Below are 57671 nucleotides of genomic sequence, written 5' to 3'. Positions count from 1 at the left end.
AGATGTGGTGCTTTCTGTAAAAGAGCGATTGCCTGAAGTTACGAAAGTTGCGCAAGTTTTTAAAGCATTAGCGGATGAAACAAGATTAAAAATAGCATTTGCACTAACAATAGAAGAAGAGCTTTGTGTATGTGATGTGAGCGAGATTATTGGTTCCTCGACAGCAACAGCATCTCATCATTTACGTTTTTTACGAGATTTATCTCTTGCGAAATCTCGTCGTAAGGGGAAATTAGTTTTTTATTCATTAGCAGATCATCATGTCAACGAGTTAGTAAAAATCGCATATGAACATGTGATAGAAGAAGGTGACGAAAATGGAGAACACAGTTAAAAAAGAATATCGTCTTGAAAATTTATCGTGTGCCAACTGTGCAATGAAATTTGAAAAAAATATAAAAAATATTCCTGCAGTCGAGGATGCAATTGTGAATTTTGGAGCATCTAAAGTTTCTGTTGTTGGCGATGTATCAATTGAAGATATTGAAAGAGCGGGGGCATTTGATGGTATAAAAGTGGCACCTGTGAAACGACGAAAAGAAGAGAAAATACCATTTTACAAAAGAAAAGAAAATGTAGTAACAGCCATATCATTCATTTTTTTACTATTTGGGATTATCGCATCTTTTGTATATGAAGAAACACATCCAGTTGCGATTGGCTTGTTCGTTATCTCCATTGTTGTCGGTGGTTACGATATGTTCAAAAGTGGATTGATGAATTTATCTCGCTTTTATTTTGATATGAAAACACTCATGACGATTGCGATTATTGGAGCAGCAATTATAGGTGAATGGCGTGAAGGAGCCGTCGTTGTTTTTCTATTCGCGGTAAGTGAAGCATTAGAAGCTTACTCGATGAACAAAGCTCGTCAATCAATAAGTCAATTAATGGATATCGCTCCACCAACTGCAACGATTCGTCGAGGTGGACAATTAATAGAAGTAGATACAGAATTTATTCAAATAAATGACGTGCTTATTGTAAAGCCTGGTCAAAAAATCGCAATGGATGGGATTGTGTTGAAAGGAAGCTCTTCCGTAAACCAAGCATCCATTACTGGAGAGGCAGTACCTGTTTTCAAAACGTCTGGTGACGAAGTATTTGCAGGTACATTGAATGAGGAAGGTTCGTTAGAAGTACAAGTAACAAAAAGAGTAGAAGATACAACGATCGCAAAGATTATACATTTGGTAGAAGAGGCGCAAGCAGAAAAAGCACCGTCGCAAAAATTTGTAGATAAATTTGCCAAGTATTACACTCCTGTGATTATTGCAATTGCTTTCCTAGTAGCTATTGTTCCTCCTTTACTTGGAGCTGAATGGCAAACATGGATTTACCAAGGCCTTGCGGTATTAGTAGTAGGTTGTCCTTGTGCATTAGTAGTATCTACTCCAGTAGCAATTGTGACAGCTATTGGGAATGCTGCGAAGCAAGGGGTACTTATTAAAGGTGGCATACACTTAGAGGAAATTGGGCGTTTACAAGCAATTGCATTTGATAAAACTGGAACATTAACAAAAGGGTATCCGGAAGTGACATATGTGGAGTCTGAATCAACAAACGACTTCATTCAAAAGGTAATGTCGATTGAAACATATTCTCAGCATCCACTTGCACAAGCAATCGTCAATTACGGATCGAGAGAACATATTCACGCTGTAGAAGTCGATGAATTCCAATCTGTAACTGGTAAAGGGGCAGAAGGAATAATTGAAAGTAAAAAGTGGTCCGTAGGTAGCGTTTCATGGATACTTTCGATTAGCACTGTCCCAGCAGAAGTAATCGAACGTGTAGAGCATTTACAATCAGAAGGAAACACAGTAATACTTGCTGTAGAAGATGGTATCTATAAAGGCTTTATTGCAGTTGCAGATCCAATTCGTTCCACAAGCAATAAAGTATTGATGGATTTAAAATCGGCTGGTATCAAGCATACTGTGATGCTCACTGGAGACGATGCACGAACTGCGAATGCTATAGCAGCTAAACTTGGTATGACAGATGTCGAAGCGGGACTAATGCCAGAGCAAAAATTAACAGCCATTAAGGCATTAAAAGAAAAGTATAAAGCAGTAGCAATGGTTGGTGACGGAGTAAATGATGCACCTGCACTAGCTGCTTCCACAGTTGGGATTGCTATGGGTGGTGCAGGAACAGATGCAGCACTAGAGACAGCAGATGTTGCATTGATGGCAGATGATCTAGAAAAACTACCTTATACTATACGATTAAGTCGAAAAGCATTGCATATTATTAAAGAAAATATTATGTTTGCATTAGGGTTAAAAATCGTTGCACTATTACTAATCATCCCAGGTTGGTTAACATTATGGATTGCCATTTTTGCAGATATGGGAGCGACATTACTAGTAGTGCTGAATTCATTACGCCTATTAAATTCATTCAGCAAGGGGAAAACCCCAGCTGAATAAATTTAAAGCCTCCGGGGGATGCCACAGATTTTTAGGGGGATTTATCGAGCAAGCTGAGGCCTGCATGATGCAGGTCAGTTAGCCATTGTCGCAAGGACGCGACGTTCTTAGGCTAACTTCCTTACTTGATATGGGCACAATTACGCCGAGGCGTATTTGATATGAGAAATAAGTAGTATGTTTGGAGGGAATAAAATGAAGCTTACTGAATGGACGATGGAAGAGCAAGAACTGCTTATCCATTTTATGACGACAAATACATGGCCGTACCATGGGAATTCTCATCCAGCTAGGGAATTAATAGAAAAGACAATCGAAGAGGGCGGATATCAATCCGATGAAGTAAAGACATTTTGGGTTGAAAATGAAGAGAATAGTAAAGTCGGAATCGTAAAGATTTACGATTTACAAGATGAAATTCCTTTATTTGATTTACGAATTGCAGATGAAGCGCGAGGAAGAGGGTATGGTCCTAAAGCTCTGAAAATGGTTGCAGCGTATGTTTTCGAATTACCGGAAGTAAAAATCCGATTAGAAGGTCATACAAGACAGGATAATTTTGCAATGCGAAAAACATTTGAACGCGCAGGCTTTGTAAAGGAAGCCCAGCTTCGTCAAGCTTGGTTTTCTCCGAAAGAAAGTTCTTACTATGATGCGGTTACGTATGGCATGACAAGGGATGACTTCTTAAAAGGAACCGCAACACCAGTTAACTGGGATGATGATTTCAATAAAAAAGCAAAAAATGATGAAGATCAGTCATTTGCTGAGGAATTTTATACTGAACGTCTTGTTATTCGAGCACCAAAAATAGAGGACGCTCAAGAAGTTTGGAAATCAATTATTCAGTCACATGATGCATTGAAAGATTGGATGCCTTTTGCTCAGAAGAAGCAAACATTAGAAGAAACGACTACTAATTTGCGACAATCTATTGCAGATTTTATCACTCGAAAAGATTTAAGACTTCATTTATTTCTAAAAGATACTGGTGAATTTGTAGGTTCCTCTGGATTGCATCGTATAGATTGGAATGTTAGGAAATTTGAAATTGGTTACTGGATAGACAGTAAATTTGAAGGCAAAGGGTTAATGACAGAGGCTTGTGAACGTATTACACAATTTGCCTTTGAGGAATTATACGCAAACAGAGTAGAAATCCGCTGTGATAGTGAAAATGTACGTAGCCGTTCTGTGGCAGAAAGACTAGGTTATATTTTGGAAGGAACTCTTCATCACGATTCTTTATCGGCTGACGGGAAAAATTTACGTGATACATGCATTTATGCAAAAACAAAAAATTAAAAGAGGAAGCTGTCATGTAGTTGGCAGCTTCCTTTGTTTTTCTACAGTGATCTTTTTCCTGTAACTAGTTGAATAACAAAAATAATACCGGCAATAATTAATAACGCGTGAATAAGTCCTCCACCGATTTTTAATACTAAACCGAGTAACCAAAGTACGATTAATATAATGATAATAGTCCATAATATTTTACCCAATCAAAACTCATCCTTTCATCTAGAGCTTGTTGTATCAAATTTTACCCTTTCGTAAACAGTGTTAAACATTACATTGATTTTTTAAGAATGATGAGAACCTTATCGACTTCTTCTTAGATAAGGTTTTTTTGTTTTGGAATAGGCTAATATATCTATATTTGTGGTAGGGAGCAGGATGTAGTAAAATAAACGAAGTAGTTATGAAAGGAAGATATGTATGCCAACACCAAGCATGGAAGACCATATTGAACAAATATATATGTTAATCGAGCAAAAAGGATATGCTCGTGTGTCTGACATTGCAGATGCTCTATCAGTATTGCCATCTTCCGTTACAAAAATGGTACAAAAATTGGACAAAGATGGCTTCTTAATATATGAAAAATATCGAGGATTATCCCTCACCCCTAAAGGGTTAAAACTAGGGAAGAAGTTAGTTAAAAGACATGATTTGTTAGAAGACTTCTTAAGACTAATTGGGGTAGAGGAAGAGAATATTTATAATGATGTAGAAGGGATAGAACATCATTTAAGCTGGAATTCTATTGACCGTATCGCAGATTTAGTATTGTTCCTAGAAGAAAATCCTTCTCTTCAATCAAAACTTCTTGAATTGAGACAAGATGTAAATGAGTAACTGTTTGTTTAAGCTGTTGAAATAGCGGTTATAGGATAAATAGTGAACATAATTAAACAAAATAGAAATTGGGCAGAAGGAGATCGATACATTTGACAGAATTAGCATCAGGAGAAATAGTTACATTACTAGTGAAAGCACAAGAGGGGTCAAAGTGGATACTTTCTCATAACGAATTGGAGATTCCATTGAACGCTTCAGAAGCACCAGAAGATTTAAAAGTAGATGACTCTATAAAAGTCTTTTTATTCGTAGATCGTAGAGGGAATTTATCTGCAACTACCCAGCTTCCTATTATACAAAAAGGTACGTATGGCTGGGCAAGAGTGATTAAAGTTTCAGACAAAGAGGGAGCTTTTGTCGATATTGGGACATCGAAAGAAGTTCAAGTAAAAGCAGAAGATTTACCGAAAATTAAAGAACTTTGGCCAGCAAATGGAGATCACTTATATATGACCCTTCGTACCGATAAAGATGGAGAATTGTTTGGTCGGTTAGCGACAGAAGATCGTGTAGAAGAATTATATATAGACGCACCAACAACTTTGTTCAACCAAAATGTGCAAGCAAGACCATATAGACTACTTCCAATTGGAACGTTTTTACTAAGTGTGCCAGAAAATTATCGTATTTTTGTGCATGAGTCAGAGCGTAAGGAAGAACCAAGACTTGGGGAAGACTTAACTGTACGAATTATCGATGTGAAGGAAGATGGGTCATTAAATGGTTCACTTCTTCCTCGAAGACATGAGCGCTTAGGTGATGATGCAGAATCTATTTTCCGCTATATAAAAGATGTAGGTGGAAAAATGCCATTTACAGATAAGTCGTCACCGGAAGAAATCCAAGAAATGTTCACTATGAGTAAGGCTGCTTTTAAACGAGCTCTAGGTAAATTAATGAAAGATGGAAAAATTGTTCAAAACGATGGCTGGACAGAATTGAAAATGTAAATATTTTGGAGTGAAAAGAATCGATTTATCGGAACTTTTTACTCCTATTTTCGTACTAATGGGAGAATGGATAGGAAAGAGGGGGTATTTTGTATGAAAAGATTGTTACAACCATTTATAGCAGCTATTTTAGTGCTTGGAGTTTTTATTACACCTTCCATCACATATGCGGACTCAGACGGAAGTACCGAAACCGAGCCTATTAATGAAAAATTTGGTGCACCTATAGTAGTGTATGGTGGAAACCTAAGCGAATCTGAAAAGAATAGTGTAAAAGAAAGCTTAAAAATAACAGATAGCTCTGACATTCAAGAAATTGAAGTAACAGGGAAAGACTTGGCGAAGTATTTAAAAGACGGAGATGCTTCAGCAAGAATGTTTTCTTCAGCCAAAATTACGAGAAAAGATGCTGGTAAAGGTCTTGTCATTAATATTGTAACTCCAGATAATATTACACAAGTTACAACAGAAATGTACGCAAATGCAATGCTAACTGCCGGCATTCAAGATGCAGTAGTGGAGATTGCTGCTCCTAAGCCAGTAACAGGTCACTCTGCACTAGTAGGTATTTACAAAGCATATGAAGTAACTGGTGGAGAGTTAGACCCTGAGCGAACAGATGTAGCAAATGATGAATTATCCGTAGCAACTATCCTTTCGAAAGAAGCGGGTATCGATGAAGCAAAAGTTAGTGAATTATTAACGGAGATTAAAATGCAAATTGCGGAACAAAATCCTGTTTCACGAGAAGAGGTAGAGAAAATTGTTTCAGAGCAACTTGCTAATCTAAAAATCGAGCTATCAGAAAAAGATCGCCAATTATTAATTGATCTAATGGATCGAATTCGCCAGTTGGATATTGATTTTAGCAAATGGTCTGATCAATTAAATGATCTTAGCAAAACAATTGAAGATAAAATAGGCAAAATAGTAGACAACGAAGGGTTTTGGGAAGGTGTCAAAAACTTCTTCAGAGATTTAGTTGATTCCATTCGTTCTATTTTTAACTAATCATTGCACCCGGATTATCTAATGAGACAATCCGGGTGTCTTTTTATTTTAAAAAGAAAACAATTGGACAATAATAGTCTAGAGTTGGACAAACATCATCCAAAGTTGGACAATGCCTATCCGACCTGAGGTTTGCACATACTAAAATTATTTGTTATTATAATGAAAAATATCTCGAATTCAAGATATTGTGTACTGGAGGAAAAAACGATGAAACTTACTGGAATACATCATGTATCTGCTATAACAGCGGATGCAGATAAAAACCATGATTTTTTTACACGGATATTAGGAATGCGATTAGTGAAAAAAAGCGTTAATCAGGATAGTACTTCTTCCTATCATTTATTTTATGCAGACGCAAAAGGTACACCAGGTACCGATATGACTTACTTTGACATTCCTCGAGCAGGAAGAACATATCCTGGAGTATCAAGTATTAGTAATACAGGGTTTCGTGTCAAAAGTGAAAAGGCACTTGAATTTTGGAAAGAGAGATTTACGAAATTTGGAGTACCTCATGATGAAATTAAAGAAAGGTTTGCAAGAAAAACACTATATTTTGAAGACTTTGAAGGCTCACGATTAATGCTAGTCGTCGATGATGGAAAAGGAATATCTTACGGGGAGCCATGGGTGAAAGAAGAAATTACTGCAGAAAACGCCATAGTTGGATTAGGACCTGTTAAACTTACTGTGCGAAATGCTGCTCCTACTGAAAGAGTGCTTACGGATATATTAGGCTTTACTCTTGCTGGCACGTATCCTTCTGATATTCCTAATATGTCCGATATTTTAGTTTATACTATAGGCGCAGGAGGTCCAGCAGGTGAAGTGCATATTGAAACACGAACTGATTTACCTATAGAAAGACCGGGGCGTGGAAGCGTACATCATGTTGCATTTCGTATTCCCACTATGGAAGATTATCCTAGATGGGAAGAGTTATTACGAGCTCAGGGCTTTGTCACTTCTGGTTTAGTGGATCGCTATTATTTTAAATCTATTTATTTTAGAGAGCCAAATGGAATTTTATATGAATTAGCAACAGATGAGCCAGGTTTTGATTCAGATGAGCCTATGGAATCTTTAGGGGAGTCTTTAGCATTACCGCCGTTTTTAGAACCTAAACGAGCTCAAATTGAAGCAGGATTGCGCCCGTTGTCAATTAACAATTAAATATGTTAAAATTCAAAAAAGGAGTGGTAAACAATGGATTTTCAATACAAAGAGCTAGGCAATGACGAATTTGCTTATCAATATATTCAAGACGGTGAGACGTTAGGAGAAATTACTTGGACATTACTTGGAGACGTAATGGTTATGGACCACACGTACGTTTCGGATGCGTTGCGGGGGCAAGGAGTAGCTAAAAAACTACTTGATACTGCCGCAGTATATGCTCGACAAAATGAATTGAAGATTGAGCCGGTATGCTCATACGTTGTTGCTGCATTTAACAAATCTAGTGAATATGATGATGTAAAAGCATAATAATAAAAGGCAATCCACTTCTTTTAGAGAGGATTGCCTTTTAAATTTCTAATATTAAATATGCGTAAATAAAACTAAAATACCTGTTAATGCCGATGCACCTGCCAATGTATAAAAGAAATCAGATTGACTAAAAATTAGATTTTTCTCCATCCTAATCTTCCTTTCTATAATGTGTGTTAGTATATTAATACCCTTATTTGTGTGATTATAAACAGGTTTATCTCAACTTATGCAGGGAAGATTGAAAATAGTCGAAACTTTTATGTCAAAAATACGTACAAGTAATATGGAATATAATTTTAAACATAGGAGGGAAATATAGTATGTCTCGTACAGGTGAAATAGTTTTAGGAGTTATAAGTGCAATTTTTACAACTATTGCCATTATACTGTTTTCATTATTAGTTATCGGAGGAAATGCAGCTATTCAAGATGATATGCTGAAATCTGAATTTGAACAAGAAATCATAAATGATCCAACGTTATCAGGCCAAGATGTAGAAATAATTACGCAAGGTGTTGATACATTTATTAATTTGTTTAGCGTACTAGGATGGGGATTCGTTATAGCACTTGTCATTAGTTTAATTTTAAACATAGTTGGAATTGTTTCTGTAACGAAAAATAAAAATCCAAAACTTGCGGGAATTATGTTTATTTTAGCTGGTTTATTAGCTGGTGTTATTTCGTTAACATCGATTCTATTATATGTTGCTGCAATCATGTGTTTTGTTCGTAAGCCGCCAGTTCAATTGTCGGAGCAAGAAGATTACTATTCTACAGAGAAAATGTACTAAAACTAATACTTCACAATTGAAAGTGATGCAAATTCCTTGCGACAAACTTTTGTTTGAACCAACATAATTTAAAGAAACACCGGCCTATTTAATAGGTCGGTGTTTCTTTGTAAACAAAGTCAAATTTCGAGGTATCACTTCAGACTGTCTTTATTAAATATACATATTTCGCAGTAGATAAAGGATGACCTTCGAAAAATTCATCAAATTCTTCTAAACACTCAAATCCAAAGCGCTCATAGAAAATACGCGCTTGTTCATTTTTACTTTCCACATAGACAAATAACTGCTTTCCTTGTGGCATTTCCTTTAGTCCTGCTTGAAGTAGTTTTCTACCGTATCCAATTTGTTGATATTCTGGTAACACATAGATTGCAGTCAATTCTGCATCTCCATCTGCATCTACATATGTAAAATTAGCAAATCCAACGGGTTGGCCTTCATATTCTGCTATTAAAAAAATAGTTTTTTCTATTCGTTTAGCAAGCATTGTGCTCGAGTAAGCCTTTTTTAAAAAAAGAGCTTGAATATCGTCGGGAATAATATGCTTATATGTATTGTTCCAACTGATCTTTGCGATTTGTTGAACAGTTGCAATATCTTTAAACGTCATCGCCCTAATCATTTGAAATCACCTCTAAATTCTTTTTGCTATCATATCAAAAATTATATCAATCTTCTACTCTTGTGTGATAATAAAAGAAAACGTTTTATAAATACAGAAAGAAAAACTGTCTTTTTGTATAGAAAAGAGGGAGTCCAAATGACCTGGAAATTACTAAAGTTTGATGAATTCGATGTACGTCGTTTATATGAGGTGCTGAAGCTACGCGTGGATGTTTTTGTCGTAGAACAAAATTGTGCTTATCCAGAGTTAGATTCATATGATGAAAAGTCATTGCATTTAATGTATATAGAAGAGGATGAAGTTGTTGCGTATTGTCGACTAATTCCTGATGGAGACAAATACGATAAATGTTCAATAGGAAGGGTAATTATAAAACAAAAAGCACGTGGAACTGGAATGGCAAGAAAACTCATGCATCGAGCAATAGATGAGGCAGAAAATGCGTGGAATGTGGATACAATTAAGTTAAGTGCACAAAGCCATCTACAAGATTTTTATGGATCTATAGGATTTATAAAAAATTCAGAGGAGTACGATGAAGATGGAATTCCCCATGTAGATATGATTCGTAAGAAAGTAAAATAAAAGGTGTTATTTTAAAAATTATAGGGTATGTAAGGTATAGATATAAAATTTCTATCACTGGGAGGTAATTTATATGGCTAAAAGCAAAAATAAATCTCTATTATTAGCAGGACTTGCTGCAGGAGCTTACGCATATTTTAGAAAAAAAGAAAATCGTGAGAAAGCAATGGTAGCATTTAATAATACGAAGACAAAAGTAAATTCTTATTTGGATTCACAAAAGCACGATCGTTCAGATTTCACGACAGTTGGTCATCCAGATCCACATGATATCCCAGATAATAAGATGGTAGCAGAAGGTGCGATGACAAGCGTTCAATATTATAACGAAGAAGTACAAGAAAAAAACAGAAAACCTATAGCACATAATGTAGAGTAACAAATATTAAAAATACGGCGACTCTTCATGAGAGCGGCCGTATTTTTAATTAGTTCTACTGAAAATGGAAAGGGCTGATGCTATTATTAATATGATACCTGTTAAAATAAATCCTCCATTTGCAGTAAGCTCTAGTAAACCTGTAACGCTTGAACCGATGACAACACCAATAGAAAAGAATGCATAAAAATAACCATATGCTTTCCCACGATAGGTTGCATCAGTAGAGTCGATAAGTAATGAATTGATAGAAGGAAATAAAAAAGCAAATCCTATTCCATATAAACACATCCAACCATACATCCATTGCAACGTCTCTGTTTGCCCAAGTAACAACATACTTAATCCCATTAGACTCATTCCAAAAGCAAGCGTTTTAATAGGCTTTACACGGTCAAAAATTCGATTGATAGGTAACACAAACACTAATATTGCAACAAACCCAAAAGTACTCAGTAATAAACCGCTTATTTTTGAATCAAATCCAAGGTGAAGAACCTTTAGAGGAAGCATATAAGCTAATACTCCTTGGGAAAACATTAAAAAGAATGCACCAGTGAATGCCTTAACCAATCCACTCTTTTGGAAAATGTCTTGAACTGTTACAGGAGTAGTCTTTTGGTTTTGTTCTACGTCTTTTTTTACAGCAACAGATCTTAACATGAAAATAGCGGCAACGCTTAATATGAGTAAAATAGCACCATTAACATTTAATACAAATACTTCACTTTTTATACTAGCCACTATTCCACTCATCGCAGGACCAGTAATAGCAGCTAGTCCTACAAATGCACCCGATAATGCGACTCCTTTACCTCGTTTTTCTTGTGCAGTTTGATTGGCTGAATAAGTAAAGGCTGCTGGTACGATAAATCCAGCAACTAATCCATGGATAAAACGTATTAATAAGAGTCCCAGTGCATCTGTTGCACCTTGGTATAAGAATAGAGACAAGCTAGTAGCAAAAAGTCCAAATATTAATACATAAAAGGGCCCTTTTTTATCCGTTAAAAATCCTGAGATAATGTTCCCAATAGTGTTAGAAAATGAATACATACCAACAACTAAACCAGTCAAAAAGGGTGTCGCGCCTAGAGACTCTGCAAAAGGGCTCATGATAGGCAACTGCGCGAATAAATCGAAAAACGAAAAAAAGATAATAATATAAACAAAAAAGCGCAACTGTACTCCCCGTTTCTTAGATTTCACTTTTCCTCCAGTTTAGCACTTATTTATTATTTTGTGCAGTTTCATTATAGGCATTTAGAGGAATGAATCTTCATTTCATAAGGATGGGTGTTGCCTCAAATTCGATTGTTGGATTTCAAATATAATACCTACTGTCGAAATAATAGATATTGATGTATGTTTTTTTAGAGGAATATACGTTCTATTGTGAAGTAGAGTAAGAACAGAATAATAGGAATATAGTAGAACTAAAATATTTTTTATTTACAAGATAATGTTATAATATAGTTCTGTATGCCTAAAAAATATAATAATATGAATTACTTAAAAGAGGAAGATGAGGTCTTTATGCAGCGCACAGATAAAACATTTTTAGAACACTTTTCGAAATACTACATTAAAGAGTTAAACTCAATGGATTTAGTCGGAGGACTGGACCAATTATATGAATTAGAAAATAAATTATTTCTCGATATGTATGCATTTGAAATAGAAAATGCCAAAAAAACTTTAAGAGAAATTATTGAAAAAATTATTACACGTGCTGGTAAACATATGATTTTAGCAGTTAAATATTACTACATACAATTATCTGCAGTAATGGCGAGAAAACTATATGAATGTCAAGTACCTGCAGATAAAGTGTCTGCTTTTAGTGTCTCCAGTGTTGAGGTGATAGAGCTAAAAATGAGCGATGCACAATTTCTGCAATATGCGGATGAACTAGTAGAATTTTTTGTAATGGTTATTACAGAAAGAAAAAAACCCTCCTTTGGCCACCAAACTGTAAATAAAGTGATACTATTCATCAATGATCAAATCGAAACAGATTTGACAGTTGAAGATATAGCAAAGCATTTTCGTATTAGTACAAGCCATTTATCACGTATTTTCCGAGAACATACTGGCGTTACATTAGTGGAATATTTGAACATTCGAAAGATCGAAGAGTGTCAGTATTTCTTAAGACATACGAACAAAGGTATAGCGGACATCTCTGATTCTTTTCACTTCTGCAACCAAAGTTATTTCACAAGAATATTCAAAAAATACACAGGTTTAACACCAAAACAATTCCGAGACCATCAGGAGTATGCCAATTTCAAATATAATTTTCCAAAAGAAAACAAAACCATTTAAAGTTTCCTTTAGGTTATATTTGATAAATAGCTTCATAGTAAGGTATACTCGATATAGTTTGATAATTGAAGGTGAATGAATTGAAAAAGAAAATTAGTTTGCTTTCTATTCTTGTGTTCGCGACTGTATTATTGAGTGGATGTGCAGGGGTAGAGAATAAAGAAGGTACCTTTTATAATATTTTTGTACGACCTTTTGAATTTTTAATTCATTTCTTTGGTGAAATGTTTAATGGGAGTTACGGTCTAGCTATTATTGCAATTACTGTTCTCATTCGATTTGCTCTGATGCCTTTGATGCTTAAAAATTATAAGCACCAACAAGGCATGAAAGTAAAAATGGACAAACTGAAGCCTGAAATGGACGAAATCCAAAAGAAATTAAAAGAAACAAAATCAAAAGAAGAACAAGCTCAATTACAACAAGAAATGATGGGTTTGTATCGTAAACACGGAGTAAATCCGTTAAATATGGGCTGTTTACCTATGCTTATTCAAATGCCAATTGTTATGGGATTGTACTTTGCCATTTCACATTCAGACGAGATTAAGGCACATCCATTTCTATGGTTCAACCTAGGTTCTCCCGATATTGTGATGACGCTTATTGCAGGAGCAGTTTATTTCCTTCAAGCAAAAGTATCTTTATGGACAGTACCTGAGCAACAAAAGCAACAAATGAAAATGATGATTTATATTTCACCTATTATGATTATGTTTATTTCCTTTAGTTCTATGGCAGCATTGCCATTATACTGGACTATTGGTGGGATAATTTTAATATTCCAAACATATTTAGGGCGTAAATTCTACTCAAATCATCCCGAAAAAGCAGAAGAATCAGTATAAAATGAAACGAAGCTTCTTTTAGCTTCGTTTTTTTCTTGAGAGGTGTCGAACGTGAAGAGAAATTGGATTTTTGGTTTATTAATTACAGCTGTGAGTATTACTTCATTAGTATTCATTATTTTAGGAAACTTAAATATGGCTGTGCTTTTTATGACTGCGATATTTGCTTTAAGTAATGGGTATCGTGCGATTAGTTTTAAAGAGAAAGGATTCATTCGTGAGGCAAAATGGATGCGAGCTATGGCAATTGTTTTTGCGGTGTTATTCTTTGTCGTATTAGGGTTAATCCTATTTTAAGAAACGCTTTACCTGTAAAAGGGTAACGCGTTTTTTACCTTTAGTTTCTTATATTTTCAAAATTACATAATAATGGAATTGGTTAAGTTTTGCGGAATTTATCATGAAAAAATGTTAAACTATTAAGTATCGTTATTGGAAAGAAGGAAGACCATGCAATCAAGACAGAGTTTTTTAAAAAAGAAAAATCAAAAGAAGTGGCCATATATCGTTTCAGGGTGTATAGCAGCTGCAATAATAGCATTAATTGTTACTTGGATTGGGTTAAATGATTGGAATATAGATAAAAGTATTGCAGCATTAGGACTTTCAAATGATAAGGGAAAACCTACTACTGAGGAAAAGGTAGACGAGCCTGCAATGGAAGAAAATGATGAAAAAGAACAGCCAGCTGCTGAAGAAGAACCGGTTGTCGAAGAACCTGAAATAGATTTGTCTGGTGCAAAGGGATATGTTGGTCATGAAACATTACCAGAAGAGCCTAAATATGTTGAAGGAGTTCTGATAGCGAGTAAAACGTACCCGCTCCCTTCTACTTACGCACCTGGTGAAAGTAAAGAAGCACGAGCAGCATATGAAGAAATGGCAGCAGAAGCAAAGCTTTCCGGTTATAATCTAGTTGCTTTTAGTACATATCGCTCTTTTGATTACCAAACGCAATTGTACAATAAGTATGTCAGCAATGATGGTCAAGAAGAAGCAGATCGCTACAGTGCTCGTCCAGGATATTCAGAGCATCAAACTGGTCTTGCATTTGATATTGGAGAGCAGCATTTTGAGCAACATTTCGCAAGAGAAAGCTTTGGGGAGACGGAAGCTGGAAAATGGGTTGCTGCAAACGCACATAAATACGGATTCATTATGCGTTATCCAAATGGAAAAGAGAAAATAACAGGTTACATGTATGAACCTTGGCATTTCCGCTATGTTGGAGAGCAGCTAGCAACGGAAGTGTATAAAGCAGGAACTACACTAGAAGAATATTTTGAAATGTAAAAAGTCAGCTTTCATTTTGTATGTTTTTGGACATCATCGCATATCAACTCCTAGATTCAACACGTAGAGGACATAGCAACGAGAACCTGCGGAAAAACGGAGTGTCCAAGACCCTGCACGAGCGTAGAGCATGGTCACTAAAAAACTGTCTATTTTTTTTAGATAAATACTTTTTCATTTCTAGAAAATCGTTGAAAAAGGCGACACTCCTGCAGTAATAGCTTTAGCCGAAGACCCCGCAGCGAAGCGAGGAGGCTAAGGCAACGCCTGCGGAAAGGGAGCCGTTTCAACGATTTTCTTATCTGTTGGGTTATTATACAACTCCGTCTAGCAACGTCGATTATAGGGACTTTTTCAGTACCCTCAGCGTAGCGAGGAGGATGCTTGGCGATTCGTCCGCGGAAAGCGAGTGGCTTTTTCCAGACTCGATTAGCCTTCCTTCTCTTCTATAAGAAAAAAGACTATAGGCAAACTCGAATTTATCGAGTTTTCCTACAGTCTAAAGTCAGCTTTCATTATGAAAGCTGACTTTTTTAGTTATATAATGTCTAGACTTTTCTTAAAGAATTGGTGAAAGGAGACGTGCTAAAGATTCTTTGAATTTAATCATTCGACTTCTTTCCTCATATAATTCCCATGTTAGTTGAGTTGATAGTTGCATGTCTTTTTCGAAGTGTTCTGCTAGTATATGTGAAGTTTCGCGATCATAGATAAAAGCATTTACTTCAAAGTTAAGTTTAAAACTGCGAATATCAATGTTAGCAGTGCCGACCGTAGATGCCTCATCATCAATCACAATCATTTTCGTATGCAAAAATCCATTTTCGTAAATGTAGACTTTAGCCCCGGCTTTTATTAATTCGCCTACATAAGAATAAGTAGCCCAATAAACAAAAATATGATCAGGCTTGTTTGGAATCATTATGCGCACATCAATTCCAGATAAACAAGCAATGCGAAGAGTATCCATAAAACTTGCATCTGGGATAAAGTAAGGAGTTTGAATATAAATGTATTTCTTCGCCATCATTATTAACTTTAAATATCCGTTTTTTATTTGCTCCCATTCCGATTCAGGTCCGCCAGAGACAATTTGTAGACCAACAGAACCTTTTAAAGGAATTGCAGGGAAAAAGCGATCAGAATATTCAATGTCGTGCTCGACAGAAGCCTGATTCCAATCTAGTATAAATCGAGTTTGTAGTGGATGTACTGCGCTTCCTTCAATACGTAAATGTGTATCCCGCCAATACCCGAATCGTTTATTTAACCCTAAATATTCATCGCCTACATTGAATCCCCCAATATAACCTATACGACCATCAATGACGACAATTTTTCGGTGATTCCGATAATTCATTCGTGGATTAATTAGTGGTAAAATTGCTGGGAAAAATGCTTCCACACGTCCACCTAGCTCAATAAGCTCTTTAAAATGTCTTTTTCTTAAAGAACGAGATCCCATATCATCGTAAAGAATACGAACTTTCACACCTTGTTTCGCTTTTTCTAAAAGGATTTGATATATTTGCTGTCCAAGATGATCTAGGCGAAAAATATAATATTGAATATGAATATGGTCTTTCGCATATTCTAAATCATGTAAAAGTGCATCAAATTTTTCTCGCCCATCATTGAAAATGTCCACTTTATTATCTTGTGTTAACACAGCCTGATTATTGTGTAGATGCATGATAATCAATTCTTTGTATTGACTTGCATCATCTAGACGAAAATCGAAAGAATCATCTTCAATTGCTTCCATTTGATATTCGATTAATTTATCAATCCCGATCTTATTTTTACCTTCCCACCGGAATAAGTGTTTTCTACGTAATTTTCTCCCAAATAGCAAATAAATACCGAACCCCAGAATTGGTATAAAGAATAGGATCAGAAGCCAGGCCCATGTAGAAGAAGCATCTCTACGCTCTAAAAATATTAATGCGATTGCAAGGAAAATATTTAGTATGAGAGTGCCAGAAATCATTAAACTTAATAAACTCGCTGCCAAATTGACACCTCCAATTGTATCTATTGGGATTTATCTCTAGTATAGCGGATTTGAGGAAAATAAAGAAGATACGTGTGTTTACAAGTAAAAGTAATAAAACCTACTTGACCTATAGGAATAAAAGTAATATCATATGAAAAGTATTAAAAATGGGGGTATTTAAATGGATATATTATTTATCATTCTCAATGTTGCAGCATTATTGTTGTTCGTTGGAGTATTAATCATAATGCAAAAGAAACATATTTCATTCTCAAAACGAGTGTTTACAGCATTGGGATTAGGGATTGTTTTAGGTTTAGCGTTAAATTTTATTTATGGCGTAACTTCGGAAGTTTTAAACGAATCGATTGAGTGGTATAACTTAATTGGTTCTGGTTATGTGAAGCTTCTTCAAATGATCGTAATGCCGTTAGTATTCATTTCTATTTTAGGAGCATTTACGAAATTAAAAATTGGTAAAAATTTTGGTAAGATGGCTGCAATTATATTAAGTATTTTAATTGGTACAACTGCGATTGCTGCAGTTGTAGGAATTGGTTCAGCTGCAATTTTTGATTTGAACTCTGACCAAATTGTTCAAGGAGATGCAGAATCGGCTCGTGCAGAATATATCGAAGGACGTTCAGCGGAAGTGGCGGATAAAACACTTCCACAGCAATTACTAGATTTGCTTCCTGCGAATCCATTTTTAGATTTCACAGGAGCACGTTCAACATCTACGATAGCAGTCGTTATCTTTGCTGCATTTTTAGGTTTTGCTTATCTAGCAGTTGCTCGTAAAGATGTAGAAGTAGCAGCAACGATTAAAACAGGAATTGACGCGATTTATGCGCTAATTATGAGCGTAGTGAAAATTGTTCTACGTCTAACTCCATACGGAATTTTAGCAATTATGGCAAGAACTGTAGCAACATCCGATTTTGCAGCAATTTATAACTTAGGGAAATTTGTTCTAGCATCATATGTTGCTTTAGCAGTTATGTTCGCAATTCATTTATTAATCATTACTCTTTCTGGGCTAAACCCTTTCACATACGTGAAAAAAGCGGCAGAGCCATTATTATTTGCTTTTACGTCTCGTTCAAGCGCAGGTACTCTACCTATTAATATTAATACGCAAACTAACAAGTTAGGCGTTTCGGAAGGAATTGCAAACTTCTCTGGTTCGTTTGGTTTATCAATCGGACAAAATGGATGTGCTGGTATATATCCTGCAATGTTGGCGTTTATGATTGCCCCTTCTCAAGGTATCAATCCGTTAGATCCATTGTTTATCCTAACTGTCGTTGCTATCGTAGCGATTAGCTCTTTTGGAGTTGCAGGAGTTGGTGGTGGAGCAACATTTGCCGCAATTCTAGTACTTTCAGCTTTAAATCTACCAGTAGCTTTAGCTGGTTTACTAGTTTCAGTTGAACCATTAATCGATATGGGGCGTACAGCAGTAAATGTAAGTGGTTCAATGACTGCTGGTGTTGCTACTGCAAAGATCACAGGGGAACTGGACAAAGATATGTACAATGCTCCACTTGAAACACAAACAGTAGAAGCTTAATAATATAAATAAAAAAGCTGTCCTTTACAGGACATTTCAAACTGTAGGCAAACTCGATAAAATCGAGAGTTTGCCTACAGTTTTTTTATAAAATAGAATGATGACAATTGAGTCCGGAAAAAGCCACTCGCTTTCCGCGGACGAAACGCCAAGCCTCCTCCTCGCTAGGCTCGTGCGGGGTCTTGGACGCTTCGTTTTTCCGCAGGAGTCTCGCAGCTTTTTCCTCTAGAGTTGCTATTCGAGATGTTCAAATACATCCAAAATGAGTGTGATTAGTTCAGTCTTTATTCTTATAAAATAGAATTAAGACTAATTGAGTCTGGAAAAAGCCACTCGCTTTGGCAAAATTCCATGCTTCCTCGTTGCTATGTTGTAGGCGCTGAAAAACTGTCTATTTTCTAAGTAAATACTTTTTCATTTCTAGAAAATCGTTGAAGAAGGCGACACTCCTGCGGGAATAGCGTTAGTCGAAGGCCCCGCGGCAAAGCAAGGAGACTGAGGCAACGCCCGCGGAAAGGGAGCCATTTCAACGATTTTCTTATTTACTGGAATATTAGACTACCTCATTTGGCAAAATGCTCCGTTTTTCCGAAGGAGTCTCGCAGCTTTTTCCTCTAGAATTGCTACTCGATATGTTCAAATACATCCAAAATGTGCGCGATTAGTTCAGTCTCTATTCTAATAAAATAGAATTAAGACTAATTGAGTCCGGAAAAAGCTACTCGCCTTCCGCGGGCGAAATTCCAAGTCTTCTCGTCGCTACGTTGTAGGCACTGAAATACTGTCTATTTTCTAAGTAAATACTTTTTCATTTCTAGAAAATCGTTGAAAAGGCGACACTCCTGCGGGAATAGCGTTAGTCGAAGGCCCCGCAGCGAAGCGAGGAGACTAAGGCAACGCCCGCGGTAAGGGAGGGCACTGAAAAACTCGAATTATTATTTTGTAGGAACTATTTGCTGAATTTATTTAAGAGAATTTAGCGCGACGCATGAGACTCCTGCGGGAAAGCGAGACAGACGAGACCCAGCACGAAGCGGAGCGAAGGAGGAGGCTCGTTGCTCGCCCGCGGAAAGCGAATGCCAAAGCGATAAACTCTCTTAACGACTATTTAATGGAATTTATTAGAATAACACTTTTTCAGTGCCCTTCGGAAAGGGAGCCGTTTCAACGATTTTCTTATTTATTGGACTATTGGACAATCCATTTGGCAAAGTCGAATAATAGAGACTTATCAGTACTTTCGCTACGGTCGTAAGTGGTTTTGGACGTTCCGTTTTTCCGAGGAGTCTAGCGCTTTTTACTCTAGAGTTCTTATGCCATAATGTCCAAAGCATACAAAATGAACGTGATCACTTCCCCTCACTCCTAAAATTTTTCATATATTAGTGTGGAGGATGTGCAGTTCAAAGCAGTCGTCAACTGTTAAGAGAGGTGACTTAAAGAGCACTTGTCCTTTTCTAAGCTTGTAAATAATTTCTTCTTCCTTTACATAAATTTAAGAATGATCATTTCTAGAATATAGAAATTAGTTTGTTATAATTTAACTAAATATGTATATCAAGGAGATGGAGAAATGCTACAAGCAATCAATCTTCAGAAAAAGTTTAAAACAAAAGAAGTAGTTTGTAATATTAATATGCAGTTAGAAAAGGGAGAATCTGTTGGTTTGCTTGGACCAAATGGCGCAGGAAAATCAACAACTATTTCAATGCTTTCTTCCTTAGTAATGCCCACAAGTGGAGAGGTTTTTTGGAACAAAGTATCTATCAATAAAAATCCGGAAGCTCTTCGTAAAACACTTGGTATAGTACCACAAGAAATTGCATTATATCCAGAGTTAACAGCTAAGGAAAACTTAGCTTTTTTTGGTCGCATCTATGGATTGAAAGGTCGATTATTAATAGAACGGACGGAAGAAATATTGTTAAAGATTGGGCTGTCAGATCGAAAAAATGATATTGTGAAAACATTCTCCGGTGGGATGAAACGCCGTTTGAATATTGGAGCCGCTCTATTACATAAACCATCCATATTAATCATGGATGAACCAACAGTAGGAATTGATCCACAATCAAGAGCCTATATTTTAGATACTGTAAAACAACTCGTCGAAGAAGGGATGACATTGCTATACACAAGTCACTATATGGAAGAAGTTGAGCTTCTTTGTGACAAAATTTATATTATGGATCAAGGTGAAATTATCGCCTACGGAACAAAAGAGGAGTTAAAATTACTTGTTTCAGACAATCAAACAATCGAATTAAAAGCACATCTATTATCTTCCGCTTTCGAAGAAGCACTACAAAAGCAATTTCCGATGGCAAGCGTTCGTAAAGAAGAAGATATTCTATTAATCTCCATGCCTAAAAAGGAAGAGCCATTAGCGACTATTTTTGCGATAGCTGCTGATAATGCTGTGACCATCACATCTGCAATTGTGAAAATTCCTTCCCTTGAAGATGTATTTTTACATTTAACAGGCAGAGCTTTAAGAGACTAGGGAGGAATTGTAATGCTATTAAGCTTAATTGGAAAGCAAATGAAAATGTTATTGCGTAACAAACAACCTCTCATCATCTTACTAGTTATGCCATTAGTTTTAATCACTATTCTTTCAACTGCTCTTGCTGGTGTAATGGATAATGGTGGAGAGTCAGCAATTCAAGCAAGGCTCGTTATTTTGGATGAATCAAACTGGGAGCAGGAAGAAGAATCTATTAAAAGTTTCATAGAGGAACAAGGAGTTAGTGGATCTGCATTGGATGCCTTACTTACTCAAGTGAAAATGAATGATCCTATTCATATTTTAGAAAACTCCATTTTAGCCTCTAAAGAAGTGGGAAAATATATTTCGGTTGAAAAGAAAAAGGCAACTGATTTAAATAACCTTCGTAAAGACAAAAACATTGATGGTATTTTGATGATTCCATCTAATTTTCGTTTAAATTATATAAAGTCGGCTTATTTTGGTGTAAATCAAACACCTGATATAGATGTATTTTTAAGTCAAGAAAATGAAATAAGAGCTTCTATTATCCAATCGGTAATTCAAGAGTGGCAAAATGGTTTCACGAAGTCACTTGTTTTTTCGAAAGCAGGAATTTCACCGAATGAAATAATGCAAAACACTGAGAATGTTAAAAAGATAGAACAGGAATTACAAGAAAGAGAGAGAAAAATCCCTGCTTCAATTTATTACACAGTTGGAATGCTTGTCATGTTTGCACTCTATATTCCAACATTTCTATCGGGATTCGCATTACAGGAAGTACAGTGGAAAGTATATGATCGACTTATTTTAGCAGGTGTTTCATCCACTTTATATACAGTTTCTATTTTTATTACAGGTACAATTGTGGCCGTAATGCAACAAGCCATCATTCTAATTTTCGGTAAACTCGTATTAGGAATTGACTGGATTGGAGCAGAAGGAATGCTTGTTATTGTATTAGGCTACAGTTTCTTTATTGGGGGGCTTTCCTCTTTATTAACGACGCTACAACTTCGTACGAAATCTGAAGGGGCGGCAAATATATTTAGTGGATTTGTAGTTTCTATTTTTGCATTTCTAGGAGGCTCGTTTTTTAATATTGGAGATGTCTCTAGTTTACTTGCGAATATCGGAAATTTCACACCAAATGGGGCTACAATGACAGCGATTTTATCTATTCAAAAAGGTCAACAATTAGAAGTAATTTGGTCTTATATATCTGCTCTGTTTGTATGGTTTATTCTTTGTGTGTTGTTGTCGATCGTTTTATTTCCGAAAAGAGGGGGAACATCATGAAGGGAATATGGCTTGCTAGACTCCAAAATCTAAAAAGAAAACCTCTCGTTCTGATTTCAATGACTGTTATGACAGTTATTTTTGCTTTTGTATTAAGTGGTGGTGTTGGTAGTAGCATCCCGTTACTGGTTGCTACGGATCATACGAGCATCAGTCAAGAAGTTTTGGAAAGTTTACAAAGGAAAGAAGACTATACAATAACTGTTATGACAGAAGAAGAGCTACAGGAAGTAATAAAGGAAAAGAGAGATTCAATCGGAATATTACTCAATGAAAAGACGTATTCTGTTCTAGCAGATATAGATTCAGATATAGTAAGAAAGTTATCGCTTGAAATAGAATCAACATATAATGAACTTGCTTTTCGTGGGCAAGTGATCGCCGAAGCTGGTGCCAGTAAGTGGGAGCAAGTCGAAAAAGGCATGAACGAGGAAAAAGCATTTCTATTAAAAGAATCGTCTATGGATGAATCGCAAGTTTTTAGATATGATGGAGCACTGCAGAGTTTGTTTGGATTCATGCTTTATTTTGTTTTTTATACAATTTCCATCAACGTACAATTTATTTTAGAGGATAAGAGAACTGGAGTATGGAATAGATTGAAACTAGCTTCCATTAGTAGATTTCAACTGTATTTCGGTCATTTATCCTTCAGTTATATAATTGGGCTTTTTCAGATGCTGTTAGTCATTTTAGTGTTTAGATTTATTATTGGCACGAATATGTACGGGGGATTGTGGAAAGTTGTAGTTATTTCCAGTTTCTATGTATTACTTGTGATGGCATTCTCCCTTTTTATCATCTCTCTTGTAAAAACAGTTAGTCAAAGTAGTGTTATTATTTCGTTACTCGCTGTAGCTTTTGCAATGATTGGTGGGGCATATTGGCCGCTAGAAATTGTACAATCGGAAGGCTTGCTTGCGATGAAATGGCTATCACCAATTTATTACGGAATGGAATCTTTTAAGAGAGTTACCATATATGGGGAAACCTTAACTGGAGTAATAACGTATTTAAGTATGATGTTCTTTTTAGCTGTCTTACTATTAGCGGTGGGAATTACTTTACTAGAAAAAAGAACGGAGCGTTATCATTCTAGTGAATAAAGGAGGATGATAAAAATGTATTGGTGTAAAATTGCACGAACTGAAAAAGAATTTGAAGCGATTGCAAAGTTAAATTACGAAACATTTGTAGAAGAAATTCCGCAGCATGAACCTGATCCAAGTGGAATGCGTGTGGATGCGTTTCATCATGAAAATGTTTACGTAATTGTGTTAAAAGATCAAGAGCTTGCTGGGATGGTTGCGTTTCGCGCAGCACGCCCTTTTTCTCTAGATCAAAAGCTTGGACAAGTTGAGGAGTTACTTCCGAAGGATGCTCTCGAAGGACAATTATGTGAAGTTCGGCTAATGGCTGTCGCAAAGGCTCATAGGAACGGCCGAGTATTCTATTATTTAGCACGCGCATTATCTGATTATGCGTATGAAAATGGATATGGGGCAGCGGTTATTTCTGGAACGATTCGAGAGCAAAAATTATATAATCAGCTAGGTTTTGAACCATTTGCAGATCCTGTTGGAACGGAAGAAGCACTTTTTGTTCCTATGGTGCTGACTAGAGAACGATTTGATAATTCTGTCGCTGCCCGTTTTAAGCAAAAGAGATATTCATTTTATCCAGGTCCAGTTCAACAAACTGAAATTATTCAAAAAGCATTTATAGAAAAACCAATATCCCATCGTTCACATGAATTTAAAGTAATGCTTGAGCGAGTGAAAAACGGGCTTTTAAGAATGAGTGGAGCGGCATATGTGCATCTTTTAGTTGGAAGTGGAACACTTGCGAATGAAGCGATGATTGCACAGTTACATGTATTAGGGGAAAAGGGATTAATCGTTACAAACGGAGCTTTTGGAGAGCGTCTTGAAAAACAAGCAGATAGATGGGGACTTTCTTATGCTGTACAAGCTTATGAGTGGGGAAAGCCATTTGATTTAGCAGAGATTGAAAGTGAGCTTAATACTGGCAACTATAGTTGGCTACTCATGACACATGGTGAAACCTCAACTGGTATGTTAAATCAATTAAATGAGTTAGTGGAAATATGTAAAAAAAATAATGTGTTGTTATGTGCAGATTGTGTGAGTTCTTTTGGAGCTCTTCCTTTTCAAATGGATGGGGTATATTTAGCTACAGGAGTCAGTGGTAAAGCAATCGGAACAATGAGTGGTTTAGCATTTGTCTTCTCTAACACAGAAATAACGACTAGCGAAAATATTCCTGCGTATTTAGACATTGGATTGACAGCTAAGCATATGATTCCATTTACGATGCCTTCTCAATTTGTACTTAGTTTAGAAAATGCACTAAAGGCGTATGAGGATGGGGCTAGATATAAACTTTTACATAACCGTATGAAGTTTATCGAAGAAGAAGTAAAAAAGTATCAAATAGAATTGTTTGCAAATAAAAACTATCCAATGATTTTTACTTGGACAGAGACAGAATTTCCCCAATTAGCAGAAGATGCGCGTATGTCTGGCTTTGATCTACATTATAAAAGCGATTATTTATTGGAAAAAGGATTATTACAAATCTCTTGCATTCAACCAGATTTCGAGGATGCTTGGTCCAAGTTTACTGCATGGCTAGATAATTATCGGACGTATCATGATCGCTAGAGATTATGCTGGCGTATAAAAATGTGACCGGATAGATAGTTTTACGACCAGATAGAAAATAATGTGTTTTTATAACCACACAGCCAAAAGGACCTGTTCTCCATACGAGAACAGGTCCTCAGACTGTAGACAAATTCTTTTTTAACAATGAATAGAGATATATAAGAGAATCAGCGGGGCCCGCCACTTCGCTTTCAGTGGGCTTGACTTCAGCCTCCTCGTCACTGCAAAAACATGTGCACCTGCGGGGTATTCAGCTCAAGTTATTGCCACAGGAGTCTTCGTGGCGGGCCCTGCCTATTTTTCAAAAGTTGAAAGTGGAAATCTGAAGATGTTGTGATCAAATCAATGTTTCTCGGAATAAAAAATAACGGATTGACTATCCAATCTCATCAAGTGAAAAGGCTTTAATTGTCCACTTTTCTGTTTATTGAAGTTAAAAATAAGCGGAAGGCGGCGACTCCTGCGGGACAGCGAGACAGTCCAAGACCCCGCAGGCAAAGCCGAGGAGGCTTGGTGCGAGCCCGCGGAAAGCGCCCGCCAGGAGCGATTGCTACAGGAAAAGCACAATAATCACTATGCTCTTAATACATTTTGATTCATAAAATGCATTTGTCGACAAGCTGAGGACCTGTTCTCTATACGAGAACAGGTCCTTTTCCTATGCATATCTATTGAATAAGTTGTTATCGGGAAATCTTTTTTGCATATTTCGAAGATAGACAAGAAAAGAAATCTCTATGATTAGTACGAGGATTACGATAAAAATTGATACTGATTGGATCATAAAAATTGGGAAATTCATCAAAATAGATTGGAAGAACAATGAACCAAGTATGATTGTCATATACCATGTATACATGCGTTTCGTTGAAAGAAGTGCCTCATCAGATGGCAGTAACCTTGCAACCACACGTAGTATATCAAACAAGAAATAGACGAGAATCACTTTTAGTAAAGAAAGTGCTATTACATAATACCCCCACCATATACTCTGTTGAATCATTTGATCACTTAAGAAAAAATTAGGTACAGAAAAAATAGCGATAATAGCAGAAAGTATTTTTAGCTTTTCATATGATTGAGCAGAAGTAGTAGCAATTTTTTTGATACCATTGTATATGAAAATGTAGCCAATAAAATCTGGTAAAATATCAACTACTATATGAATCTTTATTAGTACGAAAAGATATCCTATAATCAGTTGTTTAAATCCATCTCTCATTTCACATCACCTCTAGCTTCTTTCACAATGGCATTTAGACTACCCAAAACCATTGACTCTTCCTAACTGGTATATTTTTATAATAATTATACAATATTTCCAGTTAAGTGAGGGATATAATTATATTTTTACTTTTTCATATGTGTCTTGAATAAACCCTTTATATGGAGTATGAGGCATTGGATTTATATTTTCTACCGCTTTTGCAGCTGCTTCAATAGCTTTTTCTTGTTGGTTCAACTCGAAGTAACATAAGGCAACATATGCATCCTTTTCATAAAATATCGATAGATCAATAGGATGATGAAGAATTTCAGGAATGACAACTTCTTCAAATTTTTCAATTGCTTCTTCGAATTGTCCTAAACCGTATAAAATTTTCCCTTTTTCAAGCTTGAAAAAAGGAGAAAAAAGTTTACTCACTTGCTCTTTTTCAATAAAGGTTTTAAATAAAGCGTCGGCTTCTTCATACAAGTGTTTATAAGAATTTAAATAGTGGATATTTGCAAAGTAAGTAAAAACTCGTGATTCCTTATCATCTGCAAATTCACTATATGCATTGAGCTTTTGTAAATAGTTATCTTTTTTTTCTTCGTTTTCATTCATCATAGCGTGCGCGGCTGCTAATCGATACAAGTCATCAATTCGATAAAACGTCTTATTTTTTTTGGAATATTCAATTGCATTTTCCATTACAATAATAGCCTTATCATATTCTCCAATTGCAAAATACATGGTTGCTTCCAAATAGTCATAGTCCAGCCGGGAAAGAGGGTCAGTCCATAAAGGGTTTGTTTCTAGCTCTGCACGTTCTGCAAGTAAGATAGATAGAGCTCCTTTATAGTCATGGACAATAAATCTCCTTGCAGAACGGAAAATACCTATGTCTCCTCGTTTTGCAGTTAAATTCATTTGCTCATACATTGTCGCTGCATGATTTATTAATGGCTCCCAGTTATTTTTATTAGTATGGTATAAGCATTTACTATACATTTCCAATAGACGTGCAGCCTCATAACCCTGTGTTAACTTAGGGACATATGGTTCTACTAATTTAATTAGCTGCTCATATTCATCGGCCAGATCATCATTCTTCTTGTTAAAAAGTAATTCTGCTTTTTCCAAAACCTCTTGTAACTCAAGGCTGCTAACTTCTTCTAAAAGTTCTGTAACATCTACGTTTAATTGTTCCGCTATATAATTTAAGCTTTCCATCGATGGGTTTGCTTTATTATTTTCGATTAAACTGAGCATCCCTTTTGTCAGCTCAGTGCCAGCAAGTGTTTCGAGCGTCATTTTCTGCTGTTTTCTTAGTTTTCGAATACGTTCTCCAAGTGTGGGCATATTAGTCACCTCATTTTATTAGTTTAATTATATTAAACTTTTCGTTGAAATGAAAGGAAGAATATGTTATTATTTGTTTAATTAAATTAAACTTTTTTAAAAGGGGAAATAGTAATGGAAGAAGTGTTAAAGCTTAAAAGGGCAACGTATCATTTATGGACATTTACGATTAGTAAGTTAATTTCTAGCTTCGGAGCACAAGTGTATGCATTTGCGATTAGTTTTTATATTTTACAGTTAACTGGATCTGCTTCAAGCTTTGCAATGAATTTAATTTGTAACATTTTACCAAGAACTATAATGGCACCATTTGCGGGATATGCTGCGGATAAATATTCTCGAAAGATGATTGTCATTGTTGCCCAAATCGCTACTACTATAGCGATAGGGGGATTACTCATTGTTAGTTTTACTATAGGTTTATCACTAATAGCTATTTATACTACTACTGTAATTTTGTCGTTAACTTCTTTATTTTCAAGTGTGACGTTTAGTTCTTCCATCACGGGACTTGTAAACAAAGAAAGAATTCAAAAAGCGATGTCTTTAAACCAAATGTCGATTTCTTTTGCAGCAATTGGAAGTCCTGCAGTTGGTGGATTATTATACGGAGCCGTTACTATGCCTGTATTTCTTATTATATATATGGTGGCATCTGTCATAGCGGTTATCTTAGAATCGACAATGAATTTTAACTTATTTGCTAAACGAAAAGAAGTAGTAGAAGGGGAAGAGAAGGAACCGATGCTTCAGAGCATGAAGGCAGGTTTCAATTATTTAATGAAGCAGCCCATTTTGAAAATATTGATAGTGATTGCACTCTTTATCAATTTTCTGTTCGGTGCACACCAAGTTGGTTATTCATTTATATTAATCGAGAAATTGAAAATAAATGCTCAACATTTTGGGTTTACAGAAGGGGCATTCGCTGTAGGTATGCTACTAATGTCAATTTATTTATCCCTTCGTAAAGAGCTAAAGTATCCTTTATTAGTATCTAAATGGGGTATCGTAGCTCTTGGAGTTTTGATGGGAGCAGTTGCATTACCTTTGTTAATTAGTATGCCTTATGTTGTAACCGTTAGTTTTTACATTTTACTAATGTTCGGTTATGGTGTATCAATAATCCTCACGAATACGCCAATGCAAGTGATGATGCAAAAAATGGTTGATGACGATTATAAAGGTAGAGTATTTTCGATACTAGAAACTTTCGCAATGGCTCTTATGCCTTTTGGAATGGTACTTTTCGGATTCTTATATGATGTTTTACCAGCAGAGAGCATTCTCATCGTCTCTAGTCTTTTACTAGTTGGAGTTGTGTTAGTACTTGCAAGACCATCCGTTGTTAGAACAGCACATCCTGAATTAGAATAGGAAAATGCCAAGGAGAAACAAATTATCTCCTTGGCATTTTTGTTTTGGATATTGCAGTGAATCGCTCAATCTTTCCGGACAATCGCTCAATCCCCCCGGGAAATCGATCAATCATCTATGCTAATCGCTCAATCTTTCCGGATAATCGCTCAATCTCCCTGGGAAATCGCTCAATCCCCCCGGACAATCGCTCAATCTCCCCGAAAATCGCTCAATCCTACGCCATGTTTTTCAAGGACTTCGTTGATTTGCGGAATGCAAAGATTAGCCCGATAGAAAGTACTGCTAAAACACCGGACACTACATAAATATTGCCTGGTTGAATCGTGAATAGCCATGCGAATAATAAGGGACCAATAATTCGGCCCAAGTTGTCCATGGAATATGCCATCCCAGCTGCTGTTCCATATCTTCCACCGGATTCTTTCGAAGTAAGGGAAACAATAGTCGTTCTTGCAAGTGCATTACCTGCTGTAAACACACAGAGAGATAACCCCGCCCAGAAAATACTATTCGTAAATACGGTCATAAACAAACCAATTGCTGTGAAAATTTGTGCATACAAAAGCCATTTTGTCTCAGTACCATTTTTAATGCGTCGCACAACGCCGCCTTGAATGGCTGCATCAACGAACCCACTAAACATGAACAGATACCCGATTTGTAGAGGGGTGATTTCAATTTTCTCGATTTGGAACAATTGGAATGTTGCTTCCAAACCGGCAAGTAAAAATGTCACCATGAATGAAAAAAGGAATAAGTATTTTATGCGGTACGTCCAAAGACTTGCTGCACCTTTTGGAAGCAGAGCACGTTTATTTGCCTCACCGGAACGCTCTGGCTCTTTTAATATAATCATTGCATAAACAAAAATTACGAGTAACAAAATGGCAGACACAGTGAATGGTAACGATAAGTTAACATGCCCAAGTACGCCACCGATTGCCGGTCCAAAAATAAACCCTAAACCAATCGACATTCCAAGGAAACCCATATATTTGTTTCGGTTATCTTCATCTGATAAATCTGCTGCAAACCCAGTTACAGCTGTGTAAAGTGCACCGGAAAATAAACCACCTACTACACGGGATAAGTAAAGCATAAATAACGAATCAAAAAATAATGAAAACAACCAAAAACTTAGACTAAAACCTACTAACCCAATTAAAATAAGCGTTTTTCTTCCAATTCTATCCGACAGCATACCCCAAAGTGGAGCAGTGAAAAATGAAGCTAACGAATAAACGGTTAATAATCCACCTACATGAATTTCGTGATAATTTTCTTGCAAAATAACCTCTGGTAGAACCGGAATGATAATTCCAAAACCAAGATAAACTAAAAACTGAATGGACATTAATATCAAAATAGTCTTTTTCATGCATAAACCCTGCTTTCTACATTCTTCCACTATCTATATTACACGTTTAATGAACGTTTGACACGTTGTAATACAAACGAATATAAATACAAAAAAGCTACCCCAATAAATATTTTTTGGGATAGCTTTTATGTTTAATAAGACCGAGGTTCGGATATGCTTTCTAAAGCATTAGAAATTTCTTGTACATGCGGGAAGGGGAATGCCAAATCTGCTAGCGCTACAAAACCAACTAGCTCATTATTCTCGACGACTGGAAGTCTACGCACTTGGTTTCTAGCCATGATGGCAGAAGCTTCAGCTGTAGAATCATTAGGAGAAACGGAAATAATGGACTTTGTCATAACATCTTCTACTTTACTATTTGTGTCCTTGGCAACTGACCTAGTGACAATATCTCGATCGGTAATCATGCCTACAAGCTTCTTGTCGCTAAGGACTGGCAGACAACCGATATCGAGTGAGCGCATTTGCTCTGCTACCTCACTCACATAATCCTGCGGGCTGCATGTAACAACTTCTTTACTCATCACATCTTTTACATTCAAATCGGTTCACTCCTTTTTGTTATTATCTATCTTGGTTTACAAAACAATAAAATATGTAACAAAAAAGAAAGATTCAAACGAATTAAATAGTGGTATGATAATGTAGAGAAAATAAAAAAAAAGAAACTTTTTTTAAAATATATCGTAATAGTAATTGGAAAGGGCGAGGTGGATAGAATGGCTAAGGAAGTAGATTTAAAGAAAATTGTGAGTAATCTTTCAAAGCTTGGTGTTACTGTAACAATGACAAAATCGAGACTTGACATGCTTAAAGCGTTAGCGCCACCAGCACATAGTCCACACGCGCAAAACTAAAAAAAGTGGTTCGAAAAGTCCGTATCCTACGACTTTTTGAACCACCTTTTTTATTTTTAGTCATCTTCATTTTTGGCGAACATATACGTTTTGTGATGGAATTTCATACTAAATACTAAACCAATTGCGAGCATATTACCCATGAGCGAACTACCACCATAGCTGATGAATGGTAAAGGAATTCCGGTAATTGGCAACAATTGAATTGTCATCCCGATATTTTCAAACACGTGGAAGGTAATCATCGCTATAATCCCTGCACATACATACGTACTATAAGCATCTTTCAACTGAAGCGTAATTTTCGTCAAATGAAAAATGAGTAAAAAGAAAAGACTAATAACGATACTCGCACCAATGAATCCGTATTCTTCTCCAATAACAGCGAAAATAAAGTCCGTATGATTTTCGGGTACATAAACTACCCGACCACCGTAGCCTTTTCCAAAAATCTCTCCAGAACCGATGGCGTTTAATGAAGAAATTAAGTGCATCCCTTCGTCTGAAGCATATGCATAAGGATCTATCCAGGAATAAATCCGAGCAAATTGATATGCTTGTAAACCAAATTTATCTTCTAAAAACTCTTGCATATAAAGTGCCATCCAAAGAAGAGAGGCTCCTATTGTAGCTGAACCCAGAACTAACGGAAGTATAATTTTCCATGTGATGCCTGCTACTATAACTAAAGCTGCTGTAATAGCAATGAATACAAGTGCAGTACCAAGGTCAGGCTGTTTAAGAATAAAAGCTAGTGGCACGATTAAGGTTACGGCAATTTTTCCAAGCAAGATGAAATCTGTCTTTATGGACTTCATTAGATATACTTCATGATGCTTTGTAATTAAACGGGCAAGAGCCAAAATATAAAAGGTCTTCATAAATTCTGCTGGCTGTATATCCCCAATCGGTAAATGAAACCAGCTTTTCGCATTATTTCTAGGAGCCACAAGTTCCATGCTTCCTGGCAAGATAAATAGAATCGCAAGAAGAAGTATACCAAAACCATAAATAATCCAAGACATCTTTTTATATTGCTCTGGTTCAAAAATCATAACGAACCCAATAATAATTGTCCCAACGGCATACCAGAAAACCTGTTTAGCTGCAAAATTCGTTCCAGCGTATTGTCCGGTTGTTATTGCAGAGGAAATAGCAAGTACGCTAACAATCAGAAATAATAATATAATAAAAGCGAGCGTCCAATCGAATCGATCGGCAAAGCCTTTTTTGTTTTCCATAATAGTCACCTAAATTTCTTTCAAATTTCACTTTCCTAATCCAGCTTCAGTCACCGTCTACTCCTGCGCAAGCTCGTCGTAACTAGGCGGCTTCTTACACTTTTCCTATTATAGCGTAAATGATTGGATTTTGCTTGCTAGTAAAAGAGACGATGATAGAAATATAGATGTTTCACATGTAATATTATGCTAATATAAAACAGACGATGAAGGAGTGAGTTCAGTGGCGAAAAAAGAGAAAGAAGTAGAAGAATATTTAACTCATTTATATGTACATGTAAATGAAATTGAGCATTTCGTATTATTTAGTGGGATTTCCATCCAACAGTTTATCAAGTATTTCTCTGATTTGTCTGCTCTTTTATTGTTAAAACATAGGTATGAAGATGCATCTTTTAACATTCATACACAGTTAGAATTTGTTGTTCAAGATCAATATGCTCGGTTTTTAAAGGACTATGCTGAACACCCGACAGCACTATGTTTACTGGACTTTTCAGATGAAAAGAGGTTGAACATGCTGTCACCACAAGAGCAAGCTGAGCTTTTATATATAGCACATAAAAAAGAAGCATTTCGTTTGCCTTTTTATCATCATTTACAAAACAGATTTGTTTACTTAACGGATGAAGGACAGCAAATTACGAAAGTATACTTTCGAGATGTTGAGGATATAAATAAATTAATTGCTAGTGTATTTAATCAATTAATAAGTGAGAAAGCTAAATCAACTGCTTTTTGGCGCAAAAAAAATAATGTGGTATTACCAGAATTATCGGCAGATAAAGTGGAAGCATATACTGATTATTATGAAGATGGAGTATTAATGTCCTTATTTAAATTGGATAAAACAAATTATGGACTGGAAATTCGAAGCTTACCTGAGAATATATTTCCAGACGAAGTACTTGGTGATTTAAATCTTCATTTGGACAAGCCAGCAGATTTACTAATTGAAATTTGATTAGAACGCTTTTGCTTCGTAAAGAAGCATAAGCGTTTATTTATGTAGATAGGAGAGGTATCAGAATGGCGTGGTTATATTTAATCGTTGCAGGTTTAACAGAAATAATATGGGCTATCGGTTTGAAAGAAGCTCATGGATTTACAGAATTACTTCCTTCGATCGTAACAATCATTTTTTTAATCGTTAGTTTTTTTCTTTTTGCAAGAGCGATGAAGACGATTCCGATTGGAACCGCATATGCTATTTTTACAGGGATAGGAGCAGCAGGAACAGTTCTTGTTGGGATTTTTTGGTTTAACGAAGAGGTTAGTTTTGGAAAGATTATCTTTTTATGTATATTACTCTTTGGAATCATAGGTTTAAAACTAGTTGATGATGAAGAGGAGGTAGAATAATGGCTTGGATGATGCTTATTATTGCTGGGATATTTGAAGTGATTTTTGTTGTAAATATGAAGCTGTCAGACGGTTTTAAAAAAATTAAGTATACAGTTTTTACGGTAGTTTCAGCTAGCCTTAGTTTCTTCTTGTTATCCCAAGCCTTAAAAGATATTGCTGTTGGAACTGGATATGCAGTGTGGACGGGAATCGGAGCAGCGGGAAGTGTACTAATAGGAATGTACTTTTTTCATGAGAAAAAAAGTTGGAAAAAACTGTTCTTTTTAAGCTGTATTATTTTTGGGGTTGTAGGTCTTAAACTATTTGGCTAATTACAAGATGTTGACAACTGTATTTCAAGATAAATTGAAATACAACGTTTACATTTCATTTTGACGACGATCCGAAATTTTTCATCTAATTATTTGATCTTACGTGATAAACTAGTTATATCCGAAAAGTGGAGGTTATTTAACAAATGAAAATAAAATTAGGTTTATTATATGGTGGGAAATCTGCAGAGCATGAAGTGTCGTTATTGACAGCGAGAGCTGTATCACAAGCGATTAATTTTGATAAATATGAAGTATATCCAATCTTTATTACAAAAACAGGTGAGTGGAGAAAAGGAAATGCATTAATCGGACCAGCTAAATCCGTAGAAAAGCTTCAATTCGGTGAAGGTGTAAGTAAACCAAATAGTATTACAAGCTTTTTACCAGTAGAAGGATCTAGTAATGATGTTGCATTAGCTAAAAGGAATTCTAGTTTGGACGTTATTTTTCCATTACTTCACGGACCAAATGGAGAAGACGGAACAGTACAAGGTCTACTTGAAGTGCTAAATTTACCATACGTGGGAAATGGTGTTTTGGCATCTGCTGCTGGAATGGATAAAGTAGTGATGAAGCAACTTTTTGCGCAAGCAGGATTAAAACAAGTTCCATACGTGCATTTTATACGAAAAGAGTGGAATAATAATCAGGCTGCGCTCATTCAGCAAATGGAAGAAAGTTTGACATGGCCTTTATTCGTTAAACCAGCTAACTTAGGATCAAGTGTAGGAATTAGTAAAGCTACAAACAGAGAAGAACTTTTGAAAGCAGTTGAGCTTGCTTTTAAATACGATCGTAAAATTATTGTGGAACAAGGAATTGTAGCTCGCGAATTAGAAATAAGTGTTCTTGGAAACGATGAACCAAGATGCTCGGTTGCTGGAGAAGTATTACCAACAAAGGACTTTTACGATTATGAAGCAAAATACGAGGATGGAACGACAAACTATGCTATCCCAGCTATAGTTTCGGATGGTTTATTAAAGAAGATGCAAGATGCTGCAATTCGTGCTTTTAAAGTTTTGGATTGTTCTGGGCTTGTTCGTGCGGACTTTTTCGTTACAGAAGAGGAAGAAGTAATCATCAATGAAGTTAATACTATGCCAGGATTTACGCCAATTAGTATGTATCCTAAGCTTTGGATGGAATCTGGACTGTCTTATTCTGAGTTAATAGAAGAATTAATCACACTAGCTGTAGAGCGATACGAAGAGAAGCAACAACTTGAACATTCGAAGGACGGAGAGTGATCAAGTTGAAAAAGAAACTATCTGAAATCGCAAGTTGGCTTCAAATTGAAAGCTCTTGTGAGAAGGACCCCGTTGTAACAGGAGTATCCATTAACACGAGAACATTGCAGCCCGGAGATATATTTATCCCTTTTCGTGGGGAGAATGTGAATGGGCATCGCTTTGTGCAAGATGCTTTTAATCGAGGAGCTGTAGCATCATTTTGGTTAAAGGATGAACCTAATCCACCAAAGGATGTTCCTCTTTTATTTGTAGAGAACGGGGAAAGAGCACTTCAGCAGATGGCGGAATCGTATCGTGCAGAGCTAAAAACTGTTTTCATCGGCATTACAGGTTCCAATGGGAAAACTTCTACAAAAGACTTAGTTGCAGGCATGCTCTCACCTTACTACCGAGTGAAAAAAACAGAAGGTAATTTTAATAATGAGTTAGGGTTACCTTTAACAATTCTTTCGTTAGAAGAAGATACAGAGTTTGCAGTGCTTGAAATGGGTATGAGTTCCTTTGGAGAAATTGAATTCCTTTCCAATCTCGCAAAGCCAACGTATGCTGTCATTACAAATATTGGTGAGGCACATATGCAAGATTTGGGCTCTCGAGAAGGAATTGCTAAAGCAAAGTTTGAAATAATTTCTGGCTTAAGCAAACAAGGACAGTTATTCTATGACGGGGATGAACCACTCCTTCGTCCGTTTGTGGAAGGTGTTCCCTCTATTACATCCAAATCTTTCGGAGTTAACGAGAACAATGATTTGCGAATAATAGATGTGACGTTCACAGAGCAAGGAAGTGTTTTTCAAGTAGAAGGGGAATTAAATGAAGAACTTTCTATTCCAATTCTCGGAGAGCATCAAGTAAAAAATACGCTCGCTTCCTTATTAATTGGTAAGGAGATAGGGTTAACAGCCACTCAAATGCGTGTAGCTTTAAAGCAAATTGTGTTAACAGATATGCGTATGCAAGTGATTGAAGCATCAAATGGAGCGATTTTTATAAATGATGCATATAATGCAGCTCCTACTTCTATGAGAGCAGCTATCGCATTTTTGCAAAGATCATCGATTAAACCTGTTAAGTGGCTTGTACTTGGAGATATGCTAGAGCTTGGCGAAAACGAAAAGCAGTACCATGAAGAAATGAGCGCATCAATTCCTGATGGAGTATTTTCAGGTGTTTGTTTATATGGACCTAGAATGGAATGGCTATATAAAAAGTTAGTCTCGAAGTTTCATGAGGATCAGATTATTTGGATTGAAAATGACATTGAGAAAATTACTGCTTTCTTAGAAAAACACATCGATGAGCAAGCGATTGTTTTAGTGAAAGGCTCACGTGGTATGAAATTAGAACGAGTGATTGAACAGTTTCAAAACGTATGACAGATGAGAAGGAGGACAGCATGAAAACAGGTGTACTTTGTATTCATGGATTTACGGGTGGACCATATGAACTGCAGCCATTTGTAGATTATTTGCAAACAAATACAGACTGGAAAATTGCTGTTCCTACGCTTCCTGGTCATGGGGAAATACTTTCCCTCAAAAAATTAACTGCAGAAAATTGGATGATGGCAGCAGAACAAACGCTTAGACAGCTTCAAAAAGAAGTAGATCGGGTGTTTGTAATTGGATTTTCGATGGGTGGAATTATTGCCATATACTTAGCTCTCCGCTATAAAATCGACAAACTAGTACTTTTAAGTGCAGCAGCTAAGTACATTTATCCAACCCAATTAATCCACGATGTTCGGGAAATAACAAAAGAAGCAGTGGCAGGTAAATTAGAAGAAAATCCGTTGTTTCGATTGTATAGTCAAAAGTTGCGTGACACACCCATTCATGCTGCATTCGAATTTATGCGATTAGTAAGAATGGTGGAGCCTTACTATGGATTAATCTCAATTCCGGTATGTCTTGTACAAGGGAAAAAAGATGGAATCGTCCCATTTACAACTGCACCGTTCTTATTTGAGCATATTACCTCGAAAAAGAAAGAACTGATTTTTTCAGAAACCGGCAAGCATCATATTTGCTATAGTGATGATTGTTCGGATTGGTTTAGTCAGACACTTTCATTTTTAAGGCAAGACTAACTGGAAAAGAAAGTGAACAATTAACTAATAATTACAACAGTTGCATATTCGTTGCAACTCATATCGATGCGTGATAGACTGTATAGAGCAATGGATACATTTTGTGTAAAGACTCTTCAGCATGGATGAAGAGTACTTTTTTTTGAACATAACGGTTTGTTGAAATCGTTGGGTATGATGACCCTTTTTAACGAACCGCTCGGCAAAAGACCGGGCTTTCCCTTTATATAAGACCCCTCTGATCTAAAACCACAGAGAATTTTAAGTAACGGAAACGTTCCTCGTATAGGCTCGAATTTGCCGCAATTTCATCTGAAAATGTAACCATTTGTCAAAACAGAATAAAAAGGAGATTAACAATTTTGACAAATTTTTCAGAATTAAATATTAGCGCTTCTACACTAAAATCTGTAAAACGTATGGGATTTGAAGAAGCAACACCTATTCAAGAAGGTACGATTAAGTTTGCTTTAGAAGGCCGCGATATTATCGGTCAAGCACAAACTGGTACTGGTAAAACTGCAGCTTTTGGTATTCCAATGATTGAGAAAATAGATCCTAAAAATCCAAATGTTCAAGCATTAATTATTGCTCCAACACGTGAACTTGCTATCCAAGTTTCAGAAGAAATTTATAAAATTGGTTATGACAAAAAGGTACGCCTTTTATCTGTATATGGTGGACAAGAGATTGGCCGTCAAATTCGTGCTCTTAAAAACAAACCTCAAGTAATCGTAGGTACACCAGGACGTATTTTAGATCATATTAACCGTCGTACTTTGAAACTTGAGAACGTAGAAACACTTATTTTGGACGAAGCAGATGAAATGCTTAACATGGGCTTCATCGAAGATATTAACACTATTTTAGAAAGCGTTCCTGCTGAGCGCCAAACATTACTGTTCTCGGCAACTATGCCAGGACCAATCCGTAAAATAGCTGAAAACTTCATGAAGCAACCAGAAGAAGTGAAAATCAAATCAAAAGAAATGACTGTTGAAAACATTGAACAGTTCTTTGTAAAAGCGCATGAACGCGAAAAATTTGATGTTTTATCTAGAATTTTAAACGTACACCAACCAGAACTTGCGATCGTTTTTGGTCGTACAAAACGTCGTGTAGATGAATTAGCTCATGCTCTAAGTATCCGTGGTTACTTAGCAGAAGGAATTCACGGTGACTTAAGCCAAGCAAAACGTATGTCTGTTCTTCGTCAATTTAAAGAAAATAAAATTGATATCCTTGTTGCAACTGACGTAGCTGCACGTGGTCTAGATATTTCTGGTGTAACTCATGTATATAACTTCGATATTCCACAAGATCCAGAAAGCTATGTTCACCGTATTGGTCGTACAGGCCGTGCAGGAAAAAGTGGTATTGCTGTAACTTTTGTAACACCAAGAGAAATGGGTTACTTACGTATAGTAGAGGACACTACGAAAAAACGTATGACTCCACTTCGTCCACCAAGTTCAGATGAAGCGTTAGTTGGACAACAACGTCTAGCAATCGAATCATTAACTGAAATTGTGGGGAAAAATGATTTAGGCGATTACCGTACATTAGCGGCAGAAATGCTTGAAAAATTCGAAGCAGTAGACGTAATTGCTGCAGCATTAAAATCAATGACTAAAGAACCAGATGATACTCCAGTATCAATATCTGAAGAACGTCCACTTCCAGCTCGTAGAGAACGTAGCAGCGGCGGCGGTGGTGGCGGACGTAGCGGTGGTTATAAAGGTAACCGTAGCGGCGGACGTAGTTCTTCATCAGGTCGTGGATATGAACGCAGTGGCTCACGCCGCAGCAGTGGACCGCGTGATGGTTCTACACAACGTAGTAGCAGAACTCGCACACCACGTCGTGAAAGCTAATTAACATTTTCTGAGGATGATTCCAACACATTGTTGTTGGGTTCATCCTCTTTTTTTATGTCTCTGACCGGATAAAATCATTTCTGTTAACATAGAAATTTTTATAACCGGATAGCATTTTGCTGGAGCTTAACATATTAATCGCGTCAATTAGAACTGTTCTGAATCGAATTATTTTTCCCTTTGAATGTGATACGGATGTTTAGTAGTCCTAATCCCTTCAACCTCCATTAGAGAGGATGAAGGGATTAAGTTCCCTAAAGGGCGCATGCGTTTTCTCCTTGTGAATACAAAAAATGTATATTTAAAATAAATATTTTGAAACATTTTGTCATATTTATCGTATACAATTACAGAGAGAAGAGGTGCTTAATATGAGAACAGAGCCAATTAATCGAATATCTGAAAAAGGCTTACGAGTTTGGAGAATATATGGGGTTTTTCAAACACTTATTGCATTATTAGTTGGAGTCGGTGCTGGTGTGATTAATTATTTCACTGGTGATTTTTTCTGGTTGTACATAGTTATTAGTTTAGTAGTGTTATTAATAGCGTACTTATTAATTTATCTATTTCCTAAAGTGAGATGGATCCGTTGGCGGTATGAAGTGAGAGAGCAAGAAATTGAGTTGCAACATGGCTTGTTCGTCGTAAAACGTACACTAGTACCAATGGTTCGTGTACAACATGTAGATACGGAGCAAGGGCCAATACTGAGAAAGTATGATTTAGCATCTATAACGATATCAACAGCTGCAACGAATCATACAATTCCTGCCCTAATTACGGCAGAAGCGGATGAGCTTCGAGAAAGAATCTCTGTACTTGCAAGGGTGGCGGAAGACGATGTCTAATGAAAGATACAAATTACATCCAATCTCGGCAGTTATTCATTTTGTAAAAGTTTTAAAAGAAATGATTCTACCGCTTATTGTTGTTGTAGTAGTTAATGGATTTGGAGGAAGTGCAGATTCCGGCGGTTGGTCCTCGTATATAACATATGGTATTTATGGAGTAGTGCTTGTATTTCTACTTGTTAGTGGAATTATTAAATGGAAGCGATTTAGCTACTGGTTTGAAGAAGAGGAGCTACGAATTGAATACGGGCTTTTCGTCAAGAAGAAGCGATATATCCCTTTCGAGCGTATACAAAGTTTGAATTATACGGAAGGTATTTTTCACAGACCTTTTGGACTTGTTAAGGTAAAAGTGGAAACTGCAGGCGGTGGTCCAACAAAAGAAGCAGAGGCTGAGTTAACGGCGATTACAAAGGAAGCTGCCGATCAAATCAAAAAAGAAATGATTCGAGCGAAAAATAAACAACCAGTCGAAATGGATAACGAAGTAGAAGTACAAGAAGTAGTAAAAGAGCAGAAACGACCAGTTTTCAAAATGTCTATGAAAGACTTATTTGTTTTAGCGAGTACATCAGGTGGGGTAGGGGTATTCTTCTCGGGACTTGCCGTATTTGCATCGCAATTTTCCAATGTTATTCCTTACGATATTATTTATGACGAAATTGTTGTATTCATTCGATTTGGTGCACTTATTGTGGCACTCGCAATTTTTCTCGTCCTATTAGTCGCTTGGATTGTATCTGTAGTAATCACACTCATTAATTATTATGATTTTACGATTAGAGTAGAAGACAATGAAATCATTATTACGAGAGGGTTGCTAGAAAAGAAGAAAATCACACTTCCTCTTTCACGGATTCAAGGGGTACGTGTCGTAGAAAACCCACTTCGTCAGCTTACTGGCTATGCGACAGTTATTGTAGATAGTGCTGGTGGTTCCCTAGCGGAAAAAGACGAGAAAATTCGTATTCTACCTTTAGTAAAAAAGTCAAAAATCAATCCAGTTTTAGAACAAATCTTCATGGACCTTCATTTGGAACCAAGCTTTACAAAAGTACCGAAAAGATCTAGGAAGTTTTTCTATCGATTAGATTTTCTATGGATTATTCCGATAGCTGCTGCAGTTATTTACTTTTTCTATCCGTATGGTCTTTTGTCACTCCTTTTGTTTCCATTAAGCTTTTTATTTGGAATATGGCAACATAGAACTGCAGCGTATGCGGTGGAAGGTCAGCAGTTAGTTATGAGATATCGTATTTTTAGCAAAGTGACTGTTTGGATGGAGAAAAGACGAATCCAGTCGATGACAGAAAGAGCTACTTATTTTCAAAAGAAGAAAAACGTTTCAACTATTATTACAACGATTAAATCCGGGGTAGGAGGAGCCATAACAACTGTCCCGCATTTAGATAAAGCAGATGCAGAAAAGATATTAAATTGGTACGAACCAATGAAGCCAACGAAAATGCAAATAGAAAAAGAACAGCCCCTGAATTAGAGGCTGTTCTTTTTTAAACTACTTTAAATTTTTTCTTTTTCTTCTTCCACGCTGCAATCCTCTTTGGATGGAAATAAATCATACCAATGATAAAACCTGTAACTAAACCTGCGAGATGTGCAGTGAAGTTAATATTCGGATTGATGAACGTCATAATGACACCAATCACAATAATTGGAATAATAATTTGTTTCAATTGAGGTAAGAAATTTTTTGTATAATAAACTAAAGCACCAAAAGCTCCTAAAATACCGTAAATAGCACCACTAGCGCCAACACTTTGGTAATCCCAATTTTGAAGTAAATATGTTGCGATATTTCCGATCAGGCCAGCTAATAGATAGATGGTTAAAAAGCGAGCTTTACCTGCTAATTGTTCTAACTCAGGTCCAAATATATACAAAGAGAACATATTAAATAGAAGGTGAGTAAAATTAGCATGTAAAAACATTGGTGATACTAAGCGCCAATATTCCCCTTCACTAATGAGTAGATTAAACCCAACTCCCAAATTGTATAGTTGTGTGCCTACAATTGGAATACTCGTTAGAAGAAAGATAAAAATATTTAGTGTAAGTAATGTAGATACAATAGGGTAGAATTTTATATATTGTTTAAAATTTTCTCTTCTTACAAACATATCGTCACCTCAAATTTTCTACTAATAGTATAGCTTGTACAAGTACTATTTGGAAAGGAGAAACATTTATGATTACCGGAATAGGATTAGATATTACTGAACTGAAAAGAATAAAGTATATCAAGTCAAAAACGAAGAAGTTTGAAGAAAGAATATTAACTGGAAAAGAATTAGAGCAAATGAAAATATTATCGGAGAATCGGCAAATTGAATTTTTAGCAGGGCGTTTTGCAGCTAAGGAAGCATTTTCAAAAGCTAGAGGTACTGGTATTGGAAAAGACTGTAGTTTTCAAGACATTGAAATAATTCGTGAACATAGTGGCAAGCCTAGTCTTTATTTTAGAGGAGAGCAAGTAAATGGATTTGTTTCTATTACTCATACAAAAGAATATGCAGCTGCTCAAGTAATTCTACAATCATAAAAGGTAGTCCACCTACATACAATGAACGAACGCAGTGATAATAGAAAGGATGGACTGATTGAAGAGCCGACTGGCTAAATGTTTTTTTGCATTAATGATGGTACTGTTACTCTCAGCATGTGGAGCACAATCTAAAGAAGATGTTTTAAAAAAGTTGAGCAACAAATGGATAGATACGAAAGGGTATGAGTTGACTGCGGAAATGAGTATTCTAACAGGTCAAGATCCGAGAGTTTATCAAGTGGAAGTATGGCACACAAAACCAGATTTTTACCGTGTGAAAGTTGCAGATACGAATGAAGAAAACACACAAATGATTGTGCGCAACAAAGAAGGTGTATTTGTTGTTACACCTGCCCTAAACAAAACGTATAAATTCCAAAGCAAGTGGCCAACTGAAAATGGTCAACCTTATCTAATTGGATCGCTTGCACAAGACATTAAAAAAGATAAATCATCAACGTTTAAAGAAGAAGGAAACAAATACGTATTTGAAACGAAAACAAGCAATAACCACAAAAATATGCTTCCTACACAAAGAATTTATATCGATAAAAAGACATTACTGCCTACAGACGTATCTGTATTAAATGAAAACAAAGAAGAGCAAATCCATATTAAATTCAGTAAGGTGACACTTGGTAAATCACGCGCCGCAGCAGAATATAAAATTGAGCAAGCTCCAGCTGCACAAGGTGAGGAAAATACAGTTGAAGCTTCTGCTGAAATAGACAATCCAGAATTTGAAACACATTATCCTATGGTTCAATGGGATCAATTGCACTTGATAGATGAACAAGAGCTAAATGTAGATGGGGAAAAACGAGTAATTTTAACGTACAGCGGTGGGAAAGAATTTACAATCATTCAAAAACGCAGTGAAAAGAGTACGTCTTCTACAATACCTGTATTTGCTCCAGGGGATCCTGTAGATTTAGGGATTGCTATTGGCGCAGTAACCGATCAATCGATTTCATGGGAACAAGATGGAATGTCCTTCTTCCTTGCTTCCTCTGCTCTAAGTAAAGAAGAAATGATAGAAGTAGCAGCTTCGATGGCTGTAGGCGGATTAAAATGATTTTGTATTGACTATCTCTTCTAATGAGGAGGATAATAAATACAAAATGTTGAAAAAAGAGGGAAGTCTCATGTCGCAAACGTACTACCGACCAACATTCATCCGCATCAATCTATCTGCTATTCAAACTAATATTCAGCATCTGAAACAAACACTACCGAAACATACAAAGATAATTGCAGTAGTTAAAGCCAATGCATACGGGCACGGCGATATTGAGGTGGCAAATGCTGCACTAAGTGCTGGTGCCACACAGCTTGCTGTTGCAACACCTGAGGAAGCTCTCCGCATTAGAGATGCTGGAATCACTGCTGAACTTCTTGTTCTCGGTGCGGTACCGGCTTCCTTTTTATCAAAAGCCTCTGAAAAAAACATTACGTTGACAGCTTATTCTCTGGAATGGCTTCACTCTATTCGTCATTTTACTGGACCTCTTAAAGTTCATGTGAAAATTGATAGTGGAATGGGGAGAATCGGTTTTGTAGAAGAAGGTGAATTGACAGAGGCGCTTGCTTTTATTCAACAAAGAAGCTGGCTTCAAATTACGGGAGCTTTCACACATTTTTCGACAGCAGATGAAGAAAATACTGAGCACTATAATAAGCAAGTTAAAACATTTGAACGTTTACTATCACTTTTCAAATTTAAGCCAGATATTGTGCACACGGCTAATAGTGCTGCATTACTTAGAGATCCTAATCAGTTTTGGGATGCTGTGCGCTTTGGCATTTCCATGTACGGAATAGCCCCTTCTTCTTTTATCGGAGAAAACCTTCCATTTCCATTAAAACAAGCACTTGCATTAGAAACTGAAGTGGTGCATGTAAAAAAAATTAAAAAAGGTGCCTCCGTGGGCTATGGGGCAATGTACACTGCAGTGGAAGATGAATGGATTGCAACACTTCCGATTGGTTATGCAGATGGACTATTGCGTAAACTGCATAATCAATCTGTGTTGGTAAACGGGAAAAGGGCAAAAATTGTAGGGAAAATTTGTATGGATCAATGCATGATTCGTCTAGAAGAACAAGTTCCACTAGGAGAAAAAGCTGTACTTATAGGAAAACAAGCGGCAGAGGAAATAACAATCGAAGAATGGGCTGATGCCTTGCAAACGATTCCGTATGAAATTTGTTGTATGCTTTCTAATAGGATTCCAAGAATATACAGTAAATGATTTCGACAAAACAATACTACATGCATAAATTTGTCAAACCATTTCTTATTTTGTCTTTTATTTCGCCAGCAGTAATGGTAAGATGAAGTATATTGTCATTTAGGGAAATGTTTTGTCGGAGGTGTTTGCTGTGGTAAGTGATAAAAAGAAAAAGGAAGCTATTATTGGGCTTCCAAAGCAAATGGTTAATGAAGGAGTAAAAACCGTTAAACAATCATTAACTGCTAATGAAAATGTCGTACGTGTCCAGGCAAATGAATATTTTAAGAAAGGCCAGTCAAATCTTATAAGAGAAGCGATGATAAAAGGTTATGTTGAAATGTCTCATATAAACTTATCTATTTGTACAGAATGTTTACATGCAGAATATGAAGCACAACATACGACAGAGCGACTCGTAAGTGGAGGATGAAAACTTGATCGTAAAACGTGGGGACGTTTTTTTCGCAGATTTATCACCTGTAATCGGGTCTGAGCAAGGGGGAACCAGACCCGTTTTGGTGATTCAAAATGATATTGGAAATCGATTTAGTCCTACTGTCATCATTGCGGCAATTACTGCACAGATACAAAAAGCAAAATTGCCAACACATGTAGAAATCAATGCGAAACAGTATGATTTTGAACGCGATTCTGTTATCTTGTTAGAACAATTACGAACAATAGATAAATCACGGCTAACTGATAAGATTACGCATCTTAATGAGGATGTAATGGATGAAGTAGATCATGCATTAGGGATTAGCTTAGGAATTGTGAAATTTTAATACATAGATAGAAACGCAATGTGTAACCGACAAATACACATTGTGTTTTTTTTTTGTAATTTGAAATAGATGTAAGTTATTTCATAATTCGATACAATAGAAATACTAACTTTTAATGGGGAGTGTATTTGAAAGATGAACACAGAAATTGCAACATACATTCGCGACAATGTGGAGGAAATTCTAGAAAAGTGGAAAATAAAAATGGAAGATGAGAAAGATGATCGATTCTTTCAAATTATGTCCGATCAAGTGATCGATATTACTGTTCACGAATTTGGAGAGTTAATGATATCAAGCCTAACGGAAGAACGAGAAACTTATAAAATGAAAATAAACGATTTTTCTGAGAAAATTGTTCGATATGGCTGGTCGATATCCTTTGTTTTGAAGGCACTTTCTAATTTTACGGAAGTAATTTATGAAAGAATGGAAGAAGTAGGTTATTTTAAAAAAGGAGATAAGTTATCCTTCGCGGAATTATATACTAATTGGATAACACCGCTTAACTATAGCATTGTAGATGCTTACACTAAAGTATGGGAAAAAACAGTACAGTTGCAAAAAATAGCTTTACAAGAATTATCTGCATCGCTTATTCCAGTCTTTGAAAAGATATCCGTAATGCCGTTAGTAGGTACAATCGATACGGAACGAGCAAAGTTAATCATGGAAAATTTATTGCAAGGTGTTGTAAAGCATAGAGCAGAAGTAGTATTACTTGATATAACAGGAGTGCCAGTAGTAGATACAATGGTTGCGCACCATATTATACAAGCTGCAGATGCAGTTCGATTGGTCGGTGCAAAATGTATGTTAGTTGGCATTCGACCGGAAATAGCACAAACGATTGTAGCGCTAGGAATAAACTTAACTGATTTTACAACGACAAGTACATTGCAAAGAGGTGTCGAGCAAGCACTTGCCCTTACAAATAGAGCAATTGTAGAGGTGAACTCAAAATGACGACTAGAATCCCTATTTTAAAATTAAGAGATTGTTTAATCGTTTCTATCCAATGGGAGTTAGATGACCAAACTGCCCTTGCATTTCAAGAAGATTTATTGGACAAGCTGCATGCAACTGCAGCTAGGGGAGTGGTATTGGACTTAACGCCAATCGATTTTATTGATTCGTTTATAGCAAAAGTACTTGGCGATGTTATAAGTATGTCAGGTCTGATGGGAGCAAAAGTAGTAATTACAGGAATTCAACCAGCAGTTGCTATTACATTAATAGAACTCGGTATTAGGTTAGAAAATGTAGTTACTGCCTTAGACTTAGAAAATGGATTAGAAAAATTAGAACGAGAATTGGAGGGCTAATCCATTATGAACTTAAGGTCGTCTGTTGATATTATAACGGAGTGGGATATTGTTGCTGCCAGACAACTTGGAAGAAATGAAGCAAAAGAGGTAGGCTTCGGAACAGTTGACCAAGCTAGGATCACAACAGCGATAAGTGAACTTGCTCGTAATATTTATTTATATGCAGGAAAAGGGAACATAGAGATAAAACAAATTGCAGAAGGCAATCTTAAAGGATTATTAGTCATTGCATCCGATAAGGGACCAGGTATTCCAGATGTTCGAAAGGTAATGGAGGATGGTTACACGACATCTGGAGGACTTGGTGCTGGTTTACCTGGAGTAAAGCGGCTAATGGACGAATTTAAGATTGATACAGTTGTGGGAGAAGGAACTACAATTAGTGCGACAAAGTGGCTTAGATAGGAGGTAATCGAGTAATGCCTCAAGAATTTAAAAGGCAATATAAAGAAATACTTGAGCAATATACGTTGAGACAAACAGAACATAACTTGTACGAAGGACAAAATTTTAGTAAACAACTAATTCAAAAAAACATTTCTCCAGAAGAAGTAATAAGTATACATAAAGCATCTCTCGAGGAAATAATTCCTGATTTGCCGGAGGATGTTTCGCATTCTTTTGATTTATTAATAGAAGTAATGATTCGTTATGGTCTAGCACTAAAAGAACATCAAACATTAATTAAAAAACAAGAAAATATTAAGATGGAAATGGAACTCGCGGCAAATGTACAGCAAACACTTCTTAAAACCAAAGTTCCAGAGATGAGTGGGCTAGATATTGGAATGATATCAGTACCGGTAAAAGAAATGAACGGTGATTACGCTCATTTTCTAAGCGATGAGACAAGCGTAGGAATTGCGGTAGCAGACGTTATAGGGAAGGGAATTCCAGCTGCGCTTTGCATGTCGATGATTAAATACGGTATGGATAGTTTGTCCGGGGCAAAAACAGATCCTATCATTGTTTTAGATGTTGTAAATAGAATTGTAGAAAAAAGTGTGAGTGATTCGATGTTTATATCGATGTTTTACGGAAGGTATGAAACAACGGAAAGCATGTTTACTTACGCATCTGCTGGACATGAACCACCTCTTTTTTATAGTGCGAAGAATAATGAATTTACAGAGCTTCAAGCAAAAGGTCTATTACTTGGTGTTATTCCTAATGTTAAATACGAGCAACATTCAATCGTTCTGGAAAAAGGTGACTTCATAGTGATAATGACAGATGGAGTAACGGAATGTCGATCAAAAGAAGGTTTTATTGAGCAAAAAAAAGTAATGGAGATTATTGAGAGCGTAAAAGAAGAATCTGCACAATCAATGGTAGAATATGTTTTTCATAAATTAGAAGAACTACAAGACTTTGAACAACGGGATGATTTCACTCTTGTCATTTTCAAAAAAATGTAAGGAAAATGTTTATCACTAGATATTATGTGGTATAGAGTACTATATAGTGAAGACGGGGGTTTAAAAGAATGAATATTTCAGTTGAATTAGTAGAAGATAACTTGCAGGTAAAAGCTGTTTTGAAAGGTGAAATAGATGCTTTTACAGCACCAATTTTAAGAGAGAAACTAGCAGATATTCAATTGAGAGAGAATCTTCAAATTGAATTAGACTTAGTTGGCGTGTCTTACATGGATAGTACAGGATTAGGTGTATTTGTAGGATTTTATAAAAGTGTAATCGCTTCAAACAGTCACATGAAATTAACTGGTCTTTCATCTCGATTGAAACGCTTGTTTGATATTACTGGTTTAGGAGAGATTATGGATATTCAAGCAATGAGTGAAGAGGTGAAAATAGATGAAACCGTTTGATTATGTAGAAATTCGTGTTCCTGCAAAGCCACAGTATGTGAGTGTAGCACGTTTAACCATTTCTGGTTTGGCGAATCGACTTGGATTTACGTATGATGATATTGAAGATTTGAAGATAGCCACTAGTGAAGCGATTACAAATGCAGTTCAACATGCATATTCAGATGATGAAGAGGGCGAAATTGTAATAGGATGCGCATTATATAAGGAAAAGATAGAAATTATGGTGGCTGACCATGGGAAAAGTTTCAACTTTGAAGAAACAAAAGCAAAAGTTGGACCTTATCAAGACTTGGAAGAAGTCTCATTTTTAAGAGAGGGAGGACTTGGTTTATATTTAATCGAGACTTTAATGGATGAAGTTAAAGTCCACCACCAAGAAGGTGTCACTGTATTTATGACGAAGCATGTCGGATTAGAGCAGGTGGATGAAAATGTCGAACACATCTCTTCCTAACAGGCAATCTAAGGAACAAATATTAAAATGGATTGAAGAATATCAACAAACAGAGAGTAGTGAAGCTCAAACTAATCTCGTATTAAATTACACTCGATTAGTTGAGTCAATTAGCCGAAAGTATTCAAATGGTAAGTCCCATCATGAAGATATTTTACAAGTAGGGATGTTAGGACTTTTAGGTGCTATTAGAAGATATGATCCGTCATTTGGAAGAAACTTTGAAGTATTTGCTATTCCGACAATCATTGGTGAAATTAAACGATTTCTACGTGATAAAACTTGGGCAGTCCATGTTCCACGAAGAATTAAAGAGCTTGGTCCACGTATCAGAGCTGCAGTCGAAACGTTAACAGTTGAATATCAGCGATCGCCTTTAGTACCGGAGATCGCAGATTATTTAAGTGTAGAAGTGGAAGACGTTCTAGAGGCAATGGAAATGGGTAAAAGTTATCAAGCGTTATCAATGGATCATTCACTAGAGTCAGATTCAGATGGCAGTACGATAACACTCTTTGATGTTATAGGAAAAGCGGATGAGGAGTTCGAAAAAACAGATCAACGATTACTTGTAGTCGATGCTTTGAATGTTTTATCGGATAGAGAGAAAGAAATTATACAGCTTACATACATGGAACAGTTAAGTCAAAAAGAAACAGGAGATAGATTAGGTATCTCTCAGATGCATGTTTCAAGGATTCAACGGAAAGCAATAAAAAAATTGCAAGAAGAAATATTAGTGTCAGGTGGATTAAAGAAGTGATGAATTTTTCAGATGAAAAGGTTGAACTGTATGTATATCAGGAAGCGAAGAGTGGAAACTCGGAGTCTGGAGACACTTATTTTATAGAAAAAAATGATAACTATTTACTTTGTGCAATTGCGGACGGATTAGGTAACGGACCTTACGCTAAAGAGTCTGCAGATATCATCCCTGAAATATTAGGGAAATATCCAGAGGAATCGATAGATAGTTTACTATTGCGATGCAACGAACTTATGGTACAAAAAAGAGGAGCTGCAGTTGCTATTATTAAAGTGGATTATTACCATCGAACGATTTCGTATAGCTGTGTAGGAAATATCAAATTTTATATGTATCAAAGTAAAGTAGACAAAATGACTTATCCTTTACCAGTTATGGGCTACCTATCTGGGAGGAAACAAAAAATACACACACAAACATTCTCTTATGAAAAAAATGATTTATTCTTACTCCACTCTGACGGTGTAGACATGAAAAGTCCAAAAGCAATATTAAAAAAATCATGCAATGCAGGATATTTATATAAAAATGTACTTGAAATTATCGAACATGGTGATGATGCTACATTTATAGCAGGAAGCTTACTCTAGAATGGAGTAAGCTTTTTTGTGTTAAAATAGAGTTTAAATGGAAAGGGTGTGTTTGTTTTGGAAACAAAGAAAATGTTACAACTTGTTTCTCAAGAAACAGGTGTTAAGCCAACGCAAGCTGAACAAGTAATTAAACTATTAGAAGAAGGAAATACAGTTCCTTTTATCGCTCGATATAGAAAAGAACAAACAGGTTCTTTAGATGAGGTTCAAATAAAAGCAGTAGAAGACCGTTATAATTACATACAGCAATTAGAACAACGAAAAGAAGAAGTGATTCGGCTCATCGATGAACAAGGAAAGCTGACGGAAGAACTGACTGCATCTATCCATAATGCGACTGTTCTCCAACGAGTGGAAGACCTATATCGTCCATACAAACAAAAACGTAGAACAAAAGCCACCATTGCAAAAGAAAAAGGTTTAGAGCCGCTAGCTAGTTTATTAATTACTTTCCCAAAAGATTCTATACATATATTGGCGAAAGATTATTTGAATGAAGAGCTGGAAGTGTTAACAATAGAAGATGCCCTACAAGGGGCAAGAGATATTTTAGCGGAGCAATTTGCGGATGATGCAAAAATAAGAGAACAAGTTAGGTCTATATCCCGTGCAGATGGAGTAGTTGTATCGTCTGTAAAAAAGGCGGAATTAGATGAGAAAAACGTCTTTGAAATGTACTATGAATATGAAGAGCCAGTAAAAAAGATTGTCCCTCATAGAATTCTAGCGTTAAACCGTGGTGAAAAAGAAGAAGTACTTAAAGTAAGTATACAAGTACCAACAGATAAAGTAACGAACGTTATGAAAGTCCAATGGATTCCAACAAATACATCTAGTGATGCTGTGGAACATGTAGAACTAGCAATTGAAGACTCCTATAAACGTCTGATTCAGCCTTCTGTAGAACGTGAAATTCGAACAGAGCTTACAGAAAAAGCAGAAGCACAGGCAATTCATATTTTCTCAGAAAACCTACGTAACCTTCTATTGCAACCACCTTTAAAGGGGAAAGTGATTCTTGGTGTAGATCCTGCGTATCGGACAGGATGTAAATTGGCAATAGTCGATGATACTGGAAAGCTGTTAGAAGTTTCCGCGATTTATCCGCATGCACCTAAAATGGATGTAGAAGGGTCAAAAAAGAGAGTACTTTCTTATATAGAAAAGTACCCGATTTCATTAATTGCTATAGGTAATGGTACTGCATCAAGGGAAACAGAGCAATTTATAGTAGATTGTTTGAAAGAAGTAAGCGGTGACGTTGCATATGTCATTGTTAATGAAGCAGGGGCTAGTGTTTATTCGGCATCTGAAACTGCAAGAAATGAGTTTCCTAATCTACAAGTGGAGCAGCGAAGTGCTGTTTCGATTGCAAGAAGACTGCAAGATCCATTAGCAGAGCTAGTGAAAATTGATCCCAAAGCAGTAGGGGTTGGCCAATATCAGCATGATGTCTCGCAAAAAAGATTATCGGAATCACTTTCTTTTATAGTAGAAACTGCTGTTAACCAAGTTGGTGTGAACGTAAACACAGCGTCTGCATCCCTATTACAGTACGTTTCAGGGTTATCAAAAACAGTTGCAGAAAACGTAGTAAATCTACGAAACGAGCAAGGAAAATTCACTTCAAGAGCGCAACTAAAAAAAATCCCTCGTCTCGGAGCGAAAACGTACGAGCAAGCAATTGGATTTTTAAGAGTACCAGATGCAAAAAATCCGTTTGATGCAACTGGTATTCATCCTGAGAGCTATAAAGTAGCGGAACAAATCTTAGAAATAGCAGGATTAAAGAAATCACAGATTGGCTCAAAAGAGGCAGCAGAAGCTATGGCGAATATTAATATTATAGAAGTAAGTAAGGATTTAGAAATTGGAGAAATCACGTTAAAAGATATAGTGGATACTTTGATTAAACCAACTCGGGATCCTCGAGAAGCGTTCCCACAACCTATTTTGAAAAAGGATGTTCTTAAAATGGAGGACCTTCAAAAAGGAATGGAACTTCAAGGAACCGTTCGAAATGTTGTAGACTTTGGTGCATTTGTTGATGTTGGTGTAAAACAAGACGGATTAGTCCATATTTCCAAGTTAAAAAAGGGTTTTGTTAAACATCCACTTGATGTAGTGTCACTTGGAGATATCGTAACTGTATGGGTAGAACAGTATGATGCGAATAAAGGAAAAGTATCTTTAACTATGCTTCCGCCAGAACAACAAGTTTAAGAAATTAGAGTTGTCCAATGATGAATCATTGGGCAATCTCTCTTTTAGTAGGAGAGAGTAATATGTCAGATGAAAAACTTTACAAATTAGTATGCAATGTATCAAAAGAAGTCTTTGGGAAAGACTTTCAACATGAAGCTTATTTCAATAGTCGTCTCCGTACTACTGGAGGAAGGTATATGTTGCGAACACATCATATAGAAGTAAATCCCCTTGTTTTTGAAAAACATGGCATGGATGAATTGATTGGTGTCGTTAAACATGAGCTTTGTCATTACCATTTACATATAGAAGGAAAAGGATATAAACATAGAGACGCTGATTTCCGAGAGCTACTAAAAAGAACAAACTCACCAAGATTTTGTTCAACACTTGTAGAACCTAAAAAGCGTAAGAACAATAAGATTTACACGTATCAATGCGAAAAATGCTCGCTATTATATAATCGGAAAATTAAATTAAATACACTTAAATACAGATGTGGCAAGTGTTTTGGGAATCTTATCTTAGTCTTTTCAAAGAATCCCGAAAAAAGTTCTAAAAAGTAGTTGACGTTTTTATAAAGGCTCTTTATAATAATAAAAGTCGAGTAAAACAAACGACAAAAATTATTCCGAAGTAGCTCAGTGGTAGAGCAACCGGCTGTTAACCGGTTGGTCGTAGGTTCGAGTCCTACCTTCGGAGCCAACATGGCCCCTTGGTCAAGCGGTTAAGACACCGCCCTTTCACGGCGGTAACACGGGTTCGAATCCCGTAGGGGTCATTTTCTAAAAAAACATTATTTGTATGGTCCCGTGGTGTAGCGGTTAACATGCCTGCCTGTCACGCAGGAGATCGCCGGTTCGATCCCGGTCGGGACCGCCATATTGGGGTATAGCCAAGCGGTAAGGCAACGGATTTTGATTCCGTCATGCCCTGGTTCGAATCCAGGTACCCCAGCCATTTTCACGAGCCATTAGCTCAGTTGGTAGAGCATCTGACTTTTAATCAGAGGGTCGAAGGTTCGAGTCCTTCATGGCTCATTAATTTGTTATTGACTTTCTCTAAACAAGAGGGTACAATGAAACTTGTCCTAAAAAATAACTACGCGGTCGTGGCGGAACGGCAGACGCGCTAGGTTGAGGGCCTAGTGGGGGATAACCCCGTGGAGGTTCAAGTCCTCTCGGCCGCACCAAAGCACATTACGCGCCCGTAGCTCAATTGGATAGAGCGTCTGACTACGGATCAGAAGGTTGTGGGTTCGACTCCTGCCGGGCGCGCCAAATAACAAATTAAATCTTATATTGCGGGTGTAGTTTAGTGGTAAAACCTCAGCCTTCCAAGCTGATGATGAGGGTTCGATTCCCTTCACCCGCTCCATACTTTATAACTATGAACATTGAAAACTGAACATGCAAAACGTTAAGACATATAGCTTGATAGGCTAACTTCGGTTAGTCCGATAGCAAACAATTTTGACATCATTTAATGATGATGCCAGCAAAACAAAATGAGCTTTTTAAGTTCTCTATTATGGAGAGTTTGATCCTGGCTCAGGACGAACGCTGGCGGCGTGCCTAATACATGCAAGTCGAGCGAATGATGAAGAAGCTTGCTTCTTCTGATTTAGCGGCGGACGGGTGAGTAACACGTGGGCAACCTGCCCTGTAGATTGGGATAACTCCGGGAAACCGGGGCTAATACCGAATAATCCATTTCCTCACATGTGGAAATGTTAAAAGACGGTTTCGGCTGTCACTACAGGATGGGCCCGCGGCGCATTAGCTAGTTGGTGAGGTAACGGCTCACCAAGGCGACGATGCGTAGCCGACCTGAGAGGGTGATCGGCCACACTGGGACTGAGACACGGCCCAGACTNTTCTGATTTAGCGGCGGACGGGTGAGTAACACGTGGGCAACCTGCCCTGTAGATTGGGATAACTCCGGGAAACCGGGGCTAATACCGAATAATCCATTTCCTCACATGTGGAAATGTTAAAAGACGGCATCTCGCTGTCACTACAGGATGGGCCCGCGGCGCATTAGCTAGTTGGTGAGGTAACGGCTCACCAAGGCGACGATGCGTAGCCGACCTGAGAGGGTGATCGGCCACACTGGGACTGAGACACGGCCCAGACTCCTACGGGAGGCAGCAGTAGGGAATCTTCCACAATGGACGAAAGTCTGATGGAGCAACGCCGCGTGAGTGAAGAAGGTTTTCGGATCGTAAAACTCTGTTGTGAGGGAAGAACAAGTACGAGAGTAACTGCTCGTACCTTGACGGTACCTCATTAGAAAGCCACGGCTAACTACGTGCCAGCAGCCGCGGTAATACGTAGGTGGCAAGCGTTGTCCGGAATTATTGGGCGTAAAGCGCGCGCAGGCGGTCCTTTAAGTCTGATGTGAAAGCCCACGGCTCAACCGTGGAAGGTCATTGGAAACTGGGGGACTTGAGTGCAGAAGAGGAAAGCGGAATTCCAAGTGTAGCGGTGAAATGCGTAGAGATTTGGAGGAACACCAGTGGCGAAGGCGGCTTTCTGGTCTGTAACTGACGCTGAGGCGCGAAAGCGTGGGGAGCAAACAGGATTAGATACCCTGGTAGTCCACGCCGTAAACGATGAGTGCTAAGTGTTAGGGGGTTTCCGCCCCTTAGTGCTGCAGCTAACGCATTAAGCACTCCGCCTGGGGAGTACGGTCGCAAGACTGAAACTCAAAGGAATTGACGGGGGCCCGCACAAGCGGTGGAGCATGTGGTTTAATTCGAAGCAACGCGAAGAACCTTACCAGGTCTTGACATCCCGCTGACCGTTCTAGAGATAGATCTTTCCCTTCGGGGACAGCGGTGACAGGTGGTGCATGGTTGTCGTCAGCTCGTGTCGTGAGATGTTGGGTTAAGTCCCGCAACGAGCGCAACCCTTGATCTTAGTTGCCAGCATTTAGTTGGGCACTCTAAGGTGACTGCCGGTGATAAACCGGAGGAAGGTGGGGATGACGTCAAATCATCATGCCCCTTATGACCTGGGCTACACACGTGCTACAATGGACGGTACAGAGGGTCGCAACCCCGCGAGGGTGAGCTAATCCCATAAAACCGTTCTCAGTTCGGATTGTAGGCTGCAACTCGCCTACATGAAGCCGGAATCGCTAGTAATCGTGGATCAGCATGCCACGGTGAATACGTTCCCGGGCCTTGTACACACCGCCCGTCACACCACGAGAGTTTGTAACACCCGAAGTCGGTGGGGTAACCCTTTTGGGAGCCAGCCGCCGAAGGTGGGACAGATGATTGGGGTGAAGTCGTAACAAGGTAGCCGTATCGGAAGGTGCGGCTGGATCACCTCCTTTCTAAGGATAATTACGGAATACAGATCTTTATCTGTATCTTAACGTTTTGCAGTTCAGTTTTGAATGTTCATTTTTATGAGCATTTGAAAACTTGTTCTTTGAAAACTGGATAAAACGACATTGAAAGCAACAAATTCAAGAAATTCAATAGAATCACTAACGTGATTTTTATTTTGTGTAGTACTTTTAACTACTGATTGAACGGTTTTCTTTTGAAAACCAAATTAGGTTAAGTTAATAAGGGCGCACGGTGAATGCCTTGGCACTAGGAGTCGACGAAGGACGGCACTAACACCGATATGCTTCGGGGAGCTGTAAGTGAGCTTTGATCCGGAGATTTCCGAATGGGGAAACCCACTGTTCGTAATGGAGCAGTACATTTGCGTGAATACATAGCGCATCTGAGACACACCCAGGGAACTGAAACATCTAAGTACCTGGAGGAAGAGAAAGAAAAATCGATTCCCTGAGTAGCGGCGAGCGAAACGGGAAAAGCCCAAACCAAGAGGCTTGCCTCTTGGGGTTGTAGGACACTCTACATAGAGTTACAAAGGAATGAGTTAGACGAAGCGATCTGGAAAGGTCCGCAGGATAGGGTAAAAGCCCCGTAGTCAAAAGTTCATTCTCTCTTGAGTGTATCCTGAGTACGGCGGAACACGTGAAATTCCGTCGGAATCCGGGAGGACCATCTCCCAAGGCTAAATACTACCTAGTGACCGATAGTGAACCAGTACCGTGAGGGAAAGGTGAAAAGCACCCCGGAAGGGGAGTGAAATAGATCCTGAAACCGTGTGCCTACAAGTAGTTAGAGCCCGTTAATGGGTGATAGCGTGCCTTTTGTAGAATGAACCGGCGAGTTACGATTACATGCAAGGTTAAGTTGAGAAGACGGAGCCGCAGCGAAAGCGAGTCTGAATAGGGCGAATGAGTATGTGGTCGTAGACCCGAAACCAGGTGATCTACCCATGTCCAGGATGAAGGTAAGGTAACACTTACTGGAGGTCCGAACCCACGCACGTTGAAAAGTGCGGGGATGAGGTGTGGGTAGCGGAGAAATTCCAATCGAACCTGGAGATAGCTGGTTCTCTCCGAAATAGCTTTAGGGCTAGCCTCAAACGTTAGAATCTTGGAGGTAGAGCACTGTTTGGACTAGGGGCCCATCCCGGGTTACCGAATTCAGACAAACTCCGAATGCCAATGATTTATGTTTGGGAGTCAGACTGCGAGTGATAAGATCCGTAGTCAAGAGGGAAACAGCCCAGACCACCAGCTAAGGTCCCCAAGTATTTGTTAAGTGGAAAAGGATGTGGCGTTGCTTAGACAACCAGGATGTTGGCTTAGAAGCAGCCATCATTTAAAGAGTGCGTAATAGCTCACTGGTCGAGTGACGCTGCGCCGAAAATGTATCGGGGCTAAACAAATCACCGAAGCTGTGGATTGATACCTTT

Annotated in this window: 56 protein-coding genes, 8 tRNA genes and 2 rRNA genes (2 of these 66 running past the window's edge); 56 read left to right on the top strand and 10 right to left on the bottom strand. The window is 37.3% G+C overall.

Features of this window, described 5'->3' with window-relative positions:
* From FG384_RS00665 to FG384_RS00655, 3 genes are all read left to right on the top strand, one after another.
* Window positions 1-334, top strand: partial view of an ArsR/SmtB family transcription factor gene (locus FG384_RS00665; protein WP_142640628.1) — the 3' portion only. It extends 41 nt beyond the left edge of the window; the window shows 334 of its 375 coding nt (coding positions 42-375); the start codon falls outside the window, past its left edge; its stop codon occupies window positions 332-334.
* A complete protein-coding gene (locus FG384_RS00660) occupies window positions 318-2435 on the top strand; it encodes a heavy metal translocating P-type ATPase (protein WP_142640627.1) in 2118 nt (705 codons plus the stop codon). Before FG384_RS00665 ends, FG384_RS00660 begins: the two co-directional genes overlap by 17 nt.
* Window positions 2436-2630: 195 nt before the next feature.
* Complete coding sequence (locus FG384_RS00655; RefSeq protein ID WP_142640626.1) at window positions 2631-3740, top strand: GNAT family N-acetyltransferase; 1110 nt, start codon at window positions 2631-2633, stop codon at window positions 3738-3740.
* Window positions 3741-3781: 41 nt separating this feature from the next.
* On the opposite strand, the gene FG384_RS00650 is transcribed toward FG384_RS00655, so the two are convergent.
* On the bottom strand, window positions 3782-3937 hold the full coding sequence (locus FG384_RS00650; RefSeq protein ID WP_142640625.1) for a lmo0937 family membrane protein: 156 nt from the start codon (window positions 3935-3937) through the stop codon (window positions 3782-3784).
* A 217-nt stretch (window positions 3938-4154) separates the two neighbouring features.
* On the opposite strand from FG384_RS00650, the gene mntR reads away from it, so the two are divergent.
* The 6 genes from mntR to FG384_RS00620 all read left to right on the top strand — a co-directional run bounded on the left by mntR (window position 4155) and on the right by FG384_RS00620 (window position 8832).
* Window positions 4155-4574, top strand: a complete 420-nt coding sequence (gene mntR, locus FG384_RS00645) for a transcriptional regulator MntR (RefSeq protein ID WP_142640624.1) — start codon at window positions 4155-4157, stop codon at window positions 4572-4574.
* A gap of 92 nt (window positions 4575-4666) precedes the next feature.
* Entirely contained in the window at window positions 4667-5527 is an 861-nt protein-coding gene (locus FG384_RS00640; protein WP_142640623.1) for a CvfB family protein, read from the top strand.
* 93 nt (window positions 5528-5620) lie between these two features.
* Window positions 5621-6538 (top strand): DUF1002 domain-containing protein, encoded by a 918-nt coding sequence (locus tag FG384_RS00635; RefSeq protein ID WP_142640622.1) that lies wholly within the window; start codon window positions 5621-5623, stop codon window positions 6536-6538.
* Between the two features lie 210 nt (window positions 6539-6748).
* Complete coding sequence (locus tag FG384_RS00630) at window positions 6749-7717, top strand: ring-cleaving dioxygenase (protein WP_142640621.1); 969 nt, start codon at window positions 6749-6751, stop codon at window positions 7715-7717.
* Window positions 7718-7750: 33 nt separating this feature from the next.
* Window positions 7751-8032: a GNAT family N-acetyltransferase gene (locus FG384_RS00625; RefSeq protein WP_142640620.1), complete on the top strand. Its 282-nt coding sequence runs from the start codon at window positions 7751-7753 to the stop codon at window positions 8030-8032.
* Between the two features lie 326 nt (window positions 8033-8358).
* Window positions 8359-8832 (top strand): DUF4064 domain-containing protein, encoded by a 474-nt coding sequence (locus tag FG384_RS00620; protein ID WP_142640619.1) that lies wholly within the window; start codon window positions 8359-8361, stop codon window positions 8830-8832.
* Between the two features lie 139 nt (window positions 8833-8971).
* Here FG384_RS00620 and FG384_RS00615 read toward each other — a convergent pair whose 3' ends face one another.
* Window positions 8972-9457 (bottom strand): GNAT family N-acetyltransferase, encoded by a 486-nt coding sequence (locus tag FG384_RS00615; protein WP_142640618.1) that lies wholly within the window; start codon window positions 9455-9457, stop codon window positions 8972-8974.
* Between the two features lie 138 nt (window positions 9458-9595).
* On the opposite strand from FG384_RS00615, the gene FG384_RS00610 reads away from it, so the two are divergent.
* Window positions 9596-10045: a GNAT family N-acetyltransferase gene (locus tag FG384_RS00610; RefSeq protein WP_142640617.1), complete on the top strand. Its 450-nt coding sequence runs from the start codon at window positions 9596-9598 to the stop codon at window positions 10043-10045.
* 73 nt (window positions 10046-10118) lie between these two features.
* Entirely contained in the window at window positions 10119-10424 is a 306-nt protein-coding gene (locus FG384_RS00605; protein ID WP_142640616.1) for a hypothetical protein, read from the top strand.
* A 45-nt stretch (window positions 10425-10469) separates the two neighbouring features.
* Here FG384_RS00605 and FG384_RS00600 read toward each other — a convergent pair whose 3' ends face one another.
* Entirely contained in the window at window positions 10470-11606 is a 1137-nt protein-coding gene (locus FG384_RS00600) for an MFS transporter (protein ID WP_142640972.1), read from the bottom strand.
* 354 nt (window positions 11607-11960) lie between these two features.
* Between FG384_RS00600 and FG384_RS00595 the strand changes: the two genes are divergently transcribed.
* The 4 genes from FG384_RS00595 to FG384_RS00580 all read left to right on the top strand — a co-directional run bounded on the left by FG384_RS00595 (window position 11961) and on the right by FG384_RS00580 (window position 14893).
* Window positions 11961-12752, top strand: coding sequence for an AraC family transcriptional regulator (locus tag FG384_RS00595; RefSeq protein ID WP_142640615.1), 792 nt, complete (start codon window positions 11961-11963; stop codon window positions 12750-12752).
* A gap of 80 nt (window positions 12753-12832) precedes the next feature.
* Window positions 12833-13600 (top strand): membrane protein insertase YidC, encoded by a 768-nt coding sequence (gene yidC, locus FG384_RS00590; protein ID WP_142640614.1) that lies wholly within the window; start codon window positions 12833-12835, stop codon window positions 13598-13600.
* A gap of 51 nt (window positions 13601-13651) precedes the next feature.
* A complete protein-coding gene (locus FG384_RS00585; RefSeq protein ID WP_142640613.1) occupies window positions 13652-13897 on the top strand; it encodes a hypothetical protein in 246 nt (81 codons plus the stop codon).
* A 153-nt stretch (window positions 13898-14050) separates the two neighbouring features.
* Window positions 14051-14893 (top strand): M15 family metallopeptidase, encoded by an 843-nt coding sequence (locus FG384_RS00580; protein ID WP_142640612.1) that lies wholly within the window; start codon window positions 14051-14053, stop codon window positions 14891-14893.
* A 559-nt stretch (window positions 14894-15452) separates the two neighbouring features.
* Here the strand turns inward: FG384_RS00580 and cls are convergent.
* Window positions 15453-16883: a cardiolipin synthase gene (gene cls / locus FG384_RS00575; protein WP_142640971.1), complete on the bottom strand. Its 1431-nt coding sequence runs from the start codon at window positions 16881-16883 to the stop codon at window positions 15453-15455.
* Window positions 16884-17070: 187 nt separating this feature from the next.
* Here cls and FG384_RS00570 point away from each other — a divergent pair, with 187 nt between their 5' ends.
* From FG384_RS00570 to FG384_RS00550, 5 genes are all read left to right on the top strand, one after another.
* The gene (locus FG384_RS00570) at window positions 17071-18462 is read left to right on the top strand and encodes an L-cystine transporter (protein ID WP_142640611.1); all 1392 of its coding nucleotides are present in this window, start codon (window positions 17071-17073) and stop codon (window positions 18460-18462) included.
* A gap of 1573 nt (window positions 18463-20035) precedes the next feature.
* Window positions 20036-20965: an ABC transporter ATP-binding protein gene (locus tag FG384_RS00565; protein WP_142640610.1), complete on the top strand. Its 930-nt coding sequence runs from the start codon at window positions 20036-20038 to the stop codon at window positions 20963-20965.
* 12 nt (window positions 20966-20977) lie between these two features.
* A complete protein-coding gene (locus tag FG384_RS00560; protein WP_142640609.1) occupies window positions 20978-22252 on the top strand; it encodes an ABC transporter permease in 1275 nt (424 codons plus the stop codon).
* On the top strand, window positions 22249-23358 hold the full coding sequence (locus tag FG384_RS00555; protein ID WP_166462343.1) for an ABC transporter permease: 1110 nt from the start codon (window positions 22249-22251) through the stop codon (window positions 23356-23358). The genes FG384_RS00560 and FG384_RS00555 overlap by 4 nt, the downstream gene beginning before the upstream one ends.
* A 15-nt stretch (window positions 23359-23373) precedes the next feature.
* On the top strand, window positions 23374-24936 hold the full coding sequence (locus FG384_RS00550; RefSeq protein WP_142640607.1) for an aminotransferase class V-fold PLP-dependent enzyme: 1563 nt from the start codon (window positions 23374-23376) through the stop codon (window positions 24934-24936).
* A 661-nt stretch (window positions 24937-25597) separates the two neighbouring features.
* Here FG384_RS00550 and FG384_RS00545 read toward each other — a convergent pair.
* Together FG384_RS00545 and FG384_RS00540 are read right to left on the bottom strand one after the other, a co-directional pair.
* On the bottom strand, window positions 25598-26161 hold the full coding sequence (locus FG384_RS00545) for a hypothetical protein (RefSeq protein ID WP_142640606.1): 564 nt from the start codon (window positions 26159-26161) through the stop codon (window positions 25598-25600).
* 120 nt (window positions 26162-26281) lie between these two features.
* Window positions 26282-27505, bottom strand: coding sequence for a helix-turn-helix domain-containing protein (locus tag FG384_RS00540; protein ID WP_142640605.1), 1224 nt, complete (start codon window positions 27503-27505; stop codon window positions 26282-26284).
* Between the two features lie 114 nt (window positions 27506-27619).
* Here FG384_RS00540 and FG384_RS00535 point away from each other — a divergent pair, with 114 nt between their 5' ends.
* Window positions 27620-28882 carry an MFS transporter gene (locus FG384_RS00535; protein ID WP_142640604.1) on the top strand — a complete coding sequence of 421 codons (1263 nt, stop codon included), beginning with the start codon at window positions 27620-27622 and terminating at the stop codon, window positions 28880-28882.
* 217 nt (window positions 28883-29099) lie between these two features.
* On the opposite strand, the gene FG384_RS00530 is transcribed toward FG384_RS00535, so the two are convergent.
* Window positions 29100-30263, bottom strand: coding sequence for an MFS transporter (locus tag FG384_RS00530; protein ID WP_142640603.1), 1164 nt, complete (start codon window positions 30261-30263; stop codon window positions 29100-29102).
* Window positions 30264-30397: 134 nt separating this feature from the next.
* Entirely contained in the window at window positions 30398-30811 is a 414-nt protein-coding gene (locus FG384_RS00525) for a CBS domain-containing protein (RefSeq protein ID WP_142640602.1), read from the bottom strand.
* A 177-nt stretch (window positions 30812-30988) separates the two neighbouring features.
* On the opposite strand from FG384_RS00525, the gene FG384_RS19665 reads away from it, so the two are divergent.
* Complete coding sequence (locus FG384_RS19665; protein ID WP_166462342.1) at window positions 30989-31126, top strand: Lmo0850 family protein; 138 nt, start codon at window positions 30989-30991, stop codon at window positions 31124-31126.
* A 56-nt stretch (window positions 31127-31182) separates the two neighbouring features.
* Here FG384_RS19665 and FG384_RS00520 read toward each other — a convergent pair whose 3' ends face one another.
* Window positions 31183-32367 (bottom strand): FtsW/RodA/SpoVE family cell cycle protein, encoded by a 1185-nt coding sequence (locus FG384_RS00520; protein WP_142640601.1) that lies wholly within the window; start codon window positions 32365-32367, stop codon window positions 31183-31185.
* 223 nt (window positions 32368-32590) lie between these two features.
* Between FG384_RS00520 and FG384_RS00515 the strand changes: the two genes are divergently transcribed.
* From FG384_RS00515 to FG384_RS00475, 9 genes are all read left to right on the top strand, one after another.
* Window positions 32591-33331, top strand: a complete 741-nt coding sequence (locus FG384_RS00515; protein ID WP_142640600.1) for a hypothetical protein — start codon at window positions 32591-32593, stop codon at window positions 33329-33331.
* Between the two features lie 65 nt (window positions 33332-33396).
* A complete protein-coding gene (locus FG384_RS00510) occupies window positions 33397-33729 on the top strand; it encodes a DMT family transporter (RefSeq protein ID WP_142640599.1) in 333 nt (110 codons plus the stop codon).
* Window positions 33729-34043 (top strand): DMT family transporter, encoded by a 315-nt coding sequence (locus FG384_RS00505; RefSeq protein WP_142640598.1) that lies wholly within the window; start codon window positions 33729-33731, stop codon window positions 34041-34043. Before FG384_RS00510 ends, FG384_RS00505 begins: the two co-directional genes overlap by 1 nt.
* Before the next feature lie 146 nt (window positions 34044-34189).
* On the top strand, window positions 34190-35296 hold the full coding sequence (locus FG384_RS00500) for a D-alanine--D-alanine ligase (RefSeq protein ID WP_142640597.1): 1107 nt from the start codon (window positions 34190-34192) through the stop codon (window positions 35294-35296).
* Window positions 35297-35301: 5 nt separating this feature from the next.
* Window positions 35302-36675 carry a UDP-N-acetylmuramoyl-tripeptide--D-alanyl-D-alanine ligase gene (locus tag FG384_RS00495; RefSeq protein ID WP_142640596.1) on the top strand — a complete coding sequence of 458 codons (1374 nt, stop codon included), beginning with the start codon at window positions 35302-35304 and terminating at the stop codon, window positions 36673-36675.
* A 20-nt stretch (window positions 36676-36695) separates the two neighbouring features.
* On the top strand, window positions 36696-37388 hold the full coding sequence (locus FG384_RS00490; protein ID WP_142640595.1) for an alpha/beta hydrolase: 693 nt from the start codon (window positions 36696-36698) through the stop codon (window positions 37386-37388).
* A gap of 362 nt (window positions 37389-37750) precedes the next feature.
* Window positions 37751-39262: a degradosome RNA helicase CshA gene (gene cshA, locus FG384_RS00485; RefSeq protein WP_142640594.1), complete on the top strand. Its 1512-nt coding sequence runs from the start codon at window positions 37751-37753 to the stop codon at window positions 39260-39262.
* A 374-nt stretch (window positions 39263-39636) separates the two neighbouring features.
* Window positions 39637-40116 (top strand): PH domain-containing protein, encoded by a 480-nt coding sequence (locus tag FG384_RS00480; RefSeq protein ID WP_142640593.1) that lies wholly within the window; start codon window positions 39637-39639, stop codon window positions 40114-40116.
* Complete coding sequence (locus FG384_RS00475; protein ID WP_142640592.1) at window positions 40109-41617, top strand: PH domain-containing protein; 1509 nt, start codon at window positions 40109-40111, stop codon at window positions 41615-41617. Before FG384_RS00480 ends, FG384_RS00475 begins: the two co-directional genes overlap by 8 nt.
* Before the next feature lie 13 nt (window positions 41618-41630).
* On the opposite strand, the gene FG384_RS00470 is transcribed toward FG384_RS00475, so the two are convergent.
* Window positions 41631-42257, bottom strand: a complete 627-nt coding sequence (locus FG384_RS00470; RefSeq protein WP_142640591.1) for a rhomboid family intramembrane serine protease — start codon at window positions 42255-42257, stop codon at window positions 41631-41633.
* Between the two features lie 68 nt (window positions 42258-42325).
* Here FG384_RS00470 and acpS point away from each other — a divergent pair, with 68 nt between their 5' ends.
* The 25 genes from acpS to FG384_RS00345 all read left to right on the top strand — a co-directional run.
* Window positions 42326-42679 (top strand): holo-ACP synthase, encoded by a 354-nt coding sequence (gene acpS / locus FG384_RS00465; RefSeq protein ID WP_142640590.1) that lies wholly within the window; start codon window positions 42326-42328, stop codon window positions 42677-42679.
* Between the two features lie 58 nt (window positions 42680-42737).
* Window positions 42738-43757, top strand: coding sequence for a LolA family protein (locus tag FG384_RS00460; RefSeq protein ID WP_420849932.1), 1020 nt, complete (start codon window positions 42738-42740; stop codon window positions 43755-43757).
* 70 nt (window positions 43758-43827) lie between these two features.
* On the top strand, window positions 43828-44934 hold the full coding sequence (alr, locus tag FG384_RS00455; RefSeq protein WP_240793304.1) for an alanine racemase: 1107 nt from the start codon (window positions 43828-43830) through the stop codon (window positions 44932-44934).
* A gap of 130 nt (window positions 44935-45064) precedes the next feature.
* A complete protein-coding gene (locus tag FG384_RS00450) occupies window positions 45065-45346 on the top strand; it encodes a transcriptional regulator (protein ID WP_420849931.1) in 282 nt (93 codons plus the stop codon).
* A gap of 4 nt (window positions 45347-45350) precedes the next feature.
* Complete coding sequence (locus tag FG384_RS00445) at window positions 45351-45701, top strand: type II toxin-antitoxin system PemK/MazF family toxin (protein ID WP_142640587.1); 351 nt, start codon at window positions 45351-45353, stop codon at window positions 45699-45701.
* 135 nt (window positions 45702-45836) lie between these two features.
* Entirely contained in the window at window positions 45837-46667 is an 831-nt protein-coding gene (locus FG384_RS00440) for an STAS domain-containing protein (protein WP_142640586.1), read from the top strand.
* Complete coding sequence (locus FG384_RS00435; protein ID WP_142640585.1) at window positions 46664-47026, top strand: STAS domain-containing protein; 363 nt, start codon at window positions 46664-46666, stop codon at window positions 47024-47026. Before FG384_RS00440 ends, FG384_RS00435 begins: the two co-directional genes overlap by 4 nt.
* A gap of 6 nt (window positions 47027-47032) precedes the next feature.
* Window positions 47033-47434, top strand: coding sequence for an anti-sigma regulatory factor (locus FG384_RS00430; protein WP_142640584.1), 402 nt, complete (start codon window positions 47033-47035; stop codon window positions 47432-47434).
* 14 nt (window positions 47435-47448) lie between these two features.
* Entirely contained in the window at window positions 47449-48447 is a 999-nt protein-coding gene (locus tag FG384_RS00425) for a PP2C family protein-serine/threonine phosphatase (RefSeq protein WP_142640583.1), read from the top strand.
* 68 nt (window positions 48448-48515) lie between these two features.
* Window positions 48516-48860: an anti-sigma factor antagonist gene (locus FG384_RS00420; RefSeq protein ID WP_142640582.1), complete on the top strand. Its 345-nt coding sequence runs from the start codon at window positions 48516-48518 to the stop codon at window positions 48858-48860.
* Window positions 48847-49317: an anti-sigma B factor RsbW gene (rsbW, locus tag FG384_RS00415; RefSeq protein WP_142640581.1), complete on the top strand. Its 471-nt coding sequence runs from the start codon at window positions 48847-48849 to the stop codon at window positions 49315-49317. Before FG384_RS00420 ends, rsbW begins: the two co-directional genes overlap by 14 nt.
* Window positions 49295-50080 carry an RNA polymerase sigma factor SigB gene (gene sigB / locus FG384_RS00410; protein WP_142640580.1) on the top strand — a complete coding sequence of 262 codons (786 nt, stop codon included), beginning with the start codon at window positions 49295-49297 and terminating at the stop codon, window positions 50078-50080. Before rsbW ends, sigB begins: the two co-directional genes overlap by 23 nt.
* Window positions 50080-50673 carry a PP2C family serine/threonine-protein phosphatase gene (locus tag FG384_RS00405; RefSeq protein WP_142640969.1) on the top strand — a complete coding sequence of 198 codons (594 nt, stop codon included), beginning with the start codon at window positions 50080-50082 and terminating at the stop codon, window positions 50671-50673. The genes sigB and FG384_RS00405 overlap by 1 nt, the downstream gene beginning before the upstream one ends.
* A 57-nt stretch (window positions 50674-50730) precedes the next feature.
* On the top strand, window positions 50731-52899 hold the full coding sequence (locus tag FG384_RS00400) for a Tex family protein (protein ID WP_142640579.1): 2169 nt from the start codon (window positions 50731-50733) through the stop codon (window positions 52897-52899).
* Between the two features lie 62 nt (window positions 52900-52961).
* On the top strand, window positions 52962-53447 hold the full coding sequence (locus FG384_RS00395; RefSeq protein WP_142640578.1) for a SprT family protein: 486 nt from the start codon (window positions 52962-52964) through the stop codon (window positions 53445-53447).
* Between the two features lie 64 nt (window positions 53448-53511).
* A tRNA-Asn gene (locus FG384_RS00390) sits at window positions 53512-53586 on the top strand.
* A gap of 4 nt (window positions 53587-53590) precedes the next feature.
* Window positions 53591-53662, top strand: a tRNA-Glu gene (locus FG384_RS00385).
* A 25-nt stretch (window positions 53663-53687) separates the two neighbouring features.
* Window positions 53688-53763: transfer RNA gene (locus FG384_RS00380), tRNA-Asp, on the top strand.
* A gap of 3 nt (window positions 53764-53766) precedes the next feature.
* A tRNA-Gln gene (locus FG384_RS00375) sits at window positions 53767-53841 on the top strand.
* Between the two features lie 7 nt (window positions 53842-53848).
* Window positions 53849-53921 (top strand) — tRNA-Lys (locus FG384_RS00370).
* A gap of 65 nt (window positions 53922-53986) precedes the next feature.
* Window positions 53987-54073, top strand: a tRNA-Leu gene (locus FG384_RS00365).
* Window positions 54074-54084: 11 nt separating this feature from the next.
* Window positions 54085-54161, top strand: a tRNA-Arg gene (locus tag FG384_RS00360).
* A 23-nt stretch (window positions 54162-54184) separates the two neighbouring features.
* Window positions 54185-54258 (top strand) — tRNA-Gly (locus FG384_RS00355).
* Window positions 54259-54408: 150 nt separating this feature from the next.
* Window positions 54409-56223 (top strand): 16S ribosomal RNA (locus FG384_RS00350).
* A 227-nt stretch (window positions 56224-56450) separates the two neighbouring features.
* Window positions 56451-57671, top strand: a 23S ribosomal RNA gene (locus FG384_RS00345); it runs 1760 nt beyond the window's last position.
* Together the 16S and 23S rRNA genes with 8 tRNA genes alongside form the textbook arrangement of a ribosomal RNA operon.

The organism is Psychrobacillus vulpis (assembly GCF_006861825.1).
Classification (GTDB): Bacteria; Bacillota; Bacilli; order Bacillales_A; family Planococcaceae; genus Psychrobacillus; species Psychrobacillus vulpis.
The sequence above is the reverse complement of the archived record's forward strand: the minus strand, read 5'-3'. Positions and strand labels throughout refer to the sequence as shown.

What these genes read in the sequence shown, in the direction of transcription:
- FG384_RS00505 (WP_142640598.1), top strand. Translation starts at nt 33,729, where the DNA reads ATGGCTTGGATGATGCTTATTATTGCTGGGATATTTGAAGTGATTTTT.
- FG384_RS00420 (WP_142640582.1), top strand. Translation starts at nt 48,516, where the DNA reads ATGAATATTTCAGTTGAATTAGTAGAAGATAACTTGCAGGTAAAAGCT.
- FG384_RS00545 (WP_142640606.1), bottom strand. Translation starts at nt 26,161, where the DNA reads ATGAGAGATGGATTTAAACAACTGATTATAGGATATCTTTTCGTACTA.
- FG384_RS00395 (WP_142640578.1), top strand. Translation starts at nt 52,962, where the DNA reads ATGTCAGATGAAAAACTTTACAAATTAGTATGCAATGTATCAAAAGAA.
- FG384_RS00660 (WP_142640627.1), top strand. Translation starts at nt 318, where the DNA reads ATGGAGAACACAGTTAAAAAAGAATATCGTCTTGAAAATTTATCGTGT.
- FG384_RS19665 (WP_166462342.1), top strand. Translation starts at nt 30,989, where the DNA reads ATGGCTAAGGAAGTAGATTTAAAGAAAATTGTGAGTAATCTTTCAAAG.
- FG384_RS00610 (WP_142640617.1), top strand. Translation starts at nt 9,596, where the DNA reads ATGACCTGGAAATTACTAAAGTTTGATGAATTCGATGTACGTCGTTTA.
- FG384_RS00565 (WP_142640610.1), top strand. Translation starts at nt 20,036, where the DNA reads ATGCTACAAGCAATCAATCTTCAGAAAAAGTTTAAAACAAAAGAAGTA.
- cls (WP_142640971.1), bottom strand. Translation starts at nt 16,883, where the DNA reads ATGATTTCTGGCACTCTCATACTAAATATTTTCCTTGCAATCGCATTA.
- sigB (WP_142640580.1), top strand. Translation starts at nt 49,295, where the DNA reads ATGTCGAACACATCTCTTCCTAACAGGCAATCTAAGGAACAAATATTA.
- FG384_RS00440 (WP_142640586.1), top strand. Translation starts at nt 45,837, where the DNA reads ATGAACACAGAAATTGCAACATACATTCGCGACAATGTGGAGGAAATT.
- FG384_RS00475 (WP_142640592.1), top strand. Translation starts at nt 40,109, where the DNA reads ATGTCTAATGAAAGATACAAATTACATCCAATCTCGGCAGTTATTCAT.
- FG384_RS00470 (WP_142640591.1), bottom strand. Translation starts at nt 42,257, where the DNA reads ATGTTTGTAAGAAGAGAAAATTTTAAACAATATATAAAATTCTACCCT.
- FG384_RS00630 (WP_142640621.1), top strand. Translation starts at nt 6,749, where the DNA reads ATGAAACTTACTGGAATACATCATGTATCTGCTATAACAGCGGATGCA.
- FG384_RS00510 (WP_142640599.1), top strand. Translation starts at nt 33,397, where the DNA reads ATGGCGTGGTTATATTTAATCGTTGCAGGTTTAACAGAAATAATATGG.
- FG384_RS00655 (WP_142640626.1), top strand. Translation starts at nt 2,631, where the DNA reads ATGAAGCTTACTGAATGGACGATGGAAGAGCAAGAACTGCTTATCCAT.
- acpS (WP_142640590.1), top strand. Translation starts at nt 42,326, where the DNA reads ATGATTACCGGAATAGGATTAGATATTACTGAACTGAAAAGAATAAAG.
- FG384_RS00625 (WP_142640620.1), top strand. Translation starts at nt 7,751, where the DNA reads ATGGATTTTCAATACAAAGAGCTAGGCAATGACGAATTTGCTTATCAA.
- rsbW (WP_142640581.1), top strand. Translation starts at nt 48,847, where the DNA reads ATGAAACCGTTTGATTATGTAGAAATTCGTGTTCCTGCAAAGCCACAG.
- FG384_RS00555 (WP_166462343.1), top strand. Translation starts at nt 22,249, where the DNA reads ATGAAGGGAATATGGCTTGCTAGACTCCAAAATCTAAAAAGAAAACCT.
- FG384_RS00435 (WP_142640585.1), top strand. Translation starts at nt 46,664, where the DNA reads ATGACGACTAGAATCCCTATTTTAAAATTAAGAGATTGTTTAATCGTT.
- FG384_RS00480 (WP_142640593.1), top strand. Translation starts at nt 39,637, where the DNA reads ATGAGAACAGAGCCAATTAATCGAATATCTGAAAAAGGCTTACGAGTT.
- FG384_RS00540 (WP_142640605.1), bottom strand. Translation starts at nt 27,505, where the DNA reads ATGCCCACACTTGGAGAACGTATTCGAAAACTAAGAAAACAGCAGAAA.
- FG384_RS00550 (WP_142640607.1), top strand. Translation starts at nt 23,374, where the DNA reads ATGTATTGGTGTAAAATTGCACGAACTGAAAAAGAATTTGAAGCGATT.
- FG384_RS00560 (WP_142640609.1), top strand. Translation starts at nt 20,978, where the DNA reads ATGCTATTAAGCTTAATTGGAAAGCAAATGAAAATGTTATTGCGTAAC.
- FG384_RS00530 (WP_142640603.1), bottom strand. Translation starts at nt 30,263, where the DNA reads ATGAAAAAGACTATTTTGATATTAATGTCCATTCAGTTTTTAGTTTAT.
- FG384_RS00500 (WP_142640597.1), top strand. Translation starts at nt 34,190, where the DNA reads ATGAAAATAAAATTAGGTTTATTATATGGTGGGAAATCTGCAGAGCAT.
- FG384_RS00425 (WP_142640583.1), top strand. Translation starts at nt 47,449, where the DNA reads ATGCCTCAAGAATTTAAAAGGCAATATAAAGAAATACTTGAGCAATAT.
- FG384_RS00635 (WP_142640622.1), top strand. Translation starts at nt 5,621, where the DNA reads ATGAAAAGATTGTTACAACCATTTATAGCAGCTATTTTAGTGCTTGGA.
- FG384_RS00580 (WP_142640612.1), top strand. Translation starts at nt 14,051, where the DNA reads ATGCAATCAAGACAGAGTTTTTTAAAAAAGAAAAATCAAAAGAAGTGG.
- FG384_RS00490 (WP_142640595.1), top strand. Translation starts at nt 36,696, where the DNA reads ATGAAAACAGGTGTACTTTGTATTCATGGATTTACGGGTGGACCATAT.
- FG384_RS00605 (WP_142640616.1), top strand. Translation starts at nt 10,119, where the DNA reads ATGGCTAAAAGCAAAAATAAATCTCTATTATTAGCAGGACTTGCTGCA.
- FG384_RS00615 (WP_142640618.1), bottom strand. Translation starts at nt 9,457, where the DNA reads ATGATTAGGGCGATGACGTTTAAAGATATTGCAACTGTTCAACAAATC.
- FG384_RS00595 (WP_142640615.1), top strand. Translation starts at nt 11,961, where the DNA reads ATGCAGCGCACAGATAAAACATTTTTAGAACACTTTTCGAAATACTAC.
- FG384_RS00405 (WP_142640969.1), top strand. Translation starts at nt 50,080, where the DNA reads ATGAATTTTTCAGATGAAAAGGTTGAACTGTATGTATATCAGGAAGCG.
- FG384_RS00535 (WP_142640604.1), top strand. Translation starts at nt 27,620, where the DNA reads ATGGAAGAAGTGTTAAAGCTTAAAAGGGCAACGTATCATTTATGGACA.
- FG384_RS00520 (WP_142640601.1), bottom strand. Translation starts at nt 32,367, where the DNA reads ATGGAAAACAAAAAAGGCTTTGCCGATCGATTCGATTGGACGCTCGCT.
- FG384_RS00430 (WP_142640584.1), top strand. Translation starts at nt 47,033, where the DNA reads ATGAACTTAAGGTCGTCTGTTGATATTATAACGGAGTGGGATATTGTT.
- FG384_RS00620 (WP_142640619.1), top strand. Translation starts at nt 8,359, where the DNA reads ATGTCTCGTACAGGTGAAATAGTTTTAGGAGTTATAAGTGCAATTTTT.
- alr (WP_240793304.1), top strand. Translation starts at nt 43,828, where the DNA reads ATGTCGCAAACGTACTACCGACCAACATTCATCCGCATCAATCTATCT.
- FG384_RS00570 (WP_142640611.1), top strand. Translation starts at nt 17,071, where the DNA reads ATGGATATATTATTTATCATTCTCAATGTTGCAGCATTATTGTTGTTC.
- mntR (WP_142640624.1), top strand. Translation starts at nt 4,155, where the DNA reads ATGCCAACACCAAGCATGGAAGACCATATTGAACAAATATATATGTTA.